We start from the raw sequence: 54,957 nt of genomic DNA, 5'->3' as shown, positions 1-54,957 counted from the left end.
GTCCGGCGCGGAGTTCGCGAGGGTCTCGAGCTCCTTCGCCTTGGCCTGGGTGTCCTCCAGCGCCTTCTGCGGGTCGCTCATGTCCGGCGAGAAGCCCACCAGCTGGACCGCGTCGGCGCACAGCTTCACCTTGTCCGCGGTGTCGCTGACACCCTGGAGCGTGTCGCAGGCCGTCAGGCTGCCCAACGCGATGGCGGCTGCTGCCAGCGTTCCGACTACGCGCATTCGCTCTCCTTGACCGAAGTGTCCGGTTTTCTTGACTACGACTCTACCGACGTGCGTCTTGATCGAGTTGCCGTTGGTAGAGCTTGCGGATGACGTCGTCGATTTCGGGCTCCACGACGGCGAGGTCGTGGACCTCCACCTGCCGCACCACCTGCGTGATCAACTGAGCCGCCGTCGTCTCCGCTCTCCTGAACGTGAGGTGGTGTCGCAATCCGTTCGCCTCGCTGCGCACCGCCGTTACTCCAGGGACGTCCGGCGCCGGTCCGGGTTCCCGCAGGTCGATGACGAGCTCGCGGTCCGGGGTGACCTCGGCGCGCAGCTCGTCCAGCGGGCCGTCGGCGAGCACCCGGCCGTGGTCGATCACCATCAGCCGCGGGCAGAGGCGTTCGATGTCGTCCAGGTCGTGCGTGGTGAGCAGGAGCGTGGTGCCGCGGCGGGTGTTGAGGTCCGCGAGGAACTCCCTGAGGCGTTCCTTCGACTCCAGGTCCAGGCCGATCGTCGGCTCGTCCAGCACCAGGAGCTCGGGGGCGTGCAGCAGGGCGGCCGTGATCTCGCCGCGCATTCGCTGCCCCAGCGAGAGCTGCCGCACCGGGGTCTGGAGCGTCTCCTGCAGGCCGAGCAGCTCCACGCACTCGTCGAGGCGCGTCCTGTAGTCCTGCGCCGACACCCGGTAGATCGACTTCAGCAGGTCGAAGCTGTCCTTGAGCGGCAGGTCCCACCAGAGCTGGCTGCGCTGGCCGAACACCACACCGATGCGCCTCGCGAGATCGCGCCGCTGCCTCGACGGGTCCACCCCGTTGACCGTGAGATGACCGCTGGTGGGCACCAGGATCCCGGTCAGCATCTTGATCGTCGTGGACTTGCCGGCGCCGTTCGGCCCGACGTACCCGACGGCCTCGCCCGCCTGCACGCCGAACGTGACGCCGTCGACCGCCGTGACGGTCTTGTAGTTGCGCCGCAGGCCTTTCGACGTGGCGACCTTGAACTCCCTGCGGAGCTCCCTGACCTCGATCATGATCCCGTTCCCCGGTAGTGCCTGACCGCGAACCGCCACACCAGCGCGGCGACCCCCGCCGCCAGTGCCGCGACGAGCGGTGATGTCCAGCCGACCCAGCCGGGAAGGCCGAGCGGATCCTCTTTCCCGAGCAGCGCGAGGCTCGGGTAGTACGCGACGAACGCCCCCGGCACGATGAACGCCATCAGCCAGCGCAACGGCCGTGAGTAGACGTTGATCGGGTACGACGTGAAGGCGTTGCTGCCGTAGGTGACCGCGTTGGCGAACTCGCGTCCCTCGACGATCCAGAAGCAGATCGAGCACGCCACCACCCAGACCGCGCTGTAGATGACAGCCCCCGCGACCGGCGTCAGAACCGTCAGCAGGACCTTCGCCGGCGACCAGTCGATCGGCACGTGCGCCAGCGCGTAGAACATGACCGCCAGCGCGCCGCTGATGCGCCCGACCCTCCTGAGCCTGATGTCGGAGCACATGATCTGCGGCAACGTCCTGAGCGGCCGCATCAGCAGCACGTCGAAGTTGCCCGTGCGGATGTAGGTCGGCAGGTGGTCGAGCTGCCCCGCGAACAGGTCCGCGACCCCGAACGCGGCCCCCGCGAACGCGTACATCAGCAGCACCTCGTTCTGCGAGAAGCCGCCGAGCGCGTTGATCTGGGTGAAGAGGATCAGGATGACGACCAGCTCGTAGCCCTGCGCGATGACCTGCGTGACGAAGTCGATCGCGAACGACGCGCGGTAGGACAACTGGCTGCGCAGGCGCGCCCCGATGAGCTTCGGGTAGATGAACTCAGCCACCCTGCAGCACCACCTTCCGCATGGCGCGCTGCAACGTGAAGTGGCCGATCCCCAGGATCACCACGGCCCAGAAAGCCTGCAGCAGCAGGAGCTTCCCCGGATCGCCGTGCCCGAGGAACACGTCGATCGGCGCCTGCAGGACGGCGGGGAACGGCGTCATCCAGAGCACGTCACGAGCCCATTCGGGGAAGAACGCGATGGGCACCGTCAGGCCGCACAGCAGACCCGACGAGACGTTCCAGAACCCGTACAGCCCCCGGTTGTCGAGCAGCCAGAACGAGCTGATGTCGATGAGGAACCGGAAGCCGAAGCTGATCACCAGCGCGAGCAGCGCGCTGATGCCGAACAGCGGCCACTGCTTCGCGGTGGCGGGGAACTGGAACGGGAACAGCAGCATGCCGAACACCATCGGCGGCACGAGCCGTGTCATCAGCGCGTAGCCACCCCGCCCGACGTCCTCCGCGAGAAGGGCGCCCTGCAGGTTCCACGGCCTGTAAAGGTCTACTACGACGTCACCGGATCGCACGCGCTCGGCGAGCTCGTTGGTTCCCCACAGCAGGACGAACCCGAGCAGCCCCTGCCCGATCCAGACGTACGTGTTGGTGGCAGCGATGTCGTAGTCCGCGATCTCCCCGTTCGCCGCCTTGAGAGCGGCGACGAGGATCGCGACCCGCAGCAGGCCGAAGACCACGTTCGTGGTCATTCCGGCCAGCATCGCTTGTCGGTAGGTCGAGTACCTTCGGAATCCAGCAATGATCAAATCGGCGTGAACACGCACGTCGATCTACATTAGTGACCGTCGCAAGTGGATTTCCTAGGAGATCGCGATCTTCTTCTCGCGATCAGGACCCGGTGTCTCCCAGGTGTTCGGCCTCGGTCGCTCACCGGGGTAGGTCGCGGTGTCGCCGAACCCCGCCGGGCAGTAGCCGAGTCCGGGGACGGGCTCCATGTTCCCGCCGGCGGAGAAGTGCGTCGCGCTGACCCAGCCCCAGTAGCCGTTGTCTCCCAAGGTGTAGCCGAACCAGTTGTTCACGATGTCGCCACCGCTGGTTCCGTACGTCAGCGTGATCCCGAACCTGCGCTGGCAGATGAACCAGCTGTTGCCCGCGTTGAGCACGCCCTGGACGTTGCCCACGGGCGTGATCGTGCCGCCGCCGAACATCGCCCACAGGTGGTTGCCACGCCAGATGTTGCAGGTGTAGGTCGTCCCGTAGCCGGCCTGACCGCCTGACTGGTAGCAGCTGCCGGCGGCCTGCGCGGCCGGTGCGCTGACGACCAGGGAACCCGCGACGGCGAGGCACGCGGCGAGCGCGCGGAGCTTCTTCATGATCCCCCCAGAGGATGTTGTCCGGGGAATCCTAGTCAGCTGCCGAACGCGCTGGTCACGACTTCGCCCGCGCCGGGTTCCGCGCCGAAGCACAGGAAGTAGTTGCGAGAGCCGTCCGCGTACCCGACAGCGGTGATCTCCCAGCTGGTGGTGTCGACGGTCGGTCTGGTGTTCGCCTTCATCAGAGCGGGCGTGCAGATGTTCTTCACCTCTGCCGAGGCCGCGAGTTCGTCCGAGTCGACCGCCGGGATCTCCCCGGAGAGCCAGCCTCCTCCGAACGCCTCCCAGTAGTGCTCGTCCGCGCAGCTGCCGACCTTCCGCGCCGTCGCAGCCTGGCCCCCGACGGTGTTGATCCCGCGGAAGCACGTCGACTTGTCGATGCAGAACCCGCCGTCGCACTTCTTGAGGAACGGCGGAACGTCCTCGGCGCCAACGGGCTGCGTGGTCTGCGCTCCAGGTCCCTGGGCGTTCGTCTGCTGCTTGCCGCCGAAGGGGTTCCAGATCAGCACGCCCGCCACGACCACGGCGACCAACCCCGCCGCCGCGGCGACCAGCGGCCACCTCTTGCGCTTCGGCGGGGGAGGGACGGGCACGGTCGGCATCCGCATCGGGTCGGTCAGCTCGTCCCGCAGCTGCGCGGCACTCGGCGTGCGCAGGTTCGCGTCCGGGTGCAGTGCCCTCGCGAGCGCCTCGTGCAGTGCCGGCGGGACCCCGTTGACCGCGGTGATGGGCCTGCGCAGGATCTCGCCGAGCTGGTCGAACGACGTGATCGGCCACGGCACCGGTCGCGGCGGCTTGCCCGCGAGCAGCGTGTAGAGCGTGGCGGCGAGCGAGTAGACGTCGGCCTGCGGCGTCGGCTCGGCCATCGCGAACGCCTCGGGCGGCGCGTAGCTGGGGCTCAGGGCGTCCCGCGTGACCGTGCTGCCGCCCTGCGCGTCGAGCAGCGCCGCCAGCCCGAAGTCGGCGAGCTTCGGCGTGCCGTAGCGGTCGACGAGGATGTTGGCGGGCTTGATGTCCCGGTGCAGCACGCCTTCCTGGTGTGCTGCGGCGAGTGCGTCCGCGAGCTTGATGCCCAGGTCGCGCACCTGGTCGGGGTGCAACGGACCCCGCGCGTCGAGCTGGTCGGCGAGCGACCCGCCCGTGCACAGCTCCATGACGATGTAGGGCGTGCCCTGCGGCGTGATGTTCGCGTCGTGCACCCCGACGACGTGCGGATGCCCCGACAACTTGGCCGCGGCCCGCGCCTCGCGCAGGAACCGCCTCCGGTCCCGTTCGTCCACGAGCACCCGGTTGTCGATCTTGACGGCGACGTCCCGGCCGAGTTGTGCCTGGTGGGCGGTGTAGACGGTGGCGAACCCGCCCGCGCCCAGCGGTCTCAGCGCGGTCAGGCCGGGGATGTGGGGTGCGGTCACGCGCGGAGCATAGTTCCGCACCCCGACAACCCGGCTGTTAGGCCGTGCAGTTCAGCGAACCGCTCCTGAGCGCGTGCTTGTCGGTGTTGTCGTCGTCCGACCAGAGGGCGACCTTCTTGCCGTTGACGCAGCTCGGCGAGAGCGCGAAGCCTTCGAGGTTCACGTTCGGCAGCTTCGAGGGCCGGTCGTACGTCGCCGTCACCTTGAACTTGCCGTCACTGATCGCGAGTGTGGTCGACCTGCCGCTGCAGTTGTCGTCGCACGTGGCCCACAGCCTGTTGTTCTCCCACTCCAGGTCCATGACCTGCGCCTGCCCGCTCGCGAACTTCGAGACGAGCTTCGCCCCGCCGTCCTGCAACGCGTACAGGAAGATCCCGCCGGTCGCCTCCAGCCCGACCGCGAACAACCCGGTCCCGTGCCCCGGGTAGTCGGCGGGGACGTAGGGCTTGCCGGTGTCGTCCTTGAAGTTCTGCGAGGTCAGGAACGAGTCGGGAATCCACGAGATGGCCTCGGGACCCTCGTTGGGATCGACCGACGGCATCCCCGGCAGCTTCCACTCGGCCACGGTTCCGCTGACCTTCAACACCATCGGCGAACTGACGTCACCGTTGTCGTTGTCCCGCTCGCTGACGACGAACACCCCGTCCGGCGTGCTGACGACACCCTCGGCGTCCGGATCACCCTCGCCGTTCTTGAACGTGAGCGACCGCTTCGAGTCGACCTTCCACGTGCTTCCGCTGGGCACGAGCCGGTAGAGCGTCGACGGCCCGTTCTTCACCGCCCACACGACCCCGGCACTCTCGAACGACACCCCGCTGAGGTTCTTGCCGAACACGTTCGACCCGTCAGCGACCTTGACCGCCGAGTCACCCGGCCACGTGGTGGCGGCACCGGCCGCCGTGGTCCCCAACCCGACAGCCAGGACCGCGAAAACGCTGATCACCTTGATGCGCAACGGAACCGCCTCTCTCCCACGAGGCAAGATCACACCTCGTGCGAACTGACGGCGGACGTCCAGTGCACCAGACGATGAACAACAGGGCTACTTCTTGGCGGCGGCCTTCGCAGCCTTCTTGAAGTCCCGGACCTCCAGCAGCGAAGCCTGATCACGCACGTCGGCGACGCTACGTCGGCTTCCTTCGTCCCCGTAGTGCCCAGCGGCCTCACGCCACCCACTCGGCGTGACGCCGAACTGCTTGCCCAAAAGGGCGAGGAAGATCTTCGCCTTCTGGTCCCCGAACCCGGGCAACGCCTTGAGCCGCTTGAACACCGCGGCCCCGTCCCCGTCGGCCCAGATCCGCGTGACGTCCCCGTCGTAGGTGTCGACGACGAACTGCGACAGCGCCTGCACCCGCTTGGCCATCGAACCGGGGAACCGGTGCACGGCGGGCGGCGTGGCCATGGCCGAGGCGAAGGTCTCGGGGTCGGCCTCGGCGATGCGGCGCACGTCCAGGCCGCCCATGCGGTCGGCGAGGACCTTGGGTCCGGAGAAGGCCTTCTCCATGGGAATCTGCTGGTCCAGCAGCATTCCGGTCAACAGGGCGAACATGTCCGACGCGAGGAGTGCGTCCGCGTCGGGGTTCTGCGCGAGGCACACCGTGCGGGTCATGGGAGGGATGGTGCCATGGACAGGGCAACCGCCGCCTGCCGAGGTCACGGCTCTGCGTAGGGGTGCCAGCTGCTCAAGTGCGGCGTTCGAACTAGGCGCCGGCCACGCGCACTTCGGACACCACCTGGCGCACGAGCACGCGCAGCGCCTCGCGGTCCACGGTCGCCGGGTCGTCGGCCAGCCAGTCGCCGATCTCGCTGACGAACTGCTCCGGCGTCATCGGCGGCACGTCGAAGTCGAGGTCGTCGTCGCAGGTCACCTCGCCGGCTCGGCTCGGGTAGACGATCAGGGCGCCCCTGATGTCCAGCCACGGCAGGAGTTCGGCGTAGTAGTCGACGCTGTCGAGCAGTTGGGAGCCGCCGCCGCGGAACGGGTGGCCGTTGCGCCAGAGTTCGCCGTCCTCGTCGCAGTAGTAGTGGCCGGGGAGCCACGACTTCGACTCGATGAGGACCAGGCGGCGGCCGCAGAGCAGGGCGTGGTCTACGTCGGTGAAAACTGAACCCGGCCAGGCGAGGCCGTGGAAGATGCGCACTCCCGGTAGTTGGGTCATGTATTCCGTGAGCAATCCGGCGGTCAGCCGTTCGCGTCTGTTTTCACCCGGACGGCCGAAAATCGTGTTGCCGTCGTACTCACCCGCGAACGCCCGTTCGGCCCTCGCGACCGTCATGTAGCGGCGCACCAGTCGGAACGCCCCGTAACCGGCGCCCGCCACGAGTGGCAGCCAGACGGCGAGCAGGAGTGGTGAGAGCGTCATCGTCAACGGGATGAGCAGGACGAACCACCCACCGATCGCGGCCGCCGCCGGGGCGTGGCCGAGGCCGGTGGCGGGCACGTAGCGGACACGCGCGCCCAGGTCGATCCGGTGCCACCAGTCCATCGAGCCGAGGTCGACGCGGGGGCGTGGCGCCATGTAGTTGGGGTCGTCGCCGAAGTCGCGCAGCCGGCCCGTGTGACCTGTTCGACGAGGTCGCGGGCGTGTCTGCGGGCGGACGACCGTCGGCACCTTCACGGCGGGGCGGTCGTAGTCGGCCCGGCGGACCGGGTCCTTCAGCGTCTCGTAGGCCTCCTGGAGCAGGCGGAAGCCGCCAGACGTCCCACCCGCGTCGGGGTGCATGACCTTGGCTAGAGAGCGGTAGGCCGACTTGATCTCCGAGGCGCTGGCGCCCCGGTTCACACCGAGCAACTCGTAGTAGTCGATCCCTGGCACGACACCGTCCAGTTCGAGGTTGGTCCGTGAACCTTATTGGGTCCAACACTTTCGCAGGGCATACGGCCCGGACTTCCGCGGCTAGTGTGAGACGTGCGGTGGCGATGGGGCCTGTAGCGCAGTGGTCGACGCGCCCTCCGGAACGGAGGGAGAACGCCGGTTCGAATCCGGCCGGTCCCGCTCAGAAACGGGGCTTCCGCATTCCTCCAGCAGGTCCTTTGTGGACGGTGCGCGTCCGCCGCCGGAGGCGCAGGATGTACTGGTGGACGCACTGGAGAACCTGCGCCGCCTCTGCCTCGCGTTGCCAGAGGTGACCGAACGCCTGAGTCACGGCGAGCCGACGTGGTTCGTCCGCGGCAAGAAGACCTTCGTGACGCTGTCCGACCACCACCACGACGACCGCGTGGCGTTCTGGTGCGCTGCGGGCCCGGACGTGCAGGAAACCCTGGTCGCCCAGGCCCCTGAGCAGTACTTCCGCCCGCCCTACGTAGGTCACCGCGGCTGGCTCGGCGTGTACCTGGACGTGCCCGTCGACTGGGGCGTCGTCGGCGATCTCGTCGAGGACGCCTATCGGGTGACAGCCCCGAAGACGCTCGTGGCGCGGCTCGACGTTCGAGTTGCCGACCCGTCCGACCTGCCGCAGTCTTCCGCGCATGGCGACCTGTGACGTCTGTGGCAACGACTACTGGATGGCGTTCGAGGTGCGCACCGTCGGCGGCGGCGTGCACACGTTCGACAGCTTCGAGTGCGCGATCCAACGGCTCGCGCCGCGCTGCGAGCACTGCGACTGCCGCGTGATCGGGCACGGTGTGGAGGTGGAGGGCAAGTTCTTCTGCTGCGCCCACTGCGCGCGGTCGGGGTCGGCCGACCTGGGCGCGATGATCCGCGACACCGTCGGCGCCCATCCCGGCTAGTTGTTCAACACCAGGTCCAGGCTGAGCGGCACGGGCGGCGGCAGAACGTCCGTGCCCACCCTGAACGACTCCAGCAGGTACGCGACCAGGCGCCGGGAGGCGGCCACCGCGACCTCCGCCGGCATGCCCGACAGTCCACCGTTGGCCAGCAGCACCAACGTCAGGTCGTGCGGTGAGAAGTCCGCGCGCAGGTGTCCGCTGTCCTTCGCGCGCTGAACCAACGCCTCAAGGCGCTCCCACGTGCGGTCGCGCACCTCGGAGTGCAGGTCCGGGAACGAGGCCGTGAACGCCGCCGTGAACCCGCGGTCGCACGCCTGCATCAGGCACACCTGCTCGATCACCGTGGAGAACCCGCGCCACGGGTCCGGGTCCTGCAGCGCGTCGTCCATGCAGGCCTGGCAGTGCGCGAACTGCTCGGCGAAGGCCTCCATGACCAGCAGTTCCTTGGTGGGGAACCGTCGGTAGAGCGTGGCCACGCCGACGCCGGCACGTCGCGCGATCGCGGCCATCGGCACCTCCAGTCCGCGTTCGGCGAACAACTCCCGTGCGACGGTCAGCACCCGTGCGCGGTTCTCTCGCGCGTCGGCTCGCATCTGAGACGGTTCTGCGGTCACTTCTTCTCACTTCGTGCCAAGCGGATGGGGTTCTCCACTTAGCAGGTTACGTTCGAAGTCATGAACTTCAAGAGCTCGATCGTGGGTCCTTTCAACAGGGTGATCGTCGGACTGCGCGACGTGCCGCTCGTCGGCAGGCTGGTGCGCAAGGGCATCACCGTCGTGTCCTACACGGGCCGCAAGTCGGGTCGCACGTTCTCCACACCCGTTGGCTACCAACGCAAAGGTGACACCGTCGACATCCGCGTGATGATGCCGGACGCCAAGACGTGGTGGCGCAACTTCAGCGGCGAGGGCGGCCCTCTCCGTCTTGAGCTCGATGGCACCGAACGGACCGGACACGCGACATCGCACCGTGACGACAAGGGTCGTGTCACGGTGCGAGTGAAGCTGTAGAAGCCTTACGCGGCAAGGCGTCGGCGCTCCAGGAACGCGGCCACCAGGTAGGCGCTGCCGCCGAGCACGGCCAGCACGCCGAAGAAGCCGGCTCCCGGGACGAACAGCGCCGCCGCGGCGACGAGCGCGAGCCAGGTGCCCAGGTTGTAGTGCAGCGCGTTGCCGCGCACGGCACCCTCGGCGATGTAGATCAGGCCGACGACGATGGTCGAACCGGCGGGCCACAGCACGGTCTGCAACTCGGGCTTGTCGAACACCGTGCTCAGGCCGGTGACGGCCAGCGCCAGCGCAGCGAAACCGGTGACCCAGGCGGTGCCGACCAGTTTCTCGGCTCGTCGTCGTGCCTCGGACGCGGCTTTCTGGGCACGCAGCGACGCGCTCATGGCGAAGGCGGTGCCGGCGACGAGGCCGGTGGCGAGCAACGCGATCGGCAGCCACGCCGGCATCACGACCGCTCCGGACCGGGAGAGCATCGCGGCGCCGTGGCCGAAGACGTAGGCGAAGGCGAATCCCAGGTAGGCGACGCGGTTGTCGACCTCGGTGGACGCGACGGTGGCGGCGGTGGGGCGCAGGGCGGTGGCGTTCATGGCGGGGACCTTCCGGAAGTCGGACGAGTTCAGATGAGTGAAGTGATCAGGCGCGGTGCGATGACGAGGAACTGCGGCGAGCGGCGGATCGAGGCGCGCTGGTCGGCGAGGCCGTGCAGGCCCAGCCAGAACGCCAGCGCGCGATCAGGATCCGCGATGACCTGGGTGAACAGCCGCAACGCCGGTTCGGAGAGATCGGCCGCGCCGAACATCACGCGGTAGCGGCGGGGGTGCGCGACGGCGAAGTCGAGGTAGGCGAGGCCTGCCGCGTACGGGCCGGTGGCGGCGAGAACGGCCGCTTCGAGCTCGTGGAAGGCCTCGTGGCACACGGCCAGCAGGATCGCCCCGGCGTCGGGGAACTGCGGGTAGATCGACGACGTGGGGAGGCCGGTCTCGCGGGACACGGCCCTCAGCGTCACGGCGTGGTCGGAGTCGACCAGCGCGGTCGCCGCCGCCACGATCAACTGGCGGCAGCCCTGCCTGTTCACCGTTCCGGGACGATGATGACCTTGCCCACGACGGTGCGGGACTCGGCCAGCGTCAGCGCCGCGGCGGCCTCGGGCAACGGGATGCGCGCGGCGATCTGCGGCGTGACCGCACCGGACTCGACCAGGTTCAGCACCTGCACCAGGTCGTCGCGCAGGCGAGTGCGGAAGGTGTTGAGGCGGAAGCGCTTGCCAGCCCAGAAGTTGTAGAAGCCCGCGCGCTTGCCGTTGGGCAGCAGGTTCCACACCATCAGCTGCCCGAACAGCTTGAGCACCGGCAGCATCGCGTTGCCCGGCTCGTCCTTCGTCGCGGCCGACCCGTAGTTGACCAGCGCGCCGCCGCGGCGCAGCAGCTTCCAGGACTCCTTCAGGGCGGGGCCGCCGACGTGGTCGAACACCGCGTCGACACCCTCGGGCGCCAGCTCGCGGATGCGGGCGTACATGTTCGGGTCGCGGTAGTCGACGGGAATTGCGCCGAGCTCGCGGATCGCGTCGAGGTTGCGGGCCGACGCCGTGCCGATGACCTTGATGCCGGCGTGCCTGGCGAGCTGCACCAGCGTGGAGCCGACACCGCCGTTCGCGCCCAGCACGACGATCGTGTCGCCTCGCTTGACCTTCGCCGTGCGGTACAGCATCTGCCAGGCCGTGACGCCGTTGACCGCGACGGTCTCGGCGGCGGCCGCGTCCACGCCGTCCGGCACGGGCACCAGGTCGCCGGCCTCGACGATCAGGTGGCTCGCCCACGCGCCGACCTTCGTGACCACGGCGAACCGGTGTCCGCGCAGGTCGCGGTCGACACCCGGACCCGCGGCGACGACCGTGCCGACGACGTCGTAGCCGGGCACGAAGGGGAACGGCGGCTGGTCGTAGTACTTGCCCAGGCGCATCTGCTGCTCGGCGAAGCAGACGCCGGTGGCCTCCATCCGCAGGACCACCTGGCCCTCACCCGGCGCTGGCAGGTCGCGGACCCGGACGTGCAGGCCGTCGGGCTCGACCACACCCGGCAGGACGATCTCGGTGGCGCGGGTGGTGGCGGTCGTGGCGTTCATCGTGGCTCCTCGTGTCGGTCCCGGTTGTGCTTACGGCCATAAGCTAACGCCCGTAAGTTCACGAGCGCAAGACCTAACGGCCATAAACTTTCAGGTGTATGGTTACGGCCGTGACGAACACGGAACCGCGCAGGCGAAACCGCAGGGGTGAGGGCGGGAAGCTGCGGGAGGAGATCATCGAGGCGGCCGTCGCGCTCCTCGACGAGGGCGGGGACGAACGCGCGGTCACGCTCCGCTCGGTCGCCCGCAAGGTCGGGATCGCGGCACCGTCGATCTACCCGCACTTCGCGGACCAGCCGTCGATCATGCTGGCCGTCGTGCAGCGGGAGATGGACACGCTCACGACGGTCCTGCGCGAGGCCGACGACAACGCGGGCGCAAGCGCGCGCGCACGGCTCTTCGCGGTGTGCAACGCCTACCTGGACTTCGCCAAGCTGCACCCGCAGCGCTACCGGATCATGTTCGGCGGCCTCTGGACGCCGTCCACCGAGGACACGTCGATCACCGACGCCGACCTCGACTCACTGGGCGTGGAGGCGTTCACGCTGCTCGTCGGCGTGCTCGGCGCGTGCGTCGAGGAGGGGATCGCGCACGGCAGCGACGACCTCTACGGCGACTCCGTGGCGTTGTGGCTGGGGCTGCACGGCCTCGCCCACCAGCGGGCCGTGGTGCGCAAGATGCCGGGGCCGGACGACGTCGGGGACCGGCTGATCACGGCACTCGCGCACCTGAAGTGACTACGGGGCCTCGAACAGGGTCGACACCGACTCGCCGACGTTGATCCGCCGCATCGCCTCGGCCATCGCCGGCGCGATCGACAGCACCTTCAACTTCGGCACGGCCTTCTCGGCAGGGATCGGCACGGTGTTCGTCGCGACGATCTCCAGCACGTCGTCGAACGCCTGCAACCGGTCCAGCGCGCCGGACGAGAACAGCCCGTGCGTGCACGCGACCCGGATCGACCCGGCGCCGCGCTCGCGCAGCTTGTCGAGCAGTTCGATCACCGTCGAGCCCTTGGCGATCTCGTCGTCCAGCACGATCACGTCCCGCCCGGCCACGTCGCCGATGACGGTCGAGATCTGCACCTTGTCGTCGGCGAACCGCTGCTTGGCGCCCGCCGCGACGGGCAGGCCGAGGATGCGGGCGAAGTGCGCCGCCTCCTTGGCGTTGCCGAGGTCCGGCGACACCACGACGGTGTTCGAGAGGTCGTACTGGGAGAAGTGCGCGGCCAGTTCGCGCAGGGCGTGCAGGTGGTCGACGGGCACCGAGAAGAACCCGTGCACCTGCGGTGAGTGCAGCGTCATCGCCAGCACCCTGGACGCTCCCGCTGCCACCATCAGGTCGGCGACCAGGCGGCCGCCGATCGAGATGCGGGGCGCGTCCTTCTTGTCCGAACGCGCGTAGGCGTAGTGCGGCAGAACGACGGTCGTGCGCGCGGCGGAGGCTCCACGGGCGGCGTCCAGCATCAGCAGCAGTTCGACGAGATTTTCCTGCACCGGCGGGACGAGCGGCTGGATCAGGAACACGTCGCGCTCGCGGCAGTTCGCCTGCAACTGCACTTCCAGGCAGTCGTTGGCGAACCGGGTCAGGCGGCTGGGCGACAGGTCGACGCCGAGATGTCCGCAGATCTCGGCGGCGAGTGTGGGATGGGCAGAACCACTGAAGACAGCGATGTCACGCACGCCCCGAAACCTAGTCGATGACCAGCACCAACTTGCCGTCGCGGAAGAACGGCGTGAGGTTCCCGCGCGTGTCGACCGTGTGGGTGCCGCGCGGTAGAACGACCTCTATGGCCGTGAACGCGAGGATGTCCGACACGCCATGACGACCGCGCAACGACCGTTGGCCTTGGTAGCGCAGAGCGCGCCCCTCGCGGCGGTACTGATGGGCCTCGGCAGCAGTGGAGGCGCCTGCTCGAAGCGCCTCCGGGCCTACCAGACGTCCTGAGGACGCACTGCGCACAGCGACTCCGAAACCCTGCTCGACCAGTGAGTTCACCACCGCGTCGGACGGGGACACGGGCACGAGGAAGGACATCGCGTGGTGGCCGTCGACCTCGTGCACCGCGACCGTTCGGGCCGTGGTCAGCACGGTGTCGTGCAGTTCCAGTGCGATCTTCTCCGCTTCCCAGCGGTTTTCGTAGCCGGCGTCGACGCCGACGAAGGTGCTGGTCACCTGACCTCCACGAAGATCGGGTTGGTGTAGCACCACAGGTCCTCCCACGGGTTCGCGGCTCCCGGTGCGTCCGCCTGCGGCCCGAACGCGCCGCGGTTGCCGTCAGTTCCGCGCAACCGGAGGAAGAAGGGCTCCCCGACGTCGCGGAACGTGTGCGTGAAGACCGCATAGTGCCAGCGCGGCTCGTAGGATCGCTCGACCTTCACATGTGGCGTGGCCAACGTTTCAGATGATGATCGTCCGGTTACAGCGCCCTTGATGAGGTCCAAACGGCGCAACCTGGGGACGAACCCCGCGCTGTTCGGCCGGGTCGCGAGACGTGCCTTGATCAGCACCGTCACGTCCGAACCGCGCCGGACGCGCAGCCGCCCGCCCATGGTCTCCGTTCGGCCGGATGCGTAAACCTCGAACCGGAGATCTTCGACGAGGCCACCGTGCGAGACCCACGCCCGTCCCGCCCTCAGGCCCTCCATCACGGCGCCGCGCGTCCGCCGGGTCGCGCCGACTACGGTCCGCGAGAACTCGCACGGGAAGAAGTCGACGTACGGCGGCGATACCTGCGGTACGGCGCCCTCGACCGGGTCGAGGTGCTTGCCGGTCAGGTCGAACTGGTCAGCCGGTTCCGGCACGCGGACGATCGTGTCGCGGGAGTTGAAGTGCGAGTCCGAGTTCGACGTGATCCACCAGCCGAGCCCCTCGGTGAGCAGGGAGTCCCAGACGCCGCCGACCTTCGCGGTCATCCAGTCGAACCCGCCGTGAGTCCGGTAGGCCTCGGCCGGGTAGGGCGCGTAGGAGTTCGGGCCGGGGTTGTTCGCGTAGCCGCCGCGATGGCCGCCGGGACCGCGCAACGGGTCGCCGTCGCCCTGCGCTCCTGGCGCGCCCTCCATGCCGACAACGATGTCCGGCGCCAGGTCGCGCAGGGCGCGGAGCTCGTGCGGCGCCACCCGGCCGTTGCGCATCGGGTGGTTCACGAACACCAGCGCGGACTTCATCGTGCCGTTGCGGATCTTGGCCTGCAGGAACCGGACCGCGTCGAGCGCCTTGCGCTCGTTGGCCGGGTTCGAGGCCTCCTGGCCGTTGAGCCGCCAGTCGAACTGCCGCTCGAAGTCGCGCAGCACGCCGGCCTCGTCGCGGCAGTCCTCGAAGAACACCGTCGCGTGCTCCGCGCCGGGGACGTTCCACTCCATTCCGTGCCACAGCAACAACTGCGGGAACTTGCGGGCGGCACGGCGAAGATCGGCCGCCGTCGCCTCGACCGAGTGAGCCTCGTGCGACGCGTGGCCGTGGTCGGTGACCACGAGCCAGTCCGTGCCGTGCCGCAACGCACCGCGGATCTGCTGCTCGACGGTGTACATGCCGTCGTACGAGTACTGCGTGTGCGTGTGATGGTCACCGGAAAGCCATTGGTAACGGGACGATGCCGACGCACGTCCCGTGCCCAGCGCTCCCGCCACACCAAGCGCGCCCGCTCCTTGGAGGAAGCGTCTGCGGGCTACTTCGGACACGGCTGATCCTCCACACGACGGGTCGGGGTTCGTGGAGGCTAGGCCGATCGGGTGAGCCGCAGGTGGACGCCGCGTGAACTAGATCGGAAGAAGGTCCACCCAGTCCAAGAACGGCAACGCGCCGGTGCCCTGCAACGCCGCGAGCCCCAGCCAGATCGACAGGGCCGTGACGATCGGGCCGACGATCGCCATCTCCACCACGCCACCGGTCTTCATCCGCATGATCTTCGGCGGCGCGACCGGGTACCAGGTCTTGCCGAAGATGGGGATGGGCCACAGGATCGGGCAGCCCTGCTCGGTGATCGCGTCGCCGACGTAGTGCGCGAAACACCCGACGCCGACAGCGATTCCGCACGCCGCGGCGGACGCGCTCGTCTGCGAGGTCCACGCGATCATCGCCCACGTGATGCCCGCGGACACCACCGTGATCAGCAACGCGTCCTGCTTGGGGCACCAGTCGTTCATGATGCCGCGCACCGCCAGGCCGGCGAACACGAACATCAGCACGGGCAGCGCCCACTTCTGGCTGTTCTGCACGACCGCGGTGGTGAAGATGGCGGCGAACAACGCGAAGACGAGCGTGTGCGTGAGACCGCGATGTCCGCCGTCCCGCTTGGAATCTCTCTTCAGCCGTGTCATGCGATACACGAGTGCGCTCAACGCGTTGATGCCCGCGGACAGGCCGCTGCTCAATGCTCCGAACGTGCGCGAGATGGTCGATCCGGGGTGGTCGAGGTCGGGCAGAAGTGCTGCTCCGGTGGCCAGAACCGCGCCCACGGCCCAACTCTGCGGCGAGAGCTGGCCGATCGGGTGACTTGACGCGATCGCGGTCACGGCGCTCCAGGCGAGCAGCCCGCTCATCGCATGTGTTGGCCCAGTTGACACTTACGCCCCTTCTGGTGATCACCCATCTGTGGGAAACAGTAGTCGTTCGGTATCAACCGCCACGGCAGGAACTCCATATCCCCGGACAACTGATTTCCGACGGATGGAGTTCGGACATGGCGCAGGTGTGGCTCATCACCGGCAGTTCCCGCGGCGTCGGCCGCAAGACCGCGGAGGCCGTTCTCGCCGCGGGGCACCGGCTCGTCGCGACCGCCCGCGACCCGCGCGCTCTCGACGACCTCGTCTCTCAACACGGCGACCGGGTCAGATCTGTTGCACTCGACGTGAGAGACGCCGCTCAGGCGCGTGAGGCGGTGGCGACGGCGGTGCGCGAGTTCGGCCGGCTCGACGTCGTGCTGAACAACGCGGGCGTCGGCAGGGTCACCTCGATCGAGGAGTGCTCGGAGGAGGACTTCCGCGAGCAGCTGGAGGTCAACCTGTGGGGTGCCGTGAACGTCACCCGTGCCGCGTTGCCGGTGCTCCGGGCCCAGCGGTCGGGGCACTTCCTGCACGCCGGCTCCACCGCCGGGCACATCGCCCTGGGCGGAGGGCTCGGCCCGTACGTGATGTCGAAGTTCGCCCTGCGCGGCTTCAACGAGACGCTCGCCGCCGAGTGCGCGCCGTTCGGGGTCCGGTCGACGCTGATCGAGCTCGGCGGCATGCAGACGGACTGGACCGGCAGCTCTCTGGTGGTGACGGAGCACGGACCGGACTACGTTCCGTCCGTCGGGGTACTTCTCGGCATGGTCCGGGGAGCCGACGGCAACATGCCCGGTGACCCGGCCAAGGCGGCGAAGGTCATGCTCGACGTGGTAGCCATGGACGAGCCGCCGCTGTGTCTGCTGCTGGGCAGCGACGCGGTGGATATGGTGCGCCTGGCAGACCAGGCACGGAATGCGGAAATCGACAAGTGGGAGCACGTGAGCCGGTCGACCGACCGCGAACCTGAATCGGTGTAACCAGGGTCGCAGGCGCGGGAGGACGGTTTACCAGTACGCTTGTCTTGCTTGCATCGTCGCGAGAGGAGCGCCCGGAGTTATGGGCAAGATCAAGGTTCAGGGCACCGTCGTCGAGCTCGACGGCGACGAGATGACCCGGATCATCTGGCAGTTCATCAAGGACAAGCTGATCCACCCGTACCTGGACGTCACCCTGGAGTACTACGACCTGGGCATCGAGCACCGGGACGCCACCGACGACCAGGTCACCGTCGACGCCGCCAACGCCATCAAGAAGCACGGCGTCGGCGTCAAGTGCGCCACGATCACGCCGGACGAGGCGCGCGTCGAGGAGTTCGGCCTCAAGAAGATGTGGGTCTCGCCGAACGGCACGATCCGCAACATCCTCGGCGGTGTCGTCTTCCGCGAGCCGATCATCATCTCGAACGTCCCGCGCCTGGTCCCGGGCTGGACGAAGCCGATCATCATCGGCCGTCACGCGCACGGTGACCAGTACAAGGCCACCAACTTCAAGGTGCCCGGCGCCGGCAAGCTCACGATCACGTTCCAGCCGGAGGACGGCTCGGACCCGATCGAGCACGTCGTCACCGAGTTCCCGGCGGAGGGCGGTGTGGCGATGGGCATGTACAACTACAACAAGTCCATCGAGGACTTCGCCCGCGCCTCGTTCTCCTACGGCCTGCAGCGGGGCTACCCCGTCTACATGTCGACGAAGAACACGATCCTGAAGGCCTACGACGGTGCCTTCAAGGACATCTTCCAGGCCGTGTTCGACGCCGAGTTCAAGGCGGAGTTCGACGCCAAGGGCCTCACCTACGAGCACCGCCTCATCGACGACATGGTCGCAGCGGCCATGAAGTGGGAGGGCGGCTACGTCTGGGCCTGCAAGAACTACGACGGTGACGTCCAGTCCGACACGGTCGCGCAGGGCTTCGGCTCGCTCGGCCTCATGACGTCGGTCCTGATGACGCCGGACGGCAAGACGGTCGAGGCCGAGGCCGCGCACGGCACCGTGACGCGTCACTTCCGCCAGCACCAGGCCGGCAAGCCGACCTCCACGAACCCCATCGCGTCGATCTACGCGTGGACCCGTGGCCTCATGCACCGCGGCAAGCTGGACAACACCCCCGAGGTGATCCGCTTCGCCGAGGCGCTCGAGGAGGTCGTGATCGAGACCGTCGAGGCCGGTCAGATGACCAAGGACCTGGCCCTGCTGATCAGCAAGGACCAGGCGTGGCTGACGACCGAGGACTTCCTCGCCGCGCTCGACGAGAACCTCAAGAAGAAGATGGCGTCGTTCTGACGTTCGCCTGACGCTTGGTGAAGGCCACCCCGGTCACTCCGGGGTGGCCTTTCCCGTTGCGCGTCACCCGGTCGGTTCCTCTTGCGGGTGGTTGCCGCGCCTCGCCGTCTTCCCGGCCGTTTTTGCCGCTATATCTGCTGCTTGAAGCAGTTTCGCGGTTCGGGAGGGCGTCATGCTGGGTGTTCCGGTCAGGGGTTTGATCGTGATTGGGGTGCTGGGCGTCGCCGGCGTCATGTACGCGGTGAACGGCGGCAAGCCGATGGACAGCGACAAGTCGGCGGAGATCTGCAAGGTCACCGTGACCGCGGACATCCTCAACGTCCGCTCGGGCCCGGACGACATGCAGCCGATCGTCTCGACGATGCCGCGCGACGCGGTCACCGACGCCCAGGGCAGGGTCGAGAACGGCTACCGCATGCTCAGCGACCGCCGCTGGGTCAGCCAGTCCTTCGTGGCGCTGACCAGCGATTCGACCTGCAAGTAAACTCGCGGCCATGCTGCGCAACATGTTCCGGTGGGGCAGAGGCAAGAGCGTCACGCAGTGCTCCTGCGACCCCGAGTGGCAGGGCCTCTACACGGAGATCGACGGCCAGCGCCAGCTGGCGCTGCCCCGCGACGAGATGGCCACCCTCGTCGGCTACCTGGACCTCACCGCGCACTGCGCCCGCTGCGACGCCGAGTACCCGAAGCCCTGGGGCCTGGCCTCCAAGTAGGCTCACCGGTCGTGCTCACGGTCTCCACGGTCAACGTCAACGGCCTCCGCGCCGCAGCCAAGAAGGGCTACCTCCCGTGGCTGGCCTCCACGTCCGCCGACGTGGTGTGCCTGCAGGAGGTCCGCGCCGAACCGTCCGAACTGGCGGCCGACGTCCACTCGCCTCCGGGTTGGCACGGCGTGTACGCGCCTTCTTCTTTGAAGGGCCGCGCGGGCGTGGGCGTGCTCTCGCGCGTTGAACCCACCTCTGTGCGTGTGGGCTTCGGCGTGTCGGAGTTCGAGGCGAGCGGTCGGTATCTGGAGATCGAACTTCCCGGGGTCGTCGTGGCCTCGCTGTACCTGCCGTCCGGTGACGTCGGTACTGCGCGGCAGGACGAGAAGGACCGGTTCATGGCGGCGTTTCTGCCGTACCTGGTGTCGTTGCGGGAGAAGGCGGCCGTGTCCGGGCGTGAGGTGCTCGTGTGCGGTGACTGGAACATCGCGCATCAGCAGGCGGATCTGAAGAACTGGAAGACGAACCAGAAGGAGTCCGGGTTCCTGCCTTATGAGCGGGAGTGGATGACCTCGGTGTTTTCGTCTGGGTACAACGATGTTGTGCGCGCGTTGCACCCTGACGTTGTCGGGCCTTACTCGTGGTGGTCGTATCGGGGGAAGGCTTTTGACAACGACTCCGGGTGGAGGATCGACTACCAGGTCGCCACCGACGGGCTGGCTGGGCGGGCTTCCAGCGCTGTGGTGGAGCGGGCGGCTACGTATGCGGAGCGCTGGTCAGACCACGCGCCGGTCACCGTCGAGTACTCCGACTGACCCAGCCCGACCAGCCTTTATCGCTCTTGTCACCCACCTGCCCCCTCGATTCCACCCACCCGCTCCCTGAACATGAACACGATTCACCATCGATGAATCGGGGGCGGCATGACAGGGTTCAACCGGCGGTCTTTCCTCCTGGCGATGGGCGTGGGCGCCGCAGGCGTGCCCCTCCTCGACCGCCAAGCGTTTGCGTCCACGGCGGGCACCACGCTCGACACCACGGCCACGCCGATCGGCGCGAGCGGCTACCGCAGGCTCCAGGCGGGCCCCGGCTGGCCCACGGTCGTGCGAAACGACCTGATCGCGGCCAAGCCGAACCGCGAGGCCCGGCGCAGGGCCCTGACCAGCTTCGTGCAGTTCAGCGACATGCACATCTGCGACGCCCAGAGCCCGCTGCGGTTCGAGTACCTGCACCCGGTCATGGGCTCCAGCGCGCACCGGCCGCAGGAGGCGCTCACGACGCAAGGGTCGACGAGCCTCGTCAGGAGGGTCAACGCCGTCAGGAACGGTCCGCTCACCGGCAGGCCCTTCGACTTCCTCATGACGACCGGCGACAACACCGACAACCACGAGAACGTCGAGCTCGACTGGTTCCTCGCGGTCCTCAACGGCGGCCGCATCACGCCCAACACCGGTGACGGCAGGTACGAGGGCGTGCAGAACGCCGGCATCAGCACGTTCTGGCAGCCCGACCTGAGCGGTGCGGACGACTACAAGGCCAAGGGCTTCCCCCAGCTGCCTGGACTGCTCGACGCGGCCGTCAGGGAGTTCAGCAGCCCCGGCCTGAACATCCCCTGGTACGCCACGATCGGCAACCACGACGACAGCGTGGTCGGCGCGCTGCCGGACGGGCTGCTCGACAGCTGGTACACCGGGCGCAAGAAGATCGTCGGGTTCGGTGATCCCGTGCAGAACGCGAAGGTGGCGCAGGCGTTCCACGACCCCAAGGCGATTCCGGAGGCCATGGCGATCCTCGCGACGAGTGGTGTTGTCCGCACCGTGACGCCTGATGACCGGCGCCGGCTGTTCACCACCGGTGAGTACGTGCGCAAGCATTTGCCGACGGGTGGTCACGGCTATACGGACGCCAACGCGGACGGTGTGGACGTCTTCTACACGTTCCGGATGGCGCCTGGTGTCACGGGCATCAGCATGGACACCACGAACCTCGCAGGGTTCTCCACGGGCTCGATAGGGCTCCATCAGCTCAACTGGATCGAGCGGACCCTCAAGCGCAACAGTTCGCTCTACTACGACTGGCTCGGGTTGCCGCAACGGCAGAACGTCACCGACGAGCTGTTCGTGCTCTTCAGCCACCACACGTCCAAGACGATGGGCAACGTGCTGCCGGACAAGCGCAGGCCTCTCGACCCGCGGATGAACGGCGACGCGCTCCTCAACCTCCTGCACCGGTTTCCGAACGTGCTGGCGTGGGTCAACGGCCACACGCACCGCAACGTCATCACGCCGCACCGGCACGCGACGCCGTCGCGGAGCTTCTGGGAGATCAACACCGCGGCCCACGTCGACTTCCCGCAGCACGCCCGCGTGATCGAGGTCGCGGACAACGGTGACGGCACGTTGTCGCTGTTCACGACGTTGCTGGAGGCCGATGCGCCGTACCAGGTCGACTACGACGACCGGACTGATCAAGGCCTCGCGAGCCTGTGTCGCGAGTTCACCTACAACGACATCCACTCGCGGACCGACCCGCTGGGCACGCCGCTCGACCGCAACACGGAACTGCTGGTCTCGGTGCGGTGAAGTGGGATGTCCCACAACCCGTCACAGCTGATCAGGAATTTCGGCGGCCTAAGGTCGTTGACGTGGCAGTGGACATCTCGCTAACCCCACCGCAGCCCCGTCCGAGCGCGGCGGCCATGAGGCGTGCGCTGCGCCGGGCCTCCGACGGCGCCGTGCTCGACGCGACTGAGGCCGCCGTGCTCCTGCACGCGCGCGAGGACGACCTGGACGCGTTGCTGGCCGCGGCGGGCAAGGTGCGTGATGCGCACCTTCTCGCCGAGGGGCGCGCTGGGATCGTCACGTACAGCCGGTCGGTGTTCATCCCGCTGACGAGACTGTGCCGCGATCGGTGCCACTACTGCACGTTCGCGACCGTGCCGCACAAGGTGCCCGCTGCGTTCCTCGAACGCGACGAGGTGCTGGCGATCGCGCGAGCGGGGGCGGCGCAGGGGTGCAAGGAAGCGCTCTTCACGCTCGGCGACCGGCCCGAGGACCGGTGGCCCGCCGCGAAGGAGTGGCTGGAGGCGCGCGGGTACGAGTCCACTTTGGACTACGTGCGGGCCAGTGCCATCGCGGTGCTGGAGGAGACCGGGCTGCTGCCGCACCTCAACCCCGGCGTGCTGAGCTGGGAGGAGCTGACGCGGCTGCGGCCCGTGGCGTCCAGCATGGGCATGATGCTGGAGACCACCGCGGAACGGCTGTGGAGCGAGAAGGGCGGCCCGCACTACGGCAGCCCCGACAAGGACCCCGCCGTCCGCCTGCGCGTGCTGACCGACGCCGGCCGCGTGAACGTCCCGTTCACCACCGGGATCCTCATCGGCATCGGCGAGACGATCGCCGAACGCGCCGAGTCGTTGCTCGCGATGCGTCAGGTCGCGAAGCAGTACGGGCACATCCAGGAAGTCATCATCCAGAACTTCCGCGCCAAGCCGGACACGGCGATGCGCGGCATGCCCGACGCCGACCTGACCGAGCTCGCGGCCACGATCGCCGTGGCACGACTGGTGATGCCGTCGACGGTGAGCGTGCAGGCGCCGCCGAACCTCGTCGGTGGCGAGTTCGACCTCATGCTGCGCGCGGGCGTCGACGACTGGGGCGGCGTCTCGCCGGTCACGCCCGACCACGTGAACCCCGAGAAGCCGTGGCCCCAGGTCGATCAGCTCGCCGAGATCACGCGCGAAGCCGGCTTTTCCTTGCAGGAGAGGCTGAACGTCTACCCGCGCTACGTCCGCGCGGCGGCGGGGCAGTGGATCGACACGAGGCTCACCGCGCACGTTTCCGCGCTGGCACTGGAAAGCGGCCTCGCGAACCCGGACGCGGACGTCACCGGCCGTGAGTGGCAGGAGCCCGACGGCGGGCTCGACACGTACGGCCGCGCCGACCTCAACACCACGATCGACACCGAGGGCCGCACGGGCGACCGCCGCGGTGACTTCGACGAGGTCTACGGCGACTGGGACGAGCTGAAGATCCCCGTTGCGCCGCAACGACTTTCCGAGGACATCCAACGTGGACTGAAGATCGCCGCGAACGACCCGGGGGCGTTGCTCGACGACACCGACGCCGCGATGGCGCTCCTCACCGCGGATGGCGACGCACTGGAAGTGATGACGCGTCTCGCCGATGATCTGCGGCGAGAGGTGGTCGGCGACGACGTCACGTACGTCGTCAACCGGAACATCAACTTCTCGAACGTCTGCTACGTCGGTTGCCGCTTCTGCGCTTTCGCCCAGCGCGAGCGCGACGCGGACGCGTTCCGGTTGTCGACCGAGGACGTCGCCGACCGCGCGCAGGAGGCGTGGGACGACGGCGCCACCGAGGTCTGCATGCAGGGCGGCATCGACCCCAAGCTGCCGGTGACCTACTACGCCGACGTCGTGCGCGCGATCAAGAAGCGCGTGCCGGGAATGCACGTCCACGCGTTCAGCCCGATGGAGATCGTGTCCGCCGCGGCGAAGGCGGGCGTGAGCGTCCGCGAGTGGCTCACGGAGCTGAAGGAAGCCGGACTCGACACGATTCCCGGCACGGCGGCCGAGATCCTCGACGACGACGTCCGCTGGGTGCTCACCAAGGGCAAGCTGCCGACCGCGACCTGGCTCGACGTCGTCGGAACGGCCCACGAGCTGGGCATTCGCTCGTCCAGCACGATGATGTACGGCCATGTCGACCACCCCGGCCACTGGCTCACGCACTTCCGGGTGCTCGCGAACCTGCAGGACCGGACAGGCGGGCTCACCGAGTTCGTCGCGCTGCCGTTCGTGCATCGCAACGCCCCGATCTACCTGGCGGGAGTCGCCCGCCCCGGCCCGTCCCGCCGTGACAACCGCGCCGTGCACGCGTTCGCACGGTTGGCGCTGCACGGACGCGTCGACAACATCCAGTGCTCGTGGGTCAAGCTCGGCGACGAGGGCACCGCGGAGATCCTCAACGGAGGTGCGAACGACATCGGCGGCACGTTGATGGAGGAGACCATCAGCCGCATGGCAGGCTCGGAGCACGGATCGGCGCGCACGGTGAGTGAGCTCGAAACCCTGGCTTCACTAGCAGGGCGTAACGCCCGTCAGCGGACTACGACATATGGGCGAGTGCGAACCGATCATCAGTGACCGATAGTCTGAATCGGCGCGTAGACGCTACCGGCCATCGGTAGCTTGGCGGCCATTCAGTCAGCGAGGTTCACCCGTTCCGGGGTGGATCTGTGCCATGGGGAGGCTCGGCAAGTGCACGGCATGAGTCTTGTAGTGAGCGCTGCGGTCGAGAGCAGCATGACCGGCACGGCAGCCGGTCCCGTCGGCCTGATCGCGGTCACCGCGGGCGTCGGCGGTCTGGTGTACGGCCTGGTGAAGCGCCGCAAGCCGGCCCCGGTCGTCGCCGCCAACCAGCGCATCGACCTGGTTCAGCAGGACACCACGCACAACTGATCCACCCCGGTCTGAGAAGATTTCGACCGTGTCCACGGAGAACGCGCCTGCAGAGCCCGTAAAGCGCCCCCGCGTCCTGTCCGGCATCCAGCCGACGGCCGGGTCGTTCCACCTCGGCAACTACCTGGGTGCGGTGCGGCAGTGGGTGGCCCTGCAGGAGGCTCACGACGCGTTCTACTGCGTCGTCGACCTGCACGCGATCACCGTGGAGCAGGACCCGAAGACCCTGCGTCAGAACACCCGCGTCTCGGCCGCCCAGCTGCTCGCGCTGGGCATCGACCCGGACCGCGCGACGCTGTTCGTGCAGTCCCACGTTCCGGAGCACGCCCAGCTCGGCTGGGTCATGCAGTGCATGACCGGCTTCGGCGAGGCGTCGCGGATGACGCAGTTCAAGGACAAGTCCGCGCGCCAGGAGCAGTCCGTCGGCGTGGGCCTGTTCACGTACCCGATCCTGCAGGCCGCGGACATCCTGCTGTACCAGGCGCACTACGTGCCGGTCGGCGAGGACCAGCGCCAGCACCTGGAGCTGACCCGCGACCTCGCGACGCGCTTCAACTCGCGCTACGGCAAGACGTTCCGGCTGCCGGAGGCGTACATCGTCAAGGACACGGCCAAGATCTTCGACCTGCAGGACCCGACGGCGAAGATGAGCAAGTCGGTGCCCGGCGGTGTCGTCGAGCTGCTCGAAGACCCGAAGCGCTCGGCCAAGAAGATCCGTTCCGCGGTCACCGACACGGGCCGCGAGATCGTCTTCGACGTCGAGAACAAGCCGGGCGTCTCGAACCTGCTGACGATCTACTCCGCGCTGACCGGCCGCACGGTCGAGTCGCTGGTGGAGGACTACGACGGCAAGGGTTACGGCGACCTGAAGAAGGACCTCGGCGAGGTCTTCACCGAGTGGGTCACGCCGGTGCAGGAGCGCGTGAAGACGTACCTCGACGACGTGGCCTCGCTGGACAAGATCCTCGCCCGTGGCGCCGAACGCGCCCGTGAGGTGGCGTCCGGCACGTTGCGCCGGACGTACGAGAAGATCGGCTTTGTTCTGCCTGAGTAAGGCAAGTGCATTAGCGTCTTATGAGTGGATAAGTGGCGGCGGAAGTACGCGTGGCTCGACCACATCATGCGTGCGTACGAACGATTCGACCAAAGGTACGGAACACAACACGCCGCTGCGGTCACGTACTTCAGCGTGCTCTCGCTCGTCCCGATCCTGATGATCGGGTTCGCGGTCGCCGGTTTCGTGCTGCAGTCGCAGCCGGACCTGCTGGCCTCGCTGCGGGCGAGCATCGCGGAAGCCGTGCCCGACCAGCAGTTGCGCGAGCAGATCAACGAGGCCGTCGACACCGCCCTGAAGTCCAAGGGCACGGTCGGCATCATCGGTCTGCTCGGTGCCGCCTACTCCGGTCTCGGCTGGATGAGCAACCTCCGCGACGCCCTGACCGCGCAGTGGGGTCAGGCGAAGGGGGAGCTGCCGTTCCTCGGCACGCTGTGGCGCGACCTGCTCGCGCTGCTCGGTCTCGGGCTCGCGATCGTGCTGTCGTTCGGCATCACGGCGGTCGGCACCGGGTTCGCCGAGTTGATACTGCGCTGGGTGGGTCTGGAGGAGGCCGGCTGGGCGCGGGTGTTGCTGCGGATCGGCACGATCGTCCTGTCGCTGCTCGCGAACTGGCTCGTGTTCCTGTGGGTGCTGTCCCGGTTGCCGCGCAAGCCCGTCGGCTGGCGCAGCGCGATCAAGGGCGCGTTCGCCGGCGCGGTCGGGTTCGAGATCCTGAAGCAGACGGCGACGATCTTCCTGTCGTTCACGACGAAGTCGCCGACCTCGGCCGCGTTCGGGTCCGTGATCGGTGTGCTGGTCTTCGCGAACCTGGTGGCGCAGTTCATCCTGTTCATCACGGCCTGGACGGCCACGGCGAAGGAGAACCTCGAACCGGAGGTGGTGAAGGCGCCACCACCCGCGGTGATCCAGCCCGTCGTCTCGGTGCGGCAGGGGCCCAGGCCGTCGCTGATGCTCGGGGCCGGAGCGGTGGCCGGTGCCCTGCTCGGCTTCCGGTGGCGGCGCAAGTGAGCAGGCGGGCCGTGTTCCCCGGCTCGTTCGACCCGGCCACGCAGGGCCACCTCAACGTCGTGCGCCGGGCCGCGGGCATGTTCGACGAGGTGGTCGTGTGCGTCCTGACCAACCCGGCGAAGACCGGCAGGCTTCCCCTGGCCGACCGCCTCGCCCTGCTGACCGGCCTGACCGCCGACCTGCCCAACGTCAGGGTGGACTCCAGCGCCGGACGGCTGCTCGTCGACTACTGCCGCGAGGTGGGCGCCGGAGTGGTCGTGCGGGGCGTGCGCAACCACGGTGACCTCGCGCACGAACTGCCGATGGCTCACGCGAACGGTCACCTGAGCGGCATCGAGACGGTCTTCCTCCCGGCGGACTCCGCGCTCGGGCACGTCTCCTCGACCCTCGTCGTGGCGACCACCGAGCGCTAGAGAACGACGACCGGGCGAACTTCCGGGACACGCCCTGAACAACGAGAACGGCCCCAGCGCGCGTGCGCTGGGGCCGTCGTCTTCGCCGTCTCAGACGCCCTGTGCCGCCTGCTGCTGGGCCTGGCGGCGTGCCCGTGCCGCCTTGGCCCGCTTGTTGCGGATGACGAGCACCAGACCGGCCAGCAGGCCGAGGACCGCGACCGCCGTGATCGGGAGGCCGAAGTTGCCGAACGCGGTCGGCGTCGGACGGCCGGTCTCCGGGTCGGTCGGAGCGACGGCCTGGCTGTCGTTGCTGCTCTGCGTCGGGACGACGTTCGGCTTCGGCTGCGGGGCGCCGTCGACGAGCTTGCCGACGCCGCCGGGGCCCATCGCGAAGCCGTAGTCGAGCAGCTTGCCCGCCTGGGCGTCGATGCGCGTGGGCGTCTGCTGGCCGCGCAGCAGCACCACGACGAGACGGCGGCCGTTGCGCTCCGCCGCGCCCACGTAGGTGTGCTGGGAGTCGTCGGTGAAGCCGGTCTTGCCGCCGAGCGCGCCGTCGTAGTTCGCGAGCAGGCGGTTGTCGTTCTGCAGCATGATCGTGCCGCCGTTGCGGCCGGGGAACTGCGACTGCTGCAGCTTGATGGCCTGCGCGAACTCGTCGTACTTCATCGCGCCGCGGAAGATCAGGGCGACGTCGTAGGCCGACGTGCTGGTGCCGGGGGCGTCCAGGCCGGACGGGGTGCCGGCGCGGGTGTCGAGGGCGCCGAGCTCCTTCGCCATCGCGTTCATCTTGCGCAGGGCGTTCGGCACGCCGCCGAGCTGACGGGCCAGCGTGTGCGCCACGTCGTTGCCCGAGGTGAGCAGCAGGCCGTGCAGCAGCTGGCGGACCGTGTACTGGCCGCCGTCCCTGAGGCCGACGCAGGTGCACTCCTGCGCGATGTCCTCGGCGCTGGCGGTGACGACCAGGTCGCCCCGCAGTTCCTTGGCGACGACCATCGCGAGCAGCACCTTCATGATGCTGGCGGGACGCTGACGGCCGTGCGGGTCGTACGCGGCGATGACCGCGCCGCTGTCCATGTCCGCCAGCAACCACGAGGCCGCGGTGGTCCCGCTGGGCGGTTGCGCCGAGTTCGGCGGCAGGATCAGGCCGCACTCGCCGAGCCGGTCACCGCCGATCGGGGTCTCCGGCACCTCGAGCGGCGTCGGCGCCTTCTGGCCGGGCGCGGGCTGCTCGGACGTGTCCACCGGTGGCGGAGGGGTCTCGCGGTTAGCGCACTGCGCCGAGCCGGCGGCCTGCTGTGCGGTGCTCGTCGGTGCGGCGAACGCGGCGGTGGCCGTTGCTAGGACCAGGGCGACGATGAGCCGTTTTGGGAAGGGCACACGTTCAGGCTATCCACCCCCGTTTAGCCGCTTGCACGCACCACGTCCGATACTGGGCGGCGTGAAGCTCTCGCGCCCGATGTCACTCTTCCTGGTGGCTTTCGGAGTGTGGTCGTGGGTGATCTGGCCCACTTTCCTGAAGAACATCTGGAAGGACCCCCGTTCGTTCAGCGACGGACCTACCGCGTTCTTCACCGTGCACCTGGTGCTCGTGATCGCCTCGCTCGTGTTCGGCACCGTCATCGGCGTGCTGGGCGTGCGGGGTTACCTGGCCACTCGACGTCGATAAGGAAAACGCTGTGGAGTTCGTACGCCTGCTGCTGGTGTTCCTGCACCTGCTCGGCATGGGCATGCTCGTCGCGATGATCATGTTGCAGGCCAAGGCCGGCAAGGACGCGCCGGTCAACAAGGGCTGGCTGCACGGCGCGGCTCTGCAACTGCTGACCGGTGTCGCGCTGGTGGGCATCGACCCGCTGGTCGACTCGGTGAAGTACGACCACGTCAAGATCGGCGTGAAGCTGCTGGTCGTCGTGGCCATCGCCGTCGTCGTGGCGATCAACGTGAACAAGCCGAAGGCGCCGTCGTGGCTGCTGCCGACGGCCGCGTCACTGGTCGTGCTGAACATCGGCGTCGCGGTCTTCTGGACCTGATCGGGCGATGTCGCGCGCACTGCCGGGTGACCTGGGCGTGCTTTTCACCCGGTGTGCTGTAGCCGCGCGCAACCATCCGTGTCATGTCACGTATCGCCTATATCGGTGTGCTCGCCGCCGGGGCAGTGTTGACGGTCGTCTCACTGCACGGTGCCGCCCCTGAGGCTTCGGCCTCCGGGGATGGCCGGGTGTGCGCCGCTGCGTGGTGCCCGAAAGAACAGCCGGGATGGCGCGCGCCGTCGCCGAGAGGTGAAGAGCCTCCGACGTCGTCCACGACCTCCTCGACCACGACCACCACCACTCCGCCGACCACGACCACGACGACGTCGTCGACCACCACGACGACTTCGTCCACGACAACCACCACCACTCCGCCGACGTCGACCACGACTTCGACGACCACGACGCCGCCGGACTCGACGACCTCGACCACGACGACGCGTTCCACGACGACGCCGCCGGTGACGACGACCACCACCACTCCGGAGACCACCACTCCACCGGTGACCACGGTGATCACGACCAAGCCGGTCGCGGGCCCGCCGGTCCACCAGGACAACCGCCTGGCCAACACAGGCGCCTCGACAACGTGGATGCTGCTGCTCGGCGTCCTGCTCCTCGTCGGAGGCACCGCTCTGATGCTGCTCGACCGAGCCAGGCGACTCACCCGCCGCTGACTGTCGGTGGTCTTCGTCACACTGGTGGCGTGCGAATCGAACACCTGCGCGAACGCAGCGATCTCGGCGTGATCAGCACCGGCGCCCTGAAGTCCCTGGGCGTCTCGGACCCAGGGCGAAGGTGCACGGCGGGCGGGCCGTGGCAGCGCATGTACCCAGGCGTGGTGCTGCTGCACAACGGCCCGCCCACCCCGGACCAGCACCTGACCGCGGCCCTCCTGCGAGCGGGCCCGGACGCCGTGGTGACCGGCGCCGAGGCGTGCCGCCGCCACGGCCTCCCGGCCAGAGGCCCGGAGATCCACCTCCTCGTCCCGCGCTCGGTGCGGGGCAGCGGCTCCCTGATCCTCGAACGGGCGTCGCCGGTACCTGCGTCGTCCGACGTGGGCGGCTTCCCGGTGGTGTCCGCAGCCAGAGCCGTGGTCGACGCGTGCCGCTTCCTGCGCACCGCGGACGAGGCCACAGCCCTGGTCGCCGCCGCCGTCCAACGCGGCCGCTGCACCCCGGCCGACCTGGCCGCGGAGGCCCGCACCAACCGCTACGGCACCAAGCTGGCACGCGAGGTCCTGCGCGAACTCGGCAGAGCCGAATCAGTGGCCGAACGCGACGCCCGCCGCCTCTCCCGCAGGATCCGCCTGACCACCCCGCACTGGAACGCGACGATCGCGGACGCGTCCGGCGTGGTCATCGCCAGACCGGACGCCTGGTACGACGACGTGGGCCTGGCCTGGGAGATCGACTCACGCGCGTTCCACTACGGCCCGCGCGACTACGAACGCACCCTCGTCCGCAACTCGCGCTACGCCGCCGCCGGGATCCTGGTGGTGCAGACGCTGCCGACCCGGCTGCGGGACTCGCCGGACGCGGTGGCCCGGGAGTTGAAGGCGGCGCACCGGGCGGCGGCGGCCAGGCCTCGGCCGCCGGTGCACGTGGTGGAGCTGGGGTGAGGGGAGGAGCGCAAGCCTGACGTGGCCCTGAAAGCCGAAGCGCCGCGTCCCCGACGGGAACGCGGCGCTTCAATAGCGAGAAGAGATCAGACGCGCTTGAACAGCAGTGCGCGCTTCACTTCCTGGATCGCCTTGGTGACCTGGATGCCACGCGGGCACGCGTCGGTGCAGTTGAACGTGGTCCGGCACCGCCACACGCCGTCGATGTCGTTGAGGATGTCGAGCCGCTCCTCAGCGCCCTCGTCACGCGAGTCGAAGATGAACCGGTGCGCGTTCACGATCGCGGCCGGCCCGAAGTACGACCCCTCGGTCCAGTAGACCGGGCAGGAGGTGGTGCAGCAGGCGCACAGGATGCACTTGGTCGTGTCGTCGAACCGCTCGCGGTCCGCGACGGACTGGATCCGCTCACGGGTCGGCTCGTTGCCGTACGTCACGAGGTACGGCTTGACCGCGCGGAACGCCTCGAAGAACGGCTCCATGTTGACGAGCAGGTCCTTGTTCACCGGCAGGCCCTTGATGGGCTCGATGGTGATCGTGGTCTGCTTGTCGCCCTTGAGCAGCAGGTCCTTCAGGAGCACCTTGCAGGCGAGGCGGTTCACGCCGTTGATGCGCATGGCGTCCGAACCGCAGATGCCGTGCGCGCACGAGCGGCGGAAGGTCAGCGTCCCGTCCACGTACCACTTGATGTGGTGCAGCAGGTTCAGCACGCGGTCCGACGGCAGCGCGGGGATGTCGAACGAGTCCCAGCGCGGCTCGTCGTCGATCTCCGGGTTGAACCGGCGGATCTTCACGGTGACCGTGACAGCGCCGTCCGGAACCGGGGGCTGCGAGCCGCGCGAGCCGGTGGCAGTTTCAGCGGTGGCGGTCATCAGTACTTGCGCTCCATCGGCTTGTACCGGGTAAAGGTCACGGGCTTGAAGTCCATGCGGATGTCCGCGGACAGACCGTCGCCCTGCTTGTAGAACATGCTGTGGCGCATGAAGTTCGTGTCGTCGCGGTTCGGGTAGTCCTCGCGGGCGTGGCCGCCGCGGGACTCCTTGCGCGCCAGCGCGCCGTGGACGAGCACCTCGGCCAGCTCCAGCAGGAAGCCGAGCTCCACGGCCTCCAGCAGGTCCGTGTTGAAGCGCTTGCCCTTGTCCTGCACGGAGATGTGGGCGTAACGCTCCTTCAGCGCCTGCACGTCGTGCAGTGCCGTCTTCAGCGTGTCCTCGGTGCGGTACACGGACGCGTTGGCGTCCATGGTGGCCTGCAGCTCGGTGCGGATGTCCGCCACGCGCTCCTGGCCGTGCTCCGACAACGCGAGGGCGACCTGGGCCTCGACGGACGCGGCCGGGTTCTCCGGCAGGTCGACGTGGGACTCGCGCGAGTTCGCGTACTCCGCGGCGGCGATGCCGGCGCGGCGGCCGAAGACGTTGATGTCCAGCAGCGAGTTCGTGCCCAGGCGGTTCGCGCCGTGCACGGAGACGCAGGCGCACTCGCCGGCGGCGTAGAGGCCGGGAACGATGTGGTCGTTGTCCCGCAGCACTTCGCCGTGGATGTTCGTCGGGATGCCGCCCATCGCGTAGTGCGCGGTCGGGTACACCGGGACGGGCTCGACGACCGGGTCGACGGCCAGGTACGTGCGCGCGAACTCGGTGATGTCCGGGAGCTTGGTCTCCAGCACCTCGGCACCGAGGTGCGTGCAGTCCAGGAGCACGTAGTCCTTGTTCGGGCCGGCGCCACGGCCTTCGAGCACCTCAAGGGCCATCGAACGGGCCACGATGTCGCGCGGCGCCAGGTCCTTGATGGTCGGGGCGTAGCGCTCCATGAACCGCTCACCCGAGGCGTTGCGCAGGATCGCGCCCTCACCTCGGGCACCCTCGGTCAGCAGGATGCCGAGACCGGCGAGGCCGGTCGGGTGGAACTGGTAGAACTCCATGTCCTCCAGGGGCAGGCCCTTGCGGAAGACGATGCCCATGCCGTCGCCGGTCAGCGTGTGGGCGTTCGACGTGGTCTTGAAAACCTTGCCGAAACCACCGGTCGCGAACACGACGGACTTGGCCTGGAAGACGTGGATCTCGCCGGTCGCGAGCTCGTAGGCGACGGCGCCGGTGCAGACCGGGCCGTTCTCCGTCTCGGTCAGGCAGATGTCGAGCACGTAGAACTCGTTGAAGAACTCGATGCCGTGCTTGACGCAGTTCTGGTAGAGCGTCTGCAGGATCATGTGGCCGGTGCGGTCCGCGGCGTAGCAGGCGCGGCGCACGGCGGCTTCACCGTGGTTGCGCGTGTGGCCGCCGAACCGGCGCTGGTCGATCTTGCCCTCGGGCGTCCGGTTGAACGGCAGGCCCATCTTCTCGAGGTCGAGAACGGCGTCGATCGCCTCCTTCGCCATGATCTCGGCGGCGTCCTGGTCGACCAGGTAGTCGCCGCCCTTGATCGTGTCGAAGGTGTGCCACTCCCAGTTGTCCTCCTCGACGTTGGCGAGGGCGGCGCACATGCCGCCCTGGGCCGCGCCGGTGTGCGAACGCGTGGGGTAGAGCTTGGTGAGCACCGCGGTGCGGGCGCGCTGGCCGGACTCGATCGCCGCGCGCATTCCGGCACCACCAGCGCCGATGATGACTACGTCGTACTTGTGGAACTGCATTGTGGTGGGCTCCCCGCGCGGGTCAGTTCGAGATGTTCGGGTCGAAGGTGAAGATCACGAACGTGCCGAGCGAGATGATCAGGATCATCGACACGTAGAGCAGCATCTTCAACCAGAACCGGGTGGAGTCCTTGCGGGCGTAGTCGTTGATGACCGTCCGCACGCCGTTGCCGCCGTGGATCTGCGCGAGCCAGAGCATCGCGAGGTCCCAGAACTGCCAGAACGGCGAGGCCCAGCGGCCCGCGACGAACCCGAAGTTGATGCGGTGGATACCGCCGTCGAGGATGTTCATGATGAACAGGTGGCCCAGGACCAGGACCACGAGCAGCACGCCGGACAGGCGCATGAACAGCCAGCTGTAGAGCTCGCCGTTGCTGCGACGGGCCGCGGGGCGGCGCGGCTGACGGGGCTTGTCGAGTGCGAGCGACATGTCAGTGGCCCCCAAGCAGCTCGGTCACCGTGCGCACCAGCATGAAGTAGGCGCCCGGGATCATCACGGCGATCCAGATGCCCAGCACGGTCCAGAGCATGACCCGCTGGTACTTGGCGCCCTTCTCCCAGAAGTCGACCAGCATGACCCGGATGCCGTTCAGCGCGTGGTAGAGCACCGCGCCGACCAGGCCGACCTCGAAGAGGTTGACGACCGGGTTCTTATAGGTCTCGATCACCGAGTCGTACGCGTTCGGCGACACGCGCACGAGGGCGGTGTCGAGCACGTGGGTGAAGAGGAAGAAGAACGTGAGGACACCGGTGATCCGGTGGGCGACCCAGGACCACATGCCCAGATCACCGCGGTAGAGCGTCCCACCCCCTCGGGTGGTGCCCGAACGCTCGGGTGCGCCTGCGCTGGTCATGCGCCGCGGCCTCCAACGTCAGTGGTGGTGTGGTCGGCGAACGAGACGTTCAGGTCCGACCATGACCGGAAAAGCGTAGTCCCGCACGTTGGAACACTCACAGCAGGCGCACCCGCTCTGTGATCGATGAGACACGCTGTCGATCGGCCAAGCGGTCTGGATCGATCCCGAAATGCGGTCTGCGCCACAAAAGGACGGTGGCCCGGACCTCCGCCTTGGTCCGGGCCACCGTCGTCGGCAAGGGCACTTGCCGCCTCGTACACGTCCGGCGGGCCGGGAATGGTTCAGGTGACATTCCGGAGTCAGCGACGCGGCAGCGCCGTCACCCATCCTGGGCACATGGGTAGGGAGCCACTGCCCGGTGGTCCTGTTTCGGGGATGTCGGCCGCGCTGGAGCGCTGGGCCTGGCGTGCGCCGCTGGGCCGATCGGACGAAGATCAGGGCGAGGAAGCGGCTGAAGAGGACGATTCGCCACGCCCCGAACACGAGTGATCACCACTCGTGCGGCCAATGCGTCGAATGCGTAACCGATAGGGGTCTTTGTAGGTGCTGACGGCAACGGGGTTGGTTACTAAGAGGTACGGTGCCGCCTCTAGGCCTCAACAATGCCGTTGAGGAGGAAACTCAGGGAGGAGACGCGCCGTGCGTCGTCGTATGCGTGGTGTCGCGGTCGCCGCGATCGCGTTGACCAGCGTGATGACTATGGCCGCCTGCGCGAAGGACTCGGGTGGCGGCAACACGAACTCCGGCACCGGCACTGGAGCCGCCTGCGAGTTCGCCGAGGCCCCGTCCGCGCCTGCTACCTCGAACACCAGCGCCGCCAACGGTGACAAGGTGGACGCGAGCACGCTGAAGATCGGCCTGGCCTACGACATCGGTGGCCGTGGCGACGCGTCGTTCAACGACTCCGCCGCCGCCGGTCTGGACAAGGCCATCGCGGACATGGGCGTGAAGAAGGAGAACACGCGCGAGCTGTCCGCCGCCCCGAACGAGGACGAGTCGGCCAAGCAGACCCGTCTGCGCCAGCTGGCGTCCGAGGGCTTCAGCCCGATCATCGGTGTCGGCTTCGCCTACGCCGAGTCGATGAAGCTCGTCGCCGCGGAGTTCCCGAACGTCAAGTTCGGCCTGGTCGACTCGGCCGTCGACGGTGCCGCGAACGTCACGCCGCTGCTGTTCGCCGAGCAGGAGGGCTCCTTCCTGGCCGGCGTCATCGCCGCGTACCAGAGCAAGAAGTGCCACGTGGGCTTCGTCGGCGGTGTCGAGATCCCGCTGATCCAGAAGTTCGAGGCCGGCTACTTCCAGGGCGCCAAGGCCGCCGCGCCGAAGATCCAGATCGAGAAGAAGTACATCACCCCCGCCGGTGACTTCACCGGTTTCCAGGACGCCCCGAAGGGCCAGGAAGCCGCGAAGGGCCAGATCGACAAGGGCGCCGACGTCATCTACCAGGCCGCGGGCGCGTCCGGCAAGGGCATCTTCTCGGCCGCCAAGCAGGGCAACGTGCTGGCCATCGGCGTCGACTCCGACCAGTACAACCAGGCGACCGTCGCCGACACCAAGGACGTCATCGTGTCGTCCATGCTCAAGCGCGTCGACGTCGCGGTCTACGACTACGTCAAGGCCGTCGCGAAGAACGACCTCGCGTCGCTGCCGAAGGTCTTCGACCTGAAGGTGGACGGTGTCGGTTACGCCACGTCGGGTGGCAAGATCGACGCGAAGCTGCAGGGCATCCTCGAGGGCTACAAGGCCCAGATCATCGAGGGCAAGATCAAGGTCTCGGACAAGCCGTAGTCCGTCCGTTCGCTTAGTCGTTCGCACATGCCGGGCCCTGTGAGGATTTCGCCCTCACAGGGCCTGGTGCGTGGTAGGAGGAGCACTCGACGATGAGCAGTTCCACGTCCGTTGGGACGGACGAACATCCCGCGGTGGTGCTCACAGGCATCACCAAGCGATTCCCCGGTGTGGTCGCCAACAGCGACGTCCACCTGACCGTCCGCCGTGGCGAGGTCCACGCCCTGTGCGGTGAGAACGGCGCGGGCAAGTCCACCCTGATGAAGATCCTCTACGGCATGCAGCCGCCGGACGAGGGCACCATCGAGGTGAGCGGCGAGCAGGTGCGGTTCCGCACGCCGTCCGACGCCATCAAGGCCGGGATCGGCATGGTGCACCAGCACTTCATGCTCGCCGACAACCTCACCGTCCAGGAGAACGTGGTCCTGGGCGCCGAGGCGCTGCACGGCATCGGCAAGAAGGCCCGCGCGCGCATCATCGAGCTCTCCGGCAAGACAGGGCTGAACGTCGACCCCGGCGTCCTGGTCGAGCAGCTCGGCGTCGCGGACCGCCAGCGCGTCGAGATCCTCAAGGTGCTCTACCGCGGTGCCAAGGTGATCATCCTCGACGAGCCCACCGCCGTGCTCGTGCCGCAGGAGGTCAACGAGCTCTTCGACACCGTGCGCGGCATGCAGGAGCAGGGCTACACGTTCCTGTTCATCTCGCACAAGCTCGACGAGGTCCGCGCGATCGCGGACTCCGTCACGGTGATCCGCCGCGGCACGACCGTGGGCAGCGCCGACCCGAAGACCGTCAGCTCACGGCAGCTCGCCGAGATGATGGTCGGCAGCGAGCTGCCCAGCCCGGAGACCCGCGAGTCCACCGTGACCGACACGGTCGTGCTGGACGTCAAGGGCCTCAAGCTCATGACCCCGGACGGTTCGCGGCCGATCCTCGACGACGTCGACATGGTCGTGCGCTCCGGCGAGGTCGTGGGCATCGCGGGCGTCGAGGGCAACGGCCAGACCGAGCTCGTCGAGACGATCATGGGCATGCGCAAGGCCGGCAGCGGCACGATCACGTTGCAGGACAACGACATCACCAAGCTCGGCACGCTCGCCCGGCGCGAGGCGGGCATCGGGTACATCCCCGAGGACCGCCACCGCCACGGCCTGCTGCTCACGCAACCCCTCTGGTACAACCGGATCCTCGGCTACCAGACCCGCAAGCCCACGTCGAAGGGCATCTGGCTCGACACCGACGGCGCGAAGAAGGACACCGAGCGGATCGTCGCGGACTTCGACGTCCGCACGCCCGGCATCGACGTGCCCGCGGCCGCGCTGTCCGGCGGCAACCAGCAGAAGCTGGTCGTCGGCCGCGAGCTGTCCGGCGAACCGGTGCTGCTGATCGCCTCGCACCCGACCCGCGGTGTGGACGTCGGCGCCCAGGCGTTGATCTGGGACGAGATCAAGCGCGCCCGCGCCGCCGGTCTCGCCGTGCTGCTGATCTCCGCCGACCTGGACGAGCTGATCGGCCTGTCGGACACGATCAAGGTCATGCTGCGCGGCCGTCTGGTGGCCGACGCCGACCCGAACACCGTCACGCCCGAGGACCTCGGCAGCGCGATGACGGGTGCGGGTGCGACGAGTGCCGCGGTGCACGAGACCGCCGCGGTAGAGGAAGGCGAGAACTGATGGGACACCTGCGCGGCAAACTCCTGCCGCCCGCGTTGGCGATCGTCTTCTCGATGCTGTTGTGCGGCGTGGCGCTGGTGATCTCCGGCGCGAACCCGTTCAGCGCGTTCGGTGCGATGGTGACGCAGGTCGGCAAGGGCACGACGCTCGTCGACATCATCAACTCGACGGGCATCTACTACATCGCGGCGCTCGCGGTGGCGATCGGGTTCCAGATGAACCTGTTCAACATCGGTGTCGAGGGCCAGTACCGCGTCGCGGCCGTCGTGGCGGCGGTGGTCGGAGGCTCGATCGCGCTGCCCACCGGCATCCACACGCTGGTGATCATCATCGTGGCCGCGATCGCCGGTGCCGCCTGGGCCGCGATCCCCGCGATCCTCAAGGTGACCCGCGGCGTCAACGAGGTCATCTCGACGATCATGATGAACGGCCTGGCCATCGGCCTGTCCGCCTACCTGATCCGCCGGGACGTCTTCGGTGAGCTGCGGGGCAACAACATCCGCACCGCCGAGATCCCGGAGAGCGGCTGGATGCCCGGCATCTCGTTCGGTGGCGGCGGCACGATGTTCGGCTTCATCTTCGTGGCCATCGCCCTCGGCGTCGGCTACTGGATCATGATGAACAAGACCCGCTTCGGCTTCGAGCTGCGCGCGTCCGGCGAGTCCTCGACCGCCGCGTCCGCCGGTGGCGTCAACGCCAAGAAGATGGTCCTGGTCTCGATGCTGATCTCGGGCGCCATCGCGGGCCTGATCTCGCTGCCGGAACTGCTCGGCCGCGACCACACGTTCAGCCTGAACTTCACCGCCGGCATCGGCTTCTCGGGCATCGCGATCGCGCTGCTCGGCCGCAACCACCCCGGTGGCATCGCGTTCGGCGCGCTGCTCTGGGCGTTCCTCGACAAGGCGGGCCTCGCGCTCGACAACGTCGGGGTGCCCAGGGAGATCGTCACCATCATGCAGGGCTCGATCGTCCTGTCGGTCGTCGTCGCCTACGAGGTGGTGCGCCGCTTCGAGCTCGCCTCGGAACAGCGTCGCGTCGGCCGTGAGCTCGGAACTGTCGGAGGTGCCGCGTGATCTCGACGATGGAGGAGAAGCCGCACGTCCCCGCGGCGCCTCGCAAGCGCAGGGTGCCCGGCTGGGCCGTCGCCATGCTCGGCGTGGCGGGCGCGATCGCGTTGCTCTCGATCACCTCGTACCAGACCGGTTTCCCGCAGCTGACGTCGTCGGGCACGACCCAGACGGCGGTCAGGCTCGCGCTGCCGATCCTGCTCGCCGGTCTCGGCGGCCTGTGGGCGGAACGCGCCGGCGTGGTCAACATCGGCCTCGAAGGCATGATGATCATGGGCACCTGGGGCGCGGCGTGGGCCGGCTACCAGTGGGGTCCGTGGGCCGCGCTGATCGCCGCCGTCGTGTTCGGGTCGCTCGGCGGCCTGCTGCACGCGATCGCGACGGTCACGTTCGGCGTCAACCACATCGTCTCCGGTGTGGCGATCAACCTGCTCGGCGCCGGTCTGACGAAGTACCTGTCGACGCTGATCTTCCTGCCCCTGTCGAACAACCCGCGCCAGTCCCCGCCGGTGCAGTCGTTCGACACGTTCTCGGTGGCGGGCCTCGGCGACTGGCTCGGTGAGCTCGAAGCCGGGCAGCGCCTGATCATCTCGGACGTCGCGGGCATCCTGCGCGGCCTCGTCACCGGTGTCTCGCCGCTGACGATGATCGCGATCCTGCTGCTGCCGCTGTCGTACTACCTGCTCTGGCGCACCCGCTTCGGCCTGCGCCTGCGCTCGGTCGGCGAGAACCCGCACGCGGCGGACTCGCTGGGCGTGAAGGTGTACTTCCACAAGTACGTCGCCGTGATCGTCTCCGGTGGTCTGGCCGGCCTGGGTGGCGCCGCGCTGGTGCTCAACCCCGGTCAGCTGTCCTACCTGGAGGGTCAGACCGGCGGTCGCGGGTACATCGGCCTCGCCGCGATGATCTTCGGCAACTGGCGGCCAGGTGGCCTGCTCGGTGGTGCGGCGCTGTTCGGTTACGCCGACGGCCTGCAGCTGCGTTCGGGCGGAGAGACGGTGCTCGCGCTGGTCTACGGCGTGGTGCTGCTGCTCGGCGTCATCGTGGTCTGGCAGCTCATCCGCCGGAAGTGGTTCTCCGCGGCGGCGGCGATCGTCGTGGCCGTGCTGATGTACCTGCTGTACATCAGCCTCGACGAGATCCCCAGCGAGTTCGTGTCCTACGCGCCGCACATGGTGACGTTGGCCGTGCTTGCCGTTGCCTCGCAACGATTGCGAATGCCGGCCGCCGACGGTGTGGTCTACCGCCGTGGCTGAGGTCGACTGGGACCTGCTTCGAGCACGGGCGGTGGAGGCGGCGTCGTTCGCCCACTGCCCGTACTCGGGGTTGCAGGTCGGCTCCGCGGCCCTGTGCGACGACGGCCGCATCGTCACCGGGTGCAACGTCGAGAACGCCTCGTACGGCGTCGGTCTGTGTGCCGAGTGCACGATGGCCGGCCAGTTGCTCTTGACGGGTGGCGGCCGGTTCGTCGCGGTGGCCTGCCGGTCCGGTGCCGGTGAGCTGCTGATGCCGTGCGGCCGGTGCCGTCAGGTGCTGTACGAGCTGGGCGGTCGCGACTGCCTGGTGGACACGCCGTCCGGGATCCTGCCGATGTCGTCGGTGCTGCCGGACGCGTTCGGACCGGAGGACCTGCCATGAGCTTCTCGGCGGTGGACGTCATCCGCGCCAAGCGCGACGGCGCGGCGTTGTCGGACGCGCAGATCGACTGGGTCATCGACGCCTACACGCGCGGCGCCGTCGCGGACGAGCAGATGTCCGCGCTGGCGATGGCGATCTTCTTCAACGGCATGACGGCCGCGGAGACCGCGCGCTGGACGCAGGCGATGATCTCGTCCGGCGAGCGGTTGTCGCTGCACGTGGACCGGCCGACCGTGGACAAGCACTCGACGGGCGGTGTCGGCGACAAGATCACGCTGCCGCTGGCGCCTCTCGTCGCTGCTTGCGGCGCTGCGGTGCCTCAGCTGTCGGGGCGTGGCCTCGGGCACACGGGCGGGACGTTGGACAAGCTGGAGTCGATCCCCGGGTGGCGGGCCGCACTGTCCACTTCGGAGATCCTCGACCAGCTGTCGTCCGTCGGTGCCGTGGTGTGTGCTGCCACGGAAGGACTTGCTCCGGCCGACCGCAAGCTCTACGCGTTGCGGGACGTCACCGGGACCGTCGAGGCGATCCCGCTGATCGCGTCCTCGATCATGTCGAAGAAGATCGCCGAAGGCGCCGAGTCGCTGGTGCTGGACGTGAAGGTCGGCTCCGGCGCGTTCATGAAGGACCTCGCCTCCGCGCGCGCTCTGGCCGAGGCCCTGGTGGCCATCGGTGTCGAGCACGGTGTGCGGATCTCGGCCCTGCTGACCGACATGTCGGTGCCTCTCGGACGCGCTGTCGGCAACGCGGTCGAGGTGGCCGAGTCGGTCGACGTGCTGCGCGGCGGCGGGCCTGCCGACGTCGTGGAGCTGACCGTGGCCCTGGCGCGCGAGATGCTGTCGCTGGCAGGGATCTCGGTCGACCCGGCCGCCGTGCTGGCGTCCGGCGAGGCCTTCGAGGTGTGGGCGCGGATGATCCGGGCCCAGGGCGGCGATCCCGATGCCGCGCTGCCCGTCGCCTCGCACAAGCACGTGGTGGAAGCGCCTGCTTCCGGCGTGCTGTCCACTTTGGACGCGTACGGCGTGGGTGTGGCGGCGTGGCGGCTGGGTGCCGGTCGTGCGCGCAAGGAGGACCCGGTGCAGTTCGGTGCCGGCGTGCTCTGCCTGGCCAAGCCCGGCGACGCCGTCGAGGCCGGGCAGCCGTTGCTGGAGCTGTACACCGACACCCCGGACGCGGTCGAAGGAGCCCTGCAGGCGCTGGAAGGCGCCTACTCGGTCTCCGAAGCCGCGCCGGAGCGTTCACCGCTGGTGATCGACACCATCCGCGGCTAGTTGACGAGCGAGCCCGCCAGGGGCGACCTGTCCTGCTTCCACAGCACGCACAGGACCTCCTGGCGGCCCGGCGCGGACGCGTCGTTGTAGGCGTCCCACTCCTTCTGCGTCGGGATGAGCCCGGTGAAGCCGAGCGGCTCCTTGATCTTCGGCTCGATCACCTTGAACTGCTCGGTGCAGTAGTTCTTGGTGAAGTCCGTCAGCCACTGCACGCCGGGGTAGGCCGTGTCCTTCGGCTTGTCCCACAGCGGCGTCGCGGCCGAGAAGAGCTGGATGCCGTGCGGGCCGTTGCACGGCACTTCCGACCGCACCGGCGAGCCCTGCGTGAGGAAGTCCTTGGCGCACTGGGTGCCGGAGAGGTTCCACTCGGGCACGTCACCGCCGCGGCCGAACGTGGCGATGCGCCGTGACGGCAGCGGGGCGCCGACCGGCAGCGCCTCGGCGTCCGTCCACTCGGTGGAGTTCTCCGAAGGCTGGTTGGTGTTCTGGCTGCTGGTCGGCCCGGCGTTCGAGGTCTCCTTGGGCTTGAACGCCTGGTAACCGGCGAACGCGGCACCCGCGAGCACGGCGATGCCCACGACCACGGCCGCGACCTTGACGGCCGTGCCCTTCTTCTTGCCGCCGCTGTTCTGGGGCAGCGACACCTGCGTGGCGCCCTGGACGATCGCGGTCAGCATCTGCCGGGCCTGCGGCGAGGTCAGGCGGCGCGTGGGGTCGACGGTCAGGAGACCGCGGATCACCTCCGCGAGACCGGGCGAGGCCCGCCGCAGCACCGGGGGCTCGTTCATGACCGCGTGCAACGTCGACGCGGTGGACGTGCGCTCGAACGGGCTGACACCTTCGACCGCGTGCGCCATCGTGACGCCCAGAGCCCACAGGTCGGACGCCGGCGAGGCCTCCCAGCCGTGCAGCCGGTCCGGCGACATGTACGCGGGCGAGCCGACGATGCCGCCGTTGTGCGTGAGGCGCGGGTCGTCCATCGCCTGCGCGATGCCGAAGTCCGTCAGCTTCACGGCACCGTCCGGCCGCACCATGATGTTGCTGGGCTTCACGTCCCGGTGCACGATGCCGGCCTGGTGCGCGGTCTCCAGCGCCCCGAGCACCTGCAGCGCGACGCCCGCCATCCAGGTGGAGTCCCGCGGACCGTGCCGCTGCACGATGGTGGCCAGGTCGAGCGCGTCGACCAGCTCCATCGCGAGGTAGGTGCGGTCGTTCTCGCGGACGATGTCGTAAACGGTGACCACGGCGGGGTGGTTCAGCCGTCCCGCGGTCCGCGCCTCGCGGAGCATGCGTTCTTCGAGGACGTTGCGCTCCTCGGCCGCGATGCCCTGCGGAGGGTGCAGCTCCTTGAGCGCGACGGCCCGGCCGAGCACCTGGTCCTGGGCGCGCCACACGACGCCCATCGCACCGCGACCCAGCTCCACGAGCAGGGTGTAGCGGTTCGCGACAACTCGCTGTTGCACGGACTTCCCTTCTGGACGCCCCCGGCTGCCCTTTTGGTCACCCCCAGCTGGCGCGAGCATAACCACGGTGCGTGTGAGCGCTCCCTCCATGGTCACGTGTGTCGTGCCCGAAGTGGTTCACCGTGAACGCGGAACGGCCCCGGAGCTGGGCAGCTCCGGGGCCGTTCAGTGCAGGTCAGGCTGTGTGGACGATCAGGCGCCCTCGGCCGCCAGGTCGTCGTCCACGTCCTTGCCACCGTTCGCCGGCTTCGGGCCGCCGTTCTTGCGGGTGCGGCGCTGCGGGCGCGGCAGGGCGGTGGGCGGCGGGGGAGGCGTGGGCGAGCCGCCGCCGAGGATGAGCTCGGCGAAGGTGGCCATGGCCTCGTCCAGCTGGCCGCCGATGCGCAGTTCCGACTCCTGGTTCGACTTGCGGACCAGGGACTGCAGCGAGTCGGTGTCGGGGCGGGCGCCCACGGTCTCCGCGACCTTGGTGAGGCTCGCGTCGACCGAGCCGCCGAGCTCGGAGATCCGGGCGGCGAAGCCGTCCTCGACCTTGTCCAGGCGGTTGGTCATGTTGTCGAGCTGCGACGTGACGAGCTCCAGGCGGCGGGCCAGGGACTCGAGGCGGTCCGCGGCGTCGACCTGGTCGCGCGACTGCTCGATCGCCGCGTACAGGGCGGTGCGGGCCTCGTCGAGCTTGCCGTTGACGACCTCGCGGGTGTCGGCGACGGCCGTCGCCAGCTCCGTGCGGGTCTCGGCCAGCGAGCCGGCGAGCGACTCGCGCGTCTCGTTGAGGGAACCGGCGAGCGAGTCGCGGGTCTCGTTCAGCGACACGGCCAGCGACTCGCGCGTCTCGTTGAGCGAGCCGGCCAGGGAGTCGCGGGTCTCCGCCACGACGCCGGCCAGTTCGCCGCGGGTCTCCGCCACGGCGCCCGACAGCTCGGTACGGGTTTCGGTGAGCGACGCGGCCAGCTGGTTGTGGCGGTCGGTGACCGTGGAGACCAGCTTCTCGCGGCTGTCGTTGATCGCTCCGGCCAGCTCCCCGCGGCTCTCGGCGATGGCGGCGGCCAGCTCGGTGCGGGCAGCGGCGAGGGCGTCACGCTGCTCGTCGGCGCGGCCGTGCACGCTGGAGAACGACTCGGCGAGGATCTTCTGCAGGGCCTCGCGGGTGCCGTCGAGGTGCTCGTGCACGCCCTCGTCCACCTCGTCGAGACGACCGCGCAGCGCGGCTTCGAGCGCCTCGACGCGCTCGCGCAGCGGGTTCGTGACCGCGGCGGGGATCGCGTCGACCTTGCCGTCCTGCTTGTCCAGGTGGCCGTCGAGGTCGTCGATGCGCTTGTGGATGCTGGAGAGCTTGTCCTCCAGGCCGTCCATGCGGCCCGCGACACCCTCGAAGCGGCCGGCGACGCCGTCGAGGCGTCCGTCCAGCTGCGCGAACGGCTTGGCGAGCTTGTCCACCAGCGCGTCGACCGCGCGGCCGATGCCGGCGACGGCGTTGTCCTGGGCCTCCAGCTTGGCGAGGGCCTCGTCCAGGCGCTCAGCGAGAACGCTGACCTCGGTGCGGTCCGGCAGCTCCGACAGGCGCTTGCGAACCGAACCCAGCGACTCCAGAGGCGACATCCGGGCGTGGATCTCGTCCAGCGCGTCGAAGATCTGCTGCTGCTCGCTCTCACGGATCTCCGCGGCGCGCGTGAGCATGTTGCGCATCCGATCGAAGGACATCGTGGAGTTGTTGTTCTCTGTCACGGCTGAGTGCCTTCGTCCAGGGGAGGGGGAGACCACGGGAGCCTATCCGCGTCACGGGACGTCTCTGTACCACCCCCGACAACGAACAGCCGGGCGCGGACGGGCGACTGACCCGATCAGGCTACCCGACTACTCTGAACGCCGAGTCACTGGTCGGGCGCGGGCGGTAGCGACTGGTGATGTTCCTACCTTGGGGTGACTCAAGCCTCGTGATGGTTGCAGAAAGTTGCCGATCACGGATCTGCAACGACGTTGACCGGACAAATGATCATATCGGCGGCAAGATCGTTCCGGCTGGTGGTGGGGCGGCGTGTCGCCTGGTTGTCAGCCGAACGTGGTCGCGTGCGGGGGTCTTGTCGCGGGTCGGAATGCGGGCTGGTGGCGGTTTGGGCGGGGTTGGTCGCGTTCCTGGGGTCGGGTCGCCTTGCGAGGGTGCTTACGCGGGTCTTGACGAGTTATCGCCCTGGTTGGTGTGCACCGCTGCCCATCGCCTCATAGTTCGGACGGCTCGCTGCGCATCGCCACGCCAGGCTGCGTGCGTGGTCGGTCTTGTTGGTGGGCGCCGGTTGGCACCGCGCGCCGGGCTTGCGTGCGCGGTCACCTTGTGGGGGCGAGTGCGGTTGGCACCGCGCGCCCGGCCTGCGCGTGGTCGCCTCGCCGGAGCGGCCTACGAGCGTCCGTTCGTGCTGCGGCGCCTGGAGTAACGTGTAGCAATGTCCACGCCGCTTACCTTGGAGACCATCCGCAGCGCGCCGAAGGTCCTGCTGCACGACCACCTCGACGGTGGCCTCCGCCCGCAGACGGTGATCGAACTCGCCGATGCCACCGGCTACCAGGGCCTGCCCACCACCGACGCGGGCGTCCTCGGCGGCTGGTTCCGCGACAACGCCAACTCCGGCTCCCTCGTGCGCTACCTCGAAGGCTTCGCGCACACGTGCGGTGTGATGCAGGACGAGTCGTCGCTCGTGCGCGTCGCCGCCGAGGCCGTGGAGGACCTGGCCGCGGACGGTGTCGTCTACGCCGAGATCCGCTACGCCCCCGAGCTCAACACCGACAAGGGTCTGTCGCTGGAGCAGGTCGTCGAGGCCGTCCAGGAGGGCTTCCGGATCGGTGAGCAGCGGGTCGCCGCCACCGGTCGCAAGATCCGCATCGGCACGTTGTTGTGCGCGATGCGCCAGAACGAGGGCTGGCTGCGCATCGCCGAGCTGGCCGTGCGGTACCGCGACCTCGGTGTCGTCGGGTTCGACATCGCGGGGCCCGAGGCCGGGTTCCCTCCCACCAAGGGCATCGACACGTTCGAGTACCTGCGCCAGCAGAACGCGCACTTCACGATTCACGCCGGTGAGGCGTTCGGGCTGCCGTCCATCTGGGAGGCGATCCAGCACTGCGGCGCCGAACGGCTCGGGCACGGCGTGCGGATCGTCGACGACATCAAGGTGTCCGGCGACGGGACCGTCCAGTTGGGACGGTTGGCCGCGTACGTCCGCGACCGCCGCATCCCGCTGGAGATGTGCCCGACGTCGAACCTGCAGACCGGTGCCGCGCCGACGCTCGCCGACCACCCGATCGGCCTGCTGGCCAAGCTGCGGTTCCGCGTCACGGTGAACACGGACAACCGGCTGATGAGCGACTGCTCGCTGTCGAGCGAGTTCGCCGCGCTGGCCGAGACGTTCGGGTACGGGTGGGCCGACCTGCAGTGGTTCACGATCAACGCCATGAAGTCGGCGTTCCTCGGGTTCGACGAGCGGCTGGCGATCATCAACGAGCTGGTCAAGCCGGGGTACGCGGCGCTGACCGCCCGGTCGTAGCCCACGCGCTCTCGTCGATCGCGCTGAGCTCCAGCAGCGGCTCCCACCACGCGCGGTTGGCCGCGTACCAGCGGATGGTGTCCCGGACACCGGCCTCGAAGCCGATCTCCGGGCGCCAGCCCAGCTCGCGGCCGATCCGCGTGGAGTCGAGCAGGTAGCGGCGGTCGTGGCCGGGGCGGTCCGCCACGACCGACTTCCGCGACGACGGCAGCCCGAGCTCGTCCAGCACCAGGTCGGCGATCTGGTCGACGCTCGCCTCGACGCCCGTGCCCACGTGGTAGGTCCTGCCGACCTCGCCCTCCCGCAGCACGGCGTCGATCGCGCGGCAGTGGTCCAGTACGTGGATCCACTCGCGGCGGTTGTCGCTGGAGGCGTAGACGGGCAGCTGCTCGCCGTTCAGCGCGCGGGTGGTGAAGAGCGGCAGCACGTTCTCGGGGAACTGGTTCGGGCCGTAGTTGTTGGCGCAGTTGGTGATCGTCACCGGCAGGTCGAACGTCTCGAAGTACGACCGCACGGCGTGGTCCGCGCCGGCCTTCGACGCGTTGTACGGCGTGCGCGGCCGGTACGGCGACTCCTCGTGGAACGCCTCGGTCGCGTCCAGCGCGAGATCCCCGTACACCTCGCACGTCGACACGTGGTGGAACCGCCGGACGCCCGCTTTCGCGCACGACTCCAGCAACGCCTGCGTGCTCAGCACGTTCGTGCGGAAGAAGCGGCCGGGATCCAGCACGGCCAGCGAGTTGTGCGACTCGGCGGCGAAGTTCACCACCACGTCCACGCCTTCGACATCTGCGGAAGCAATGTCCGCGTGCACGAACGGTACGTCGGCCGGCAGGTTCGTGCGGGTGCCGCGGTACGTCAGCGCGTCGAGGGCGATCACCTCGTCCGCCGGGTGTTCGCGCAGCCAGTAGCGGGTGAAGTGCGAGCCGATGAACCCGGCCGCACCGGTGACGAGCACGCGCATCGTTCAGTCCTCCACGGGAATCGCCGCGACGCCGGGGGGTTCCGCGCCGGGCCAGCCGCGGAACTCGACCTCCAGCTGGAACCGGTGGCCCAGGTAGTGGTGCTCGGACAGGGCGATCGGCTGCTCGGCGTCGTCGAACGCGATGCGGCGCACCAGCAACACGGGCGTGGTGGCCGCGACCCCGAGGAGCGTGCCGACGTCACCCGCGGCGACGGCCGCGATGCTCTGCCGCACGACGGCGATCTGGTTCCCGTTGCGGCGCAACGTCTCCCACGTGCCGGGCGACTCGGCGTCGGCGCGGCTCACCGGCGCGGCCAACGTCAGCGGCACCCACTCCGTGACGACGTCGAGCGGCGTTTCCCCGGTGCGGCGCAACGACAGCACGCGCAGCATCTCGCCAGAACCCAGGATCGACGCGACCCCGGCGGACGGCGAGCGGTAGCCGTACTCGATCACGCTGCGCACCAGCGCGACACCGGCCTCGGCGACGGCCGACTGCGCGTGCTGGAACGTGCCGAGCGCCAACGGCTGCGCGAACGACACGACGTACCAGCCGGCGCCCTTCTTCGACGCCAGCAGGCCTTCGTCGCGCAGCTGTTCCAACGCCCGGCGCACGGTCACGCGGCTGACCTCGTAGCGGCGGCCGAGCTCGGCCTCGCTCTCGATCGACCCCGCCGGGCCGTAGTCGCCGAGCGTGATGCGCCCCCGCAGGTCGGCGGCGAGGCGCTGAGCCCGAGAACCTGTCATAAACCTGTATCATACAGATGAGGCAAGCCCGTTCAACGAAAAGGGCCGCTCACCACGTGGTGAGCGGCCCTTTCACAAAGCAGAAAACGTCAGTTGACGTTGAGCCTGTCCTCGAACTTCGCCTGCAGCTCGCGGAACGACGCCACCTCGGCGTCGTACGGAGCGGACGGCGCGAGACGCGTCGGGTCCGGCGACACGACGAACGACACGAGCCAGCCCAGCGACTCCGACGAGGCGAGCGCGTCCTTCACGGACTCGTCCTCCGCCCACTCGGCCGCGTCCTCGAACAGTTCGACGGCGAGGTCGAGCTGCTGCGGGTCGAGGGAGTCGGGGCCCTCCTCCATGTCCTCGGCGATGCCGGTCAGCACGTAGACGTTCTCGTCGTCCACGTCGACGTCGAGCTCGCCGGCGGTGGCCTTGACCTTGATGTCGTTCCAGGTCTCGACCTCGGCGAGGTCGTGCTCGTCGTTCTCGGCGACGTAGCGGCTCAGCGAGCGCTGCGAGGTGAAGGCCTCGATCTTGCCGCGGCGGCCCAGGAACACCGGGTCGTCGCCGAGGTAGCAGCGCAGCGTGTAGAACTCGCCGGCCGACGTGATGATCTTGATGGGGTCGACGCCGACCTCGGCCCAGAAGCCGGTGGGCTCTTCCTTCTCGTCGTCGTCGGACTCCTCGTCGGGGGAGTCGACGGCGGCCGCGGCGGTCTCCGCCTCCAGCTTGGCGAGCTCCTCCTGCGCGACCGTGAGCTCCTTCTCCGGGACCTCCGGCGTGTTGACCACGCCGTCGATCGCGTCGAGGACCTCGTCCCACTTCTCGGAGACGACCTCGGACAGCTCGCCCCACAGCTTCGCGCCGTCGCGGCCGCTGAACGGCAGCGTGCCCTGCGGCAGCAGCGAGAAGCCCTCGGCGCTGTCCAGCACCTCGTGGACCTTCTCCAGGTCGCAGACGTCCGCGAGGGCGCGCACGATCGCGACGACGTCGGCGAGCTCACCGATCGTCCAGGTGTCCGGGTCCTCCGCGACGAGCTCCGGCACGCCGACGAGGTCGAACTGGTGGTTGTCGTCCGGCGAGAGGTCCGCGACACCGAGTGACGGCACGACCGGCCACGCTGGGTGATCGGTCAGGTCGTGCTCCTCGGCGGTGCGCACGAAGGCGGCGAGGTGCGCGGCGTCGGGGAAGACGAACAGGTCTTCCTCGTCACCGAGGAACGCCTCCCACTCCTCGCCCTTCTCGCGCCAGCGGGGTGCCCACAGCGTGACGACGTCACCCTGCGTCAGCCCCAGCTCGATGGGGACGATGTCCTGCGCCATCCTGACCTCCCGGTCACGCCTGCCCGATGCCGTGGTCGAGGGTAACGGTGCTGATCACCGAAGCCACGAGGGGTTGTCGAAGAAAGCGTCTTCGTCGGGGTCCTCGACCCGCGGAGCCCTCGTCCTGCGCTCCGCCGGTGCCTGCTCAGCAGGGGATTCGGGCGGTACGACCGGGTTCCACGTCGACCGGAAGGGTGAGTCGCCGGTGATCGACTCGACGTCGATCGCCATTCCGTCACCGAGGGCCAGCGCCGTCTTGTTGAAGGCGACCTGCACGGCCGCGTTCGTGGCCAGCCCGACGGTCTCGGTGACGACCTGGCCGACGGCCTGCGCACCCTGCTTGAGCAGCGACGGGTGCAGGTGCAGGGCCTTGATCTCACCCTTCGGCGACGCCGTGACCATGCACGTCCCGTTCGGGTGCTCGACCGTGGCGGTGAGGGCCGCGAGCTCGCGCCGGAGCCGTTCGGTGGCCTGCAGGCGCTCCTCGTTCACCGCCGCCACCCGAACTCGTCCTCGTCGGTCCCGCGTTCGATCCCCATGGCCGTCAGCTCGCGCGGGTCGACCACGCGCTCCAGCGTCCGGTGCAGTCGGGTGTTCGCGTCGCGCCGGGCCTTGTCGGCGATGCGCATGATCTCGGCGGCGAGCCCCTGCGGGCCCATCCGCAACGCGGCCGGGCTCACCTCGATCCGCTGCGGCGGGCCGCCGGGCGTGGCGACCACCGTGACGGCGCCGTCCGGAGAGGACGCCCTGCCCGTGACGGGACCACTGCGCGTGACGTGCTCGGTCACGGCGTGCTCGACATCGCGCACCTTCCGCGCGGCGCGCTCGACGTCGTCGTCCACCTGATCACCCCCTGGTGCCGACAGTCTGCCGCAACTCCGGTCAGCCCGTCGGGCGGTAGAAGCCGTAGAACGACATGCCGCTGTTCGTCGTGCGGATCGGCTGCACCTGCACCGGGTCGCCGGCCTCGACCATCTGGCCGTTGCCGATCACCATCGCCACGTGCCCGTCCCACACCACCAGGTCGCCCGGCAGCAGCTGGTCCGCCGGCACCGACGCGCCCATCGCCTGGGACGAGGCCGGGCGCGGGATGTCGAAGCCCGCGCCGCCGTACGCCCACTGCGTCAGGCCGGAGCAGTCCGTGCCCTGCGGCGGGTTCGCGCCACCCCAGACGTACGGGGTGCCCAGCGCGGACAACGCGTTGCGCACGGCCTTGGCCGCGGTCTCGTTCGGTGCCTCGGCGCTGCTGCCGTCGGGCAGGTTCACGCCGACGCCCTCGCCGGGCTGGGGCGGGATCGCGACGGGCAGCCGCGGGCCCGATCCGCCGCCACCTCCACCGCCGCCACCCGATCCGCCGCCACCGCCGCCTGATCCGCCACCGCCACCGCCGGAACCACCGCCGGAGCCGGAACCGCTGCCGGAGTTCGAGCTCGGGCCGGACTCCTGCTTCGGGGTGTCGGAGGCGCCGGACGTGGAGGTGGTGCCCTCGTCACCGCCGAGCGGTTCGCCGAGCTTGCCCAACGCGCCGGCGTCGGGCTTCTGCAGTCCGTTGAGCTGCCCGACGAGCTGAGTGAGCTGGTCGCGCACCTTCTGCAGCTCGGCGGAGGTCTTGGCCTGGTAGCCGGAGGCCATGCCCGCGAGGTCGGCCAGTGCCGCCAGCACCACGCCGGGGCCCGCCAGCAGGGACGCGGCCAGCGCGGCGGCGAGCTTCGGGGTCGCCTTGGACGTGAACTCGTCGATGAGGCCCTGGATCGCCGTGCGGCCGCCCGTCACCGCGGTCACGCCGGCCGAGGCCGCGGACTTGATCGCGGAGGCGTTGGAGGACAACAGGGTCGCGGCAGAGGAGAACGTGGAGACGCGGGACGTGAAGGCGTTGGCCTTGTCACCGGACCACGTGTTCAGCACGGCCGTGGAAGCCGAGGAGTGCCGCGTGCCCAGCTCGGACATCGCGGTCTGGGCGCGGCCGAAGGCGTCTCCCGCGCGCGTCGCGCCGCCGGTGTCGCCGTCGAGCTTGGCGAGATCTTCCTTCATGGGCGCGATGAACTGGCTCAGCAGTCCCTCGACGCTCATACCTGCGCCGCCTTGTTGATCGACGCCTTGTGCGCCTCTTCCTGGGCGACGTAGGAGTCACGCGCCTTCGCGACCGCGGTGCCGAGACCGGTGAGGCCCGTCGACGCCGCCTTCAGGGCGTCGAGCTGCGCCTGGGCGGCCGCCTGGAAGGCCGCGTTGAGACCCACCTCGGCGCCGATCTTGCCGAAGCAGTCGCCCGGCAGCGACGTGGTGCCGTTCAACGTGCCGGTGCCCACGGCGCCGACCTCGCTCGCCAGACCGCTCACCGCCGACGCGTATCCGGTCAAGGCGTCGAAGTCGACCTTGAGGCCCTGTTCCGCCATCTGAAAGCTCTTCCCCCGGTAGTGACGTGTTCGTCTTGATCCTGCCCCGATGAGCGGTACCTCGCCCGTCGTTCCGCCAAGATCATGGAACGGTGGGTGTGATCGAGCACTGGAACCGGATCCTGGCATGGCTGGCGGAGCACGCTCCTGCCACCCGCGCCTCCTTGCGTCCGAGGTACGACGCGCTGCCGGAGCTTCGGGTTCCGATCGATCTCCAGCTGTGGTGGAGCGTCTACGGCGGCACCGAGGAGGGCCTGTACGCCGAGATCCTGCCGCCCTTCTACACGCCGCTCGACGCCGATCGCGCGTTCGTGCTCAGGGACACCCACGCGAGCAAGCCCGTCGACCACTCCGAGGCCGGTGCGCCGACCTCCGGCTTCCACCCCGGCTGGCTGCCGATCGCGTTCGACGGGACCGGTGACGTCCTCGCGGTCGACCTGCGGCCCGGCGTGCTGCGCGGCTGCGTGGTCGAGTGGGACCAGGAGCGCAACGAGATGGTCAAGCCGGAGTGGACGTCCATCGTGGAGATGTTCGACCAGGTGGCGACGGCCCTGGAGACGCGCAGCACGGTCGGGCACTGCTTCCCGGAGGTCAACACGGCCGGTGAGCTGGGCTGGCGGACGAGCTAGCGCACGCTGACGAGTTCGCGCTGCGGCACCGACGCCGCCTTCACACGGGAGTAGACCTTCACGGCGGCCAGCGCGCCGAGCCAGCCGAGCGCGGTGCCGGTGGTGTTGGTGATCAGGTCGTCGACGTCGAAGATCCGGTTGGCCCACAGCAGCTGCGAGCCCTCGATCAGCAGCGAGACGCCATAGCCGATCAGCGCGGCCTGGCCGACCGTGCGCTTCCCCCAGAACATCAGCATCGCGCCGAGCGGCACGAACAGCAGCACGTTCAGCGTCATCTGGTCGAACGCGATCTGCCCGTCGCGGAAGGTGTCGGCGATCCACTGGAACGGGACCAGTTGCACCGACTGCTGCGGCGCGACGGTCTGCATCGGCAGGAACGTCGCCGAGAACAGCATGCTCGCGTAGACGGTGATCGCCGTGCTGCGGAAGGTCAGCTGGCGGAACAACAGCTGCGGGACCAGGAAAACGACGGAGAGGAAAACGCCCCACTGGATGCTCGCGAGCTGTGCATTCGTCATGAATCAAAGGTAGGAAAATGGCCCTCCGCGCACATCGCGCTGAGGGCCATTCCGACCTCGTACTTCCGGCCGAGTGCTACTCCGCCGCGTAATCCCTGGGACTGATGCCGCGTAGTACCGGACCACACGCCAGGGCCGCTACCAGCGCGACCAGCACGCCGACGCCCACGGGGGCTGCCACCCAGGGCGTGAGCGGCAAATCCTCACCGCCCATCAATCCGCGTGCCAGTGTGAGCAATCCGAGTCCCACGACAATTCCCGCCGCACACGCCGCAATTGTGACGGCGAACACGGGCAGCACCACTTCTCGGCGCAATGCGTGAGCCAGAACGCGAATCGGCGTTCCGGCCGCGATCAACGCGCCGAACGTGCGCCTGCGGTCGATCACCGAGCCCGCCGCCGCGACCGCCGCGCCGATCCCGCCGAGCACCGCCGCGATGGACAGGCCGATGACCGTGGCCCGCCGCAGGTCCTCCGTCAGCGTGTCGCCGCGCAGGCCGCGCGCCTCGTCCGACAGCGGTGCGCCCGGCAGCGCGCGGATCATCGCGGTGTGCACGGCCTCGCGGTTCTCCGGTGTCGTCGGCACGCCGACCAGCGACACCTTGCCCTGCACGGCGGGCAGGAGCTCCGGGTCGATCACCGCCTCGACCCGGCCGGTCGGCGTGAACGGGCGCGTCTCGTACTGCGCCGGCAGCTGCGCCCGGAGCTCCCCGTCGGTCGAACTGGCGCGGAAGTGGTCCCACCGCGGCTTGCCCGGCGCGTACACCGCCGGGCCGTCCGCGCACTTCAGGTCCATCACCCTCGCCACGTCCGCGCACCTGCCGACGAGCACGTTGTAGCCGTAGTGGTCCGGGTCGCCGTTGCCGAGACCGCCGTCGAGCATCGTGACGATCGGCGCCGAGGTCACCAGCCGCAGCGGGGTGACGTCGACCCCCACCTGCTCCGCGACGATGGCGTCGGCCTTCCACGTCGTGTCGCGGCCCGGCACGGTGGATTCGAGGCCCGGCAACATGGTCAGCGCCATCGAACCGGTGAAGACCGCGATCACCACGCCCGCCGAGCCGCGGAACGCCGCCACCGGGTCGCCGGAGAGCCTGCGCCCCGCGAGCAACGTCGACGGCCTGCGCCAGCGGCCCACGAAGAACCGGCCGACCCACGCGGTGACGACGGGACCGGCCAGCACCAGCGCGAACGCCACCGCGCCGAGTCCCGTGAGCACGACGGTGAACCTGTCCCCGCCGCCTCCCTGCTGCGCGTAGGTGATGCCGAGGAAGAACACGCCGATGGCGCCCGCGATCATCAGCAACCGCCACGACCGCACCTTGCGCTTCTGTTCCGCCGCAAGGGGTTGCTTCACCACGCGGCGCAGTCCCATGATCGCCGCCCCGACGACGAGCACCGGTGCGAGCAAGGCCACGGTGATGGTGACTGCGGGGTCGGGCACGAAGTCGCCGGGGTACCAGGTGCCGCCCTCCCAAGGGATCTTCGCCGTGATGTGGCTGAACGGCTGCGCCAGCAGCACCCCCAGCGCGCTGCCGACGACGGCACCGACCGCGGTCTCGATCGCCGTCATCACGATCACCTGACGCGGGGACGCGCCGGCGAGCCTCAGCGCGGCGAGCCGTCGTTCCCGCTTCGCCGCCGTCAGCCGGGCGGCCGACGCGACCAGCACGAGGCACGGCACCACCAGCACCACGAGTCCGACGCGGGTGAGCAGGTAGAGCAGGCCCTTGT

61 protein-coding genes and 1 tRNA gene (2 of these 62 cut by a window edge) are annotated in these 54,957 nt (G+C 68.9%); 28 read left to right on the top strand and 34 right to left on the bottom strand.

Annotated elements, in window-relative coordinates; genetic code table 11:
• From ACFWN2_RS35685 to ACFWN2_RS35645, 9 genes are all read right to left on the bottom strand, one after another.
• Positions 1–225, bottom strand: partial view of a hypothetical protein gene (locus ACFWN2_RS35685; RefSeq protein WP_089914991.1) — the 5' portion only. Its footprint begins 123 nt before the window's first position; only the first 225 of its 348 coding nucleotides appear in the window; its start codon is at positions 223–225; the stop codon falls past the left edge of the window.
• Between the two features lie 43 nt (positions 226–268).
• Positions 269–1,240 (bottom strand): ATP-binding cassette domain-containing protein, encoded by a 972-nt coding sequence (locus ACFWN2_RS35680; RefSeq protein ID WP_382435000.1) that lies wholly within the window; start codon positions 1,238–1,240, stop codon positions 269–271.
• Positions 1,237–2,034, bottom strand: coding sequence for an ABC transporter permease (locus ACFWN2_RS35675; protein ID WP_382434999.1), 798 nt, complete (start codon positions 2,032–2,034; stop codon positions 1,237–1,239). Before ACFWN2_RS35675 ends, ACFWN2_RS35680 begins: the two co-directional genes overlap by 4 nt.
• Positions 2,027–2,737: an ABC transporter permease gene (locus tag ACFWN2_RS35670; RefSeq protein ID WP_382434998.1), complete on the bottom strand. Its 711-nt coding sequence runs from the start codon at positions 2,735–2,737 to the stop codon at positions 2,027–2,029. The genes ACFWN2_RS35675 and ACFWN2_RS35670 overlap by 8 nt, the downstream gene beginning before the upstream one ends.
• 111 nt (positions 2,738–2,848) lie before the next feature.
• A complete protein-coding gene (locus ACFWN2_RS35665; protein ID WP_382434996.1) occupies positions 2,849–3,361 on the bottom strand; it encodes a hypothetical protein in 513 nt (170 codons plus the stop codon).
• A gap of 35 nt (positions 3,362–3,396) precedes the next feature.
• Positions 3,397–4,773 (bottom strand): serine/threonine-protein kinase, encoded by a 1,377-nt coding sequence (locus ACFWN2_RS35660; protein WP_382434994.1) that lies wholly within the window; start codon positions 4,771–4,773, stop codon positions 3,397–3,399.
• A 37-nt stretch (positions 4,774–4,810) separates the two neighbouring features.
• Complete coding sequence (locus ACFWN2_RS35655; protein ID WP_382434993.1) at positions 4,811–5,755, bottom strand: hypothetical protein; 945 nt, start codon at positions 5,753–5,755, stop codon at positions 4,811–4,813.
• Between the two features lie 60 nt (positions 5,756–5,815).
• Complete coding sequence (locus tag ACFWN2_RS35650; protein WP_382434991.1) at positions 5,816–6,382, bottom strand: HhH-GPD-type base excision DNA repair protein; 567 nt, start codon at positions 6,380–6,382, stop codon at positions 5,816–5,818.
• Positions 6,383–6,473: 91 nt separating this feature from the next.
• Positions 6,474–7,589: a DnaJ domain-containing protein gene (locus ACFWN2_RS35645; protein WP_382434990.1), complete on the bottom strand. Its 1,116-nt coding sequence runs from the start codon at positions 7,587–7,589 to the stop codon at positions 6,474–6,476.
• 106 nt (positions 7,590–7,695) lie between these two features.
• On the opposite strand from ACFWN2_RS35645, the gene ACFWN2_RS35640 reads away from it, so the two are divergent.
• The 3 genes from ACFWN2_RS35640 (at position 7,696) to ACFWN2_RS35630 (ending at position 8,503) form a co-directional block, all read left to right on the top strand.
• Positions 7,696–7,769: transfer RNA gene (locus ACFWN2_RS35640), tRNA-Ser, on the top strand.
• 82 nt (positions 7,770–7,851) lie between these two features.
• Positions 7,852–8,256, top strand: a complete 405-nt coding sequence (locus ACFWN2_RS35635; RefSeq protein WP_382434989.1) for an MmcQ/YjbR family DNA-binding protein — start codon at positions 7,852–7,854, stop codon at positions 8,254–8,256.
• Positions 8,243–8,503: a Prokaryotic metallothionein gene (locus ACFWN2_RS35630; protein WP_355300731.1), complete on the top strand. Its 261-nt coding sequence runs from the start codon at positions 8,243–8,245 to the stop codon at positions 8,501–8,503. Before ACFWN2_RS35635 ends, ACFWN2_RS35630 begins: the two co-directional genes overlap by 14 nt.
• Here the strand turns inward: ACFWN2_RS35630 and ACFWN2_RS35625 are convergent.
• Positions 8,500–9,096 carry a TetR/AcrR family transcriptional regulator gene (locus tag ACFWN2_RS35625; RefSeq protein WP_382434988.1) on the bottom strand — a complete coding sequence of 199 codons (597 nt, stop codon included), beginning with the start codon at positions 9,094–9,096 and terminating at the stop codon, positions 8,500–8,502. The two genes, ACFWN2_RS35630 and ACFWN2_RS35625, sit on opposite strands and share 4 nt — an antisense overlap.
• A gap of 81 nt (positions 9,097–9,177) precedes the next feature.
• Between ACFWN2_RS35625 and ACFWN2_RS35620 the strand changes: the two genes are divergently transcribed.
• Complete coding sequence (locus ACFWN2_RS35620) at positions 9,178–9,513, top strand: hypothetical protein (RefSeq protein WP_382434987.1); 336 nt, start codon at positions 9,178–9,180, stop codon at positions 9,511–9,513.
• Between the two features lie 5 nt (positions 9,514–9,518).
• On the opposite strand, the gene ACFWN2_RS35615 is transcribed toward ACFWN2_RS35620, so the two are convergent.
• The 3 genes from ACFWN2_RS35615 to ACFWN2_RS35605 are packed head-to-tail and all read right to left on the bottom strand — an operon-like array spanning position 9,519 to position 11,634.
• On the bottom strand, positions 9,519–10,100 hold the full coding sequence (locus tag ACFWN2_RS35615) for an ABC transporter permease (RefSeq protein ID WP_382434986.1): 582 nt from the start codon (positions 10,098–10,100) through the stop codon (positions 9,519–9,521).
• A gap of 29 nt (positions 10,101–10,129) precedes the next feature.
• Positions 10,130–10,588: a TetR/AcrR family transcriptional regulator gene (locus ACFWN2_RS35610; protein WP_382434985.1), complete on the bottom strand. Its 459-nt coding sequence runs from the start codon at positions 10,586–10,588 to the stop codon at positions 10,130–10,132.
• Positions 10,585–11,634 carry a medium chain dehydrogenase/reductase family protein gene (locus tag ACFWN2_RS35605; RefSeq protein WP_382434984.1) on the bottom strand — a complete coding sequence of 350 codons (1,050 nt, stop codon included), beginning with the start codon at positions 11,632–11,634 and terminating at the stop codon, positions 10,585–10,587. Before ACFWN2_RS35605 ends, ACFWN2_RS35610 begins: the two co-directional genes overlap by 4 nt.
• Before the next feature lie 110 nt (positions 11,635–11,744).
• On the opposite strand from ACFWN2_RS35605, the gene ACFWN2_RS35600 reads away from it, so the two are divergent.
• Complete coding sequence (locus ACFWN2_RS35600; RefSeq protein ID WP_382434983.1) at positions 11,745–12,371, top strand: TetR/AcrR family transcriptional regulator; 627 nt, start codon at positions 11,745–11,747, stop codon at positions 12,369–12,371.
• Here the strand turns inward: ACFWN2_RS35600 and ACFWN2_RS35595 are convergent, their stop codons facing one another.
• From ACFWN2_RS35595 to ACFWN2_RS35580, 4 genes are all read right to left on the bottom strand, one after another.
• On the bottom strand, positions 12,372–13,316 hold the full coding sequence (locus ACFWN2_RS35595; RefSeq protein WP_382434982.1) for a ribose-phosphate diphosphokinase: 945 nt from the start codon (positions 13,314–13,316) through the stop codon (positions 12,372–12,374).
• Positions 13,317–13,326: 10 nt separating this feature from the next.
• Entirely contained in the window at positions 13,327–13,809 is a 483-nt protein-coding gene (locus tag ACFWN2_RS35590; RefSeq protein WP_382434980.1) for a hypothetical protein, read from the bottom strand.
• Complete coding sequence (locus tag ACFWN2_RS35585; protein WP_382434979.1) at positions 13,806–15,314, bottom strand: PHP domain-containing protein; 1,509 nt, start codon at positions 15,312–15,314, stop codon at positions 13,806–13,808. The genes ACFWN2_RS35590 and ACFWN2_RS35585 overlap by 4 nt, the downstream gene beginning before the upstream one ends.
• 78 nt (positions 15,315–15,392) lie before the next feature.
• Positions 15,393–16,199 (bottom strand): metal-dependent hydrolase, encoded by an 807-nt coding sequence (locus tag ACFWN2_RS35580; protein ID WP_382434978.1) that lies wholly within the window; start codon positions 16,197–16,199, stop codon positions 15,393–15,395.
• A gap of 116 nt (positions 16,200–16,315) precedes the next feature.
• Between ACFWN2_RS35580 and ACFWN2_RS35575 the strand changes: the two genes are divergently transcribed.
• From ACFWN2_RS35575 to coaD, 11 genes are all read left to right on the top strand, one after another.
• Entirely contained in the window at positions 16,316–17,158 is an 843-nt protein-coding gene (locus ACFWN2_RS35575; protein ID WP_382434977.1) for an SDR family NAD(P)-dependent oxidoreductase, read from the top strand.
• 79 nt (positions 17,159–17,237) lie between these two features.
• Positions 17,238–18,461 carry an NADP-dependent isocitrate dehydrogenase gene (locus ACFWN2_RS35570; protein ID WP_382434976.1) on the top strand — a complete coding sequence of 408 codons (1,224 nt, stop codon included), beginning with the start codon at positions 17,238–17,240 and terminating at the stop codon, positions 18,459–18,461.
• A gap of 202 nt (positions 18,462–18,663) precedes the next feature.
• Positions 18,664–18,945 (top strand): SH3 domain-containing protein, encoded by a 282-nt coding sequence (locus ACFWN2_RS35565; RefSeq protein WP_382434975.1) that lies wholly within the window; start codon positions 18,664–18,666, stop codon positions 18,943–18,945.
• Positions 18,946–18,955: 10 nt separating this feature from the next.
• Complete coding sequence (locus tag ACFWN2_RS35560; RefSeq protein WP_382434974.1) at positions 18,956–19,174, top strand: hypothetical protein; 219 nt, start codon at positions 18,956–18,958, stop codon at positions 19,172–19,174.
• 11 nt (positions 19,175–19,185) lie between these two features.
• Positions 19,186–19,980, top strand: a complete 795-nt coding sequence (locus tag ACFWN2_RS35555; protein WP_382434973.1) for an exodeoxyribonuclease III — start codon at positions 19,186–19,188, stop codon at positions 19,978–19,980.
• A gap of 108 nt (positions 19,981–20,088) precedes the next feature.
• The gene (locus ACFWN2_RS35550) at positions 20,089–21,747 is read left to right on the top strand and encodes a TIGR03767 family metallophosphoesterase (RefSeq protein ID WP_382434972.1); all 1,659 of its coding nucleotides are present in this window, start codon (positions 20,089–20,091) and stop codon (positions 21,745–21,747) included.
• Between the two features lie 62 nt (positions 21,748–21,809).
• The gene (locus ACFWN2_RS35545) at positions 21,810–24,332 is read left to right on the top strand and encodes a bifunctional FO biosynthesis protein CofGH (RefSeq protein WP_382434971.1); all 2,523 of its coding nucleotides are present in this window, start codon (positions 21,810–21,812) and stop codon (positions 24,330–24,332) included.
• 123 nt (positions 24,333–24,455) lie between these two features.
• On the top strand, positions 24,456–24,647 hold the full coding sequence (locus ACFWN2_RS35540) for a hypothetical protein (RefSeq protein WP_382434969.1): 192 nt from the start codon (positions 24,456–24,458) through the stop codon (positions 24,645–24,647).
• A gap of 28 nt (positions 24,648–24,675) precedes the next feature.
• Positions 24,676–25,701 (top strand): tryptophan--tRNA ligase, encoded by a 1,026-nt coding sequence (gene trpS, locus ACFWN2_RS35535; RefSeq protein WP_382434967.1) that lies wholly within the window; start codon positions 24,676–24,678, stop codon positions 25,699–25,701.
• Positions 25,702–25,725: 24 nt separating this feature from the next.
• Positions 25,726–26,712, top strand: coding sequence for an inner membrane protein YhjD (gene yhjD, locus ACFWN2_RS35530; RefSeq protein ID WP_382434965.1), 987 nt, complete (start codon positions 25,726–25,728; stop codon positions 26,710–26,712).
• Positions 26,709–27,125 (top strand): pantetheine-phosphate adenylyltransferase, encoded by a 417-nt coding sequence (gene coaD / locus ACFWN2_RS35525; protein WP_382434963.1) that lies wholly within the window; start codon positions 26,709–26,711, stop codon positions 27,123–27,125. The genes yhjD and coaD overlap by 4 nt, the downstream gene beginning before the upstream one ends.
• A gap of 90 nt (positions 27,126–27,215) precedes the next feature.
• Here coaD and ACFWN2_RS35520 read toward each other — a convergent pair whose 3' ends face one another.
• Positions 27,216–28,484 carry a D-alanyl-D-alanine carboxypeptidase family protein gene (locus tag ACFWN2_RS35520; protein WP_382434962.1) on the bottom strand — a complete coding sequence of 423 codons (1,269 nt, stop codon included), beginning with the start codon at positions 28,482–28,484 and terminating at the stop codon, positions 27,216–27,218.
• 61 nt (positions 28,485–28,545) lie between these two features.
• Between ACFWN2_RS35520 and ACFWN2_RS35515 the strand changes: the two genes are divergently transcribed.
• Positions 28,546–28,773: an SCO4848 family membrane protein gene (locus ACFWN2_RS35515; protein ID WP_089914901.1), complete on the top strand. Its 228-nt coding sequence runs from the start codon at positions 28,546–28,548 to the stop codon at positions 28,771–28,773.
• Positions 28,774–28,783: 10 nt separating this feature from the next.
• A complete protein-coding gene (locus tag ACFWN2_RS35510) occupies positions 28,784–29,134 on the top strand; it encodes a hypothetical protein (protein ID WP_089914898.1) in 351 nt (116 codons plus the stop codon).
• 97 nt (positions 29,135–29,231) lie between these two features.
• Here ACFWN2_RS35510 and ACFWN2_RS35505 read toward each other — a convergent pair whose 3' ends face one another.
• Positions 29,232–29,654 carry a hypothetical protein gene (locus tag ACFWN2_RS35505; protein WP_382434961.1) on the bottom strand — a complete coding sequence of 141 codons (423 nt, stop codon included), beginning with the start codon at positions 29,652–29,654 and terminating at the stop codon, positions 29,232–29,234.
• On the opposite strand from ACFWN2_RS35505, the gene ACFWN2_RS35500 reads away from it, so the two are divergent.
• Both ACFWN2_RS35500 and ACFWN2_RS35495 read left to right on the top strand, forming a co-directional pair.
• Entirely contained in the window at positions 29,638–29,811 is a 174-nt protein-coding gene (locus ACFWN2_RS35500; protein ID WP_382434960.1) for an LPXTG cell wall anchor domain-containing protein, read from the top strand. The genes ACFWN2_RS35505 and ACFWN2_RS35500 overlap by 17 nt on opposite strands.
• A 29-nt stretch (positions 29,812–29,840) precedes the next feature.
• Positions 29,841–30,755: a hypothetical protein gene (locus tag ACFWN2_RS35495; RefSeq protein ID WP_382434958.1), complete on the top strand. Its 915-nt coding sequence runs from the start codon at positions 29,841–29,843 to the stop codon at positions 30,753–30,755.
• An 86-nt stretch (positions 30,756–30,841) separates the two neighbouring features.
• Here the strand turns inward: ACFWN2_RS35495 and ACFWN2_RS35490 are convergent, their stop codons facing one another.
• Genes ACFWN2_RS35490 through sdhC form a run of 4 tightly spaced genes read right to left on the bottom strand, consistent with a single transcriptional unit; the run spans position 30,842 to position 34,232 of the window.
• On the bottom strand, positions 30,842–31,624 hold the full coding sequence (locus tag ACFWN2_RS35490; protein ID WP_382434957.1) for a succinate dehydrogenase iron-sulfur subunit: 783 nt from the start codon (positions 31,622–31,624) through the stop codon (positions 30,842–30,844).
• Positions 31,624–33,378: a succinate dehydrogenase flavoprotein subunit gene (gene sdhA / locus ACFWN2_RS35485; RefSeq protein WP_382434955.1), complete on the bottom strand. Its 1,755-nt coding sequence runs from the start codon at positions 33,376–33,378 to the stop codon at positions 31,624–31,626. Before sdhA ends, ACFWN2_RS35490 begins: the two co-directional genes overlap by 1 nt.
• A 22-nt stretch (positions 33,379–33,400) precedes the next feature.
• Positions 33,401–33,808, bottom strand: coding sequence for a succinate dehydrogenase hydrophobic membrane anchor subunit (locus tag ACFWN2_RS35480; RefSeq protein ID WP_382434953.1), 408 nt, complete (start codon positions 33,806–33,808; stop codon positions 33,401–33,403).
• A 1-nt stretch (position 33,809) separates the two neighbouring features.
• Positions 33,810–34,232, bottom strand: a complete 423-nt coding sequence (gene sdhC, locus ACFWN2_RS35475) for a succinate dehydrogenase, cytochrome b556 subunit (protein WP_382434952.1) — start codon at positions 34,230–34,232, stop codon at positions 33,810–33,812.
• A 654-nt stretch (positions 34,233–34,886) separates the two neighbouring features.
• Between sdhC and ACFWN2_RS35470 the strand changes: the two genes are divergently transcribed.
• The 6 genes from ACFWN2_RS35470 to ACFWN2_RS35445 all read left to right on the top strand — a co-directional run bounded on the left by ACFWN2_RS35470 (position 34,887) and on the right by ACFWN2_RS35445 (position 41,669).
• Positions 34,887–36,020 carry a BMP family protein gene (locus tag ACFWN2_RS35470; protein WP_382435031.1) on the top strand — a complete coding sequence of 378 codons (1,134 nt, stop codon included), beginning with the start codon at positions 34,887–34,889 and terminating at the stop codon, positions 36,018–36,020.
• Positions 36,021–36,112: 92 nt separating this feature from the next.
• Positions 36,113–37,693, top strand: coding sequence for an ABC transporter ATP-binding protein (locus ACFWN2_RS35465; protein ID WP_382434950.1), 1,581 nt, complete (start codon positions 36,113–36,115; stop codon positions 37,691–37,693).
• Positions 37,693–38,766: an ABC transporter permease gene (locus tag ACFWN2_RS35460; RefSeq protein WP_382434948.1), complete on the top strand. Its 1,074-nt coding sequence runs from the start codon at positions 37,693–37,695 to the stop codon at positions 38,764–38,766. Before ACFWN2_RS35465 ends, ACFWN2_RS35460 begins: the two co-directional genes overlap by 1 nt.
• A gap of 8 nt (positions 38,767–38,774) precedes the next feature.
• A complete protein-coding gene (locus tag ACFWN2_RS35455) occupies positions 38,775–40,016 on the top strand; it encodes an ABC transporter permease (protein ID WP_382435030.1) in 1,242 nt (413 codons plus the stop codon).
• Entirely contained in the window at positions 40,009–40,398 is a 390-nt protein-coding gene (locus ACFWN2_RS35450) for a cytidine deaminase (protein ID WP_382434946.1), read from the top strand. The genes ACFWN2_RS35455 and ACFWN2_RS35450 overlap by 8 nt, the downstream gene beginning before the upstream one ends.
• A complete protein-coding gene (locus ACFWN2_RS35445; protein ID WP_382434944.1) occupies positions 40,395–41,669 on the top strand; it encodes a thymidine phosphorylase in 1,275 nt (424 codons plus the stop codon). The genes ACFWN2_RS35450 and ACFWN2_RS35445 overlap by 4 nt, the downstream gene beginning before the upstream one ends.
• On the opposite strand, the gene ACFWN2_RS35440 is transcribed toward ACFWN2_RS35445, so the two are convergent.
• Both ACFWN2_RS35440 and ACFWN2_RS35435 read right to left on the bottom strand, forming a co-directional pair.
• Positions 41,666–43,132 carry a serine/threonine-protein kinase gene (locus ACFWN2_RS35440; protein WP_382434942.1) on the bottom strand — a complete coding sequence of 489 codons (1,467 nt, stop codon included), beginning with the start codon at positions 43,130–43,132 and terminating at the stop codon, positions 41,666–41,668. The genes ACFWN2_RS35445 and ACFWN2_RS35440 overlap by 4 nt on opposite strands.
• A 192-nt stretch (positions 43,133–43,324) precedes the next feature.
• Entirely contained in the window at positions 43,325–44,833 is a 1,509-nt protein-coding gene (locus ACFWN2_RS35435; protein WP_382434941.1) for a hypothetical protein, read from the bottom strand.
• 737 nt (positions 44,834–45,570) lie between these two features.
• Between ACFWN2_RS35435 and ACFWN2_RS35430 the strand changes: the two genes are divergently transcribed.
• The gene (locus tag ACFWN2_RS35430) at positions 45,571–46,665 is read left to right on the top strand and encodes an adenosine deaminase (RefSeq protein ID WP_382434940.1); all 1,095 of its coding nucleotides are present in this window, start codon (positions 45,571–45,573) and stop codon (positions 46,663–46,665) included.
• Here the strand turns inward: ACFWN2_RS35430 and ACFWN2_RS35425 are convergent.
• From ACFWN2_RS35425 to ACFWN2_RS35395, 7 genes are all read right to left on the bottom strand, one after another.
• On the bottom strand, positions 46,628–47,629 hold the full coding sequence (locus tag ACFWN2_RS35425; protein WP_382434939.1) for a dTDP-glucose 4,6-dehydratase: 1,002 nt from the start codon (positions 47,627–47,629) through the stop codon (positions 46,628–46,630). The genes ACFWN2_RS35430 and ACFWN2_RS35425 overlap by 38 nt on opposite strands.
• A 3-nt stretch (positions 47,630–47,632) precedes the next feature.
• Complete coding sequence (locus tag ACFWN2_RS35420; protein WP_382434938.1) at positions 47,633–48,376, bottom strand: GntR family transcriptional regulator; 744 nt, start codon at positions 48,374–48,376, stop codon at positions 47,633–47,635.
• A gap of 89 nt (positions 48,377–48,465) precedes the next feature.
• Positions 48,466–49,683 carry a primosomal protein gene (locus ACFWN2_RS35415; RefSeq protein WP_382434937.1) on the bottom strand — a complete coding sequence of 406 codons (1,218 nt, stop codon included), beginning with the start codon at positions 49,681–49,683 and terminating at the stop codon, positions 48,466–48,468.
• A 54-nt stretch (positions 49,684–49,737) separates the two neighbouring features.
• Positions 49,738–50,175 carry a YbaB/EbfC family nucleoid-associated protein gene (locus tag ACFWN2_RS35410; protein ID WP_382434935.1) on the bottom strand — a complete coding sequence of 146 codons (438 nt, stop codon included), beginning with the start codon at positions 50,173–50,175 and terminating at the stop codon, positions 49,738–49,740.
• The gene (locus ACFWN2_RS35405) at positions 50,172–50,525 is read right to left on the bottom strand and encodes a hypothetical protein (RefSeq protein WP_382434933.1); all 354 of its coding nucleotides are present in this window, start codon (positions 50,523–50,525) and stop codon (positions 50,172–50,174) included. The genes ACFWN2_RS35410 and ACFWN2_RS35405 overlap by 4 nt, the downstream gene beginning before the upstream one ends.
• Before the next feature lie 40 nt (positions 50,526–50,565).
• Positions 50,566–51,753 (bottom strand): C40 family peptidase, encoded by a 1,188-nt coding sequence (locus ACFWN2_RS35400; protein ID WP_382434931.1) that lies wholly within the window; start codon positions 51,751–51,753, stop codon positions 50,566–50,568.
• Positions 51,750–52,076 (bottom strand): type VII secretion target, encoded by a 327-nt coding sequence (locus ACFWN2_RS35395; RefSeq protein WP_382434929.1) that lies wholly within the window; start codon positions 52,074–52,076, stop codon positions 51,750–51,752. The genes ACFWN2_RS35400 and ACFWN2_RS35395 overlap by 4 nt, the downstream gene beginning before the upstream one ends.
• A gap of 92 nt (positions 52,077–52,168) precedes the next feature.
• On the opposite strand from ACFWN2_RS35395, the gene ACFWN2_RS35390 reads away from it, so the two are divergent.
• On the top strand, positions 52,169–52,705 hold the full coding sequence (locus tag ACFWN2_RS35390) for an SMI1/KNR4 family protein (protein ID WP_382434927.1): 537 nt from the start codon (positions 52,169–52,171) through the stop codon (positions 52,703–52,705).
• Here ACFWN2_RS35390 and ACFWN2_RS35385 read toward each other — a convergent pair.
• A complete protein-coding gene (locus tag ACFWN2_RS35385; RefSeq protein ID WP_382434925.1) occupies positions 52,702–53,223 on the bottom strand; it encodes a VanZ family protein in 522 nt (173 codons plus the stop codon). The genes ACFWN2_RS35390 and ACFWN2_RS35385 overlap by 4 nt on opposite strands.
• A gap of 76 nt (positions 53,224–53,299) precedes the next feature.
• Positions 53,300–54,957 carry the 3' portion of an FtsX-like permease family protein gene (locus ACFWN2_RS35380; protein WP_382434923.1) on the bottom strand. Its footprint extends 526 nt past the window's final position, so the window shows 1,658 of its 2,184 coding nt (coding positions 527–2,184); the start codon falls outside the window, past its right edge; it ends in the stop codon at positions 53,300–53,302.

It is taken from the genome of Lentzea sp. NPDC058436 (assembly GCF_042721515.1).
GTDB lineage: Bacteria > Actinomycetota > Actinomycetes > Mycobacteriales > Pseudonocardiaceae > Lentzea.
The sequence above is the reverse complement of the archived record's forward strand: the minus strand, read 5'-3'. Positions and strand labels throughout refer to the sequence as shown.

Coding starts and splice junctions, on each gene's coding strand:
- ACFWN2_RS35680 (WP_382435000.1), bottom strand. CDS start 1,240: ATGATCGAGGTCAGGGAGCTCCGCAGGGAGTTCAAGGTCGCCACGTCG.
- ACFWN2_RS35670 (WP_382434998.1), bottom strand. CDS start 2,737: ATGACCACGAACGTGGTCTTCGGCCTGCTGCGGGTCGCGATCCTCGTC.
- ACFWN2_RS35665 (WP_382434996.1), bottom strand. CDS start 3,361: ATGAAGAAGCTCCGCGCGCTCGCCGCGTGCCTCGCCGTCGCGGGTTCC.
- ACFWN2_RS35650 (WP_382434991.1), bottom strand. CDS start 6,382: ATGACCCGCACGGTGTGCCTCGCGCAGAACCCCGACGCGGACGCACTC.
- ACFWN2_RS35630 (WP_355300731.1), top strand. CDS start 8,243: ATGGCGACCTGTGACGTCTGTGGCAACGACTACTGGATGGCGTTCGAG.
- ACFWN2_RS35625 (WP_382434988.1), bottom strand. CDS start 9,096: ATGCGAGCCGACGCGCGAGAGAACCGCGCACGGGTGCTGACCGTCGCA.
- ACFWN2_RS35620 (WP_382434987.1), top strand. CDS start 9,178: ATGAACTTCAAGAGCTCGATCGTGGGTCCTTTCAACAGGGTGATCGTC.
- ACFWN2_RS35615 (WP_382434986.1), bottom strand. CDS start 10,100: ATGAACGCCACCGCCCTGCGCCCCACCGCCGCCACCGTCGCGTCCACC.
- ACFWN2_RS35605 (WP_382434984.1), bottom strand. CDS start 11,634: ATGAACGCCACGACCGCCACCACCCGCGCCACCGAGATCGTCCTGCCG.
- ACFWN2_RS35575 (WP_382434977.1), top strand. CDS start 16,316: ATGGCGCAGGTGTGGCTCATCACCGGCAGTTCCCGCGGCGTCGGCCGC.
- ACFWN2_RS35570 (WP_382434976.1), top strand. CDS start 17,238: ATGGGCAAGATCAAGGTTCAGGGCACCGTCGTCGAGCTCGACGGCGAC.
- ACFWN2_RS35560 (WP_382434974.1), top strand. CDS start 18,956: ATGCTGCGCAACATGTTCCGGTGGGGCAGAGGCAAGAGCGTCACGCAG.
- ACFWN2_RS35550 (WP_382434972.1), top strand. CDS start 20,089: ATGACAGGGTTCAACCGGCGGTCTTTCCTCCTGGCGATGGGCGTGGGC.
- ACFWN2_RS35540 (WP_382434969.1), top strand. CDS start 24,456: ATGAGTCTTGTAGTGAGCGCTGCGGTCGAGAGCAGCATGACCGGCACG.
- ACFWN2_RS35490 (WP_382434957.1), bottom strand. CDS start 31,624: ATGACCGCCACCGCTGAAACTGCCACCGGCTCGCGCGGCTCGCAGCCC.
- sdhA (WP_382434955.1), bottom strand. CDS start 33,378: ATGCAGTTCCACAAGTACGACGTAGTCATCATCGGCGCTGGTGGTGCC.
- ACFWN2_RS35480 (WP_382434953.1), bottom strand. CDS start 33,808: ATGTCGCTCGCACTCGACAAGCCCCGTCAGCCGCGCCGCCCCGCGGCC.
- sdhC (WP_382434952.1), bottom strand. CDS start 34,232: ATGACCAGCGCAGGCGCACCCGAGCGTTCGGGCACCACCCGAGGGGGT.
- ACFWN2_RS35470 (WP_382435031.1), top strand. CDS start 34,887: ATGCGTGGTGTCGCGGTCGCCGCGATCGCGTTGACCAGCGTGATGACT.
- ACFWN2_RS35465 (WP_382434950.1), top strand. CDS start 36,113: ATGAGCAGTTCCACGTCCGTTGGGACGGACGAACATCCCGCGGTGGTG.
- ACFWN2_RS35460 (WP_382434948.1), top strand. CDS start 37,693: ATGGGACACCTGCGCGGCAAACTCCTGCCGCCCGCGTTGGCGATCGTC.
- ACFWN2_RS35455 (WP_382435030.1), top strand. CDS start 38,775: ATGGAGGAGAAGCCGCACGTCCCCGCGGCGCCTCGCAAGCGCAGGGTG.
- ACFWN2_RS35445 (WP_382434944.1), top strand. CDS start 40,395: ATGAGCTTCTCGGCGGTGGACGTCATCCGCGCCAAGCGCGACGGCGCG.
- ACFWN2_RS35435 (WP_382434941.1), bottom strand. CDS start 44,833: ATGTCCTTCGATCGGATGCGCAACATGCTCACGCGCGCCGCGGAGATC.
- ACFWN2_RS35430 (WP_382434940.1), top strand. CDS start 45,571: ATGTCCACGCCGCTTACCTTGGAGACCATCCGCAGCGCGCCGAAGGTC.
- ACFWN2_RS35425 (WP_382434939.1), bottom strand. CDS start 47,629: ATGCGCGTGCTCGTCACCGGTGCGGCCGGGTTCATCGGCTCGCACTTC.
- ACFWN2_RS35420 (WP_382434938.1), bottom strand. CDS start 48,376: ATGACAGGTTCTCGGGCTCAGCGCCTCGCCGCCGACCTGCGGGGGCGC.
- ACFWN2_RS35415 (WP_382434937.1), bottom strand. CDS start 49,683: ATGGCGCAGGACATCGTCCCCATCGAGCTGGGGCTGACGCAGGGTGAC.
- ACFWN2_RS35400 (WP_382434931.1), bottom strand. CDS start 51,753: ATGAGCGTCGAGGGACTGCTGAGCCAGTTCATCGCGCCCATGAAGGAA.
- ACFWN2_RS35395 (WP_382434929.1), bottom strand. CDS start 52,076: ATGGCGGAACAGGGCCTCAAGGTCGACTTCGACGCCTTGACCGGATAC.
- ACFWN2_RS35385 (WP_382434925.1), bottom strand. CDS start 53,223: ATGACGAATGCACAGCTCGCGAGCATCCAGTGGGGCGTTTTCCTCTCC.